56 protein-coding genes and 1 pseudogene (1 of these 57 running past the window's edge) are annotated in these 55,787 nt (G+C 67.2%); 36 read left to right on the top strand and 21 right to left on the bottom strand.

Translation table 11 applies throughout. The annotated features are described in order from the left end of the window. The 9 genes from murC to J7346_RS00245 all read left to right on the top strand — a co-directional run. Nucleotides 1-600, top strand: the final stretch of a protein-coding gene (murC, locus tag J7346_RS00285; RefSeq protein WP_209117294.1) for a UDP-N-acetylmuramate--L-alanine ligase. 846 nt of this gene lie to the left of the window's left edge; 600 of the gene's 1,446 nt are visible here — the last part of the coding sequence; the start codon falls outside the window, past its left edge; the stop codon is at nt 598-600. After that, nucleotides 597-1,508, top strand: coding sequence for a UDP-N-acetylmuramate dehydrogenase (murB, locus tag J7346_RS00280; RefSeq protein WP_209116622.1), 912 nt, complete (start codon nt 597-599; stop codon nt 1,506-1,508). Before murC ends, murB begins: the two co-directional genes overlap by 4 nt. 15 nt (nt 1,509-1,523) lie before the next feature. Then, nucleotides 1,524-2,465, top strand: coding sequence for a D-alanine--D-alanine ligase (locus tag J7346_RS00275; protein WP_209116620.1), 942 nt, complete (start codon nt 1,524-1,526; stop codon nt 2,463-2,465). Then, nucleotides 2,453-3,379 carry a cell division protein FtsQ/DivIB gene (locus tag J7346_RS00270; protein ID WP_209116619.1) on the top strand — a complete coding sequence of 309 codons (927 nt, stop codon included), beginning with the start codon at nt 2,453-2,455 and terminating at the stop codon, nt 3,377-3,379. The genes J7346_RS00275 and J7346_RS00270 overlap by 13 nt, the downstream gene beginning before the upstream one ends. Beyond that, on the top strand, nt 3,379-4,704 hold the full coding sequence (ftsA, locus tag J7346_RS00265; RefSeq protein ID WP_209116617.1) for a cell division protein FtsA: 1,326 nt from the start codon (nt 3,379-3,381) through the stop codon (nt 4,702-4,704). The genes J7346_RS00270 and ftsA overlap by 1 nt, the downstream gene beginning before the upstream one ends. 208 nt (nt 4,705-4,912) lie before the next feature. Beyond that, nucleotides 4,913-8,263, top strand: coding sequence for a TonB-dependent receptor (locus J7346_RS00260; RefSeq protein WP_209116615.1), 3,351 nt, complete (start codon nt 4,913-4,915; stop codon nt 8,261-8,263). A 269-nt stretch (nt 8,264-8,532) separates the two neighbouring features. After that, nucleotides 8,533-10,116 carry a cell division protein FtsZ gene (gene ftsZ, locus J7346_RS00255; protein WP_209116613.1) on the top strand — a complete coding sequence of 528 codons (1,584 nt, stop codon included), beginning with the start codon at nt 8,533-8,535 and terminating at the stop codon, nt 10,114-10,116. A 144-nt stretch (nt 10,117-10,260) separates the two neighbouring features. After that, nucleotides 10,261-11,160, top strand: coding sequence for a UDP-3-O-acyl-N-acetylglucosamine deacetylase (lpxC, locus tag J7346_RS00250; RefSeq protein ID WP_209117292.1), 900 nt, complete (start codon nt 10,261-10,263; stop codon nt 11,158-11,160). A gap of 54 nt (nt 11,161-11,214) precedes the next feature. Then, on the top strand, nt 11,215-11,937 hold the full coding sequence (locus J7346_RS00245; RefSeq protein ID WP_209116602.1) for a hypothetical protein: 723 nt from the start codon (nt 11,215-11,217) through the stop codon (nt 11,935-11,937). A gap of 11 nt (nt 11,938-11,948) precedes the next feature. On the opposite strand, the gene pgeF is transcribed toward J7346_RS00245, so the two are convergent. The 3 genes from pgeF to lgt are packed head-to-tail and all read right to left on the bottom strand — an operon-like array spanning nt 11,949 to nt 14,694. Further along, the gene (gene pgeF / locus J7346_RS00240; RefSeq protein ID WP_209116600.1) at nt 11,949-12,725 is read right to left on the bottom strand and encodes a peptidoglycan editing factor PgeF; all 777 of its coding nucleotides are present in this window, start codon (nt 12,723-12,725) and stop codon (nt 11,949-11,951) included. Further along, on the bottom strand, nt 12,722-13,870 hold the full coding sequence (locus tag J7346_RS00235; RefSeq protein ID WP_245157524.1) for an SAM-dependent methyltransferase: 1,149 nt from the start codon (nt 13,868-13,870) through the stop codon (nt 12,722-12,724). Before J7346_RS00235 ends, pgeF begins: the two co-directional genes overlap by 4 nt. Further along, nucleotides 13,819-14,694, bottom strand: coding sequence for a prolipoprotein diacylglyceryl transferase (gene lgt / locus J7346_RS00230; protein ID WP_209116598.1), 876 nt, complete (start codon nt 14,692-14,694; stop codon nt 13,819-13,821). The genes J7346_RS00235 and lgt overlap by 52 nt, the downstream gene beginning before the upstream one ends. A gap of 204 nt (nt 14,695-14,898) precedes the next feature. Between lgt and J7346_RS00225 the strand changes: the two genes are divergently transcribed. From J7346_RS00225 to J7346_RS00215, 3 genes are all read left to right on the top strand, one after another. After that, complete coding sequence (locus J7346_RS00225; protein WP_209116596.1) at nt 14,899-15,201, top strand: accessory factor UbiK family protein; 303 nt, start codon at nt 14,899-14,901, stop codon at nt 15,199-15,201. An 89-nt stretch (nt 15,202-15,290) separates the two neighbouring features. Then, nucleotides 15,291-15,794 carry a YbjN domain-containing protein gene (locus J7346_RS00220; RefSeq protein WP_209116594.1) on the top strand — a complete coding sequence of 168 codons (504 nt, stop codon included), beginning with the start codon at nt 15,291-15,293 and terminating at the stop codon, nt 15,792-15,794. Nucleotides 15,795-15,898: 104 nt separating this feature from the next. Further along, entirely contained in the window at nt 15,899-16,711 is an 813-nt protein-coding gene (locus tag J7346_RS00215) for a pyrroline-5-carboxylate reductase dimerization domain-containing protein (RefSeq protein WP_209116592.1), read from the top strand. Here J7346_RS00215 and J7346_RS00210 read toward each other — a convergent pair. From J7346_RS00210 to J7346_RS00200, 3 genes are read right to left on the bottom strand one after another with little or no spacing between them, the layout of a single operon-like run. Continuing rightward, nucleotides 16,700-17,188 carry a hypothetical protein gene (locus J7346_RS00210; protein ID WP_209116591.1) on the bottom strand — a complete coding sequence of 163 codons (489 nt, stop codon included), beginning with the start codon at nt 17,186-17,188 and terminating at the stop codon, nt 16,700-16,702. The genes J7346_RS00215 and J7346_RS00210 overlap by 12 nt on opposite strands. 25 nt (nt 17,189-17,213) lie before the next feature. Further along, nucleotides 17,214-18,557 (bottom strand): ATP-binding protein, encoded by a 1,344-nt coding sequence (locus tag J7346_RS00205; protein ID WP_209116589.1) that lies wholly within the window; start codon nt 18,555-18,557, stop codon nt 17,214-17,216. Between the two features lie 24 nt (nt 18,558-18,581). Continuing rightward, nucleotides 18,582-19,319, bottom strand: a complete 738-nt coding sequence (locus J7346_RS00200; RefSeq protein ID WP_209116587.1) for a response regulator transcription factor — start codon at nt 19,317-19,319, stop codon at nt 18,582-18,584. An 82-nt stretch (nt 19,320-19,401) separates the two neighbouring features. Here J7346_RS00200 and J7346_RS00195 point away from each other — a divergent pair, with 82 nt between their 5' ends. Then, complete coding sequence (locus J7346_RS00195) at nt 19,402-20,277, top strand: branched-chain amino acid aminotransferase (protein WP_209116585.1); 876 nt, start codon at nt 19,402-19,404, stop codon at nt 20,275-20,277. Here J7346_RS00195 and J7346_RS00190 read toward each other — a convergent pair. Together J7346_RS00190 and J7346_RS00185 are read right to left on the bottom strand one after the other, a co-directional pair. After that, a complete protein-coding gene (locus J7346_RS00190) occupies nt 20,274-21,212 on the bottom strand; it encodes a DUF4349 domain-containing protein (RefSeq protein ID WP_209116583.1) in 939 nt (312 codons plus the stop codon). The genes J7346_RS00195 and J7346_RS00190 overlap by 4 nt on opposite strands. A gap of 66 nt (nt 21,213-21,278) precedes the next feature. Continuing rightward, nucleotides 21,279-23,564, bottom strand: coding sequence for a pre-peptidase C-terminal domain-containing protein (locus tag J7346_RS00185; RefSeq protein WP_209116581.1), 2,286 nt, complete (start codon nt 23,562-23,564; stop codon nt 21,279-21,281). 166 nt (nt 23,565-23,730) lie between these two features. Between J7346_RS00185 and J7346_RS00180 the strand changes: the two genes are divergently transcribed. Together J7346_RS00180 and J7346_RS00175 are read left to right on the top strand one after the other, a co-directional pair. After that, nucleotides 23,731-25,005, top strand: coding sequence for a nucleoside transporter C-terminal domain-containing protein (locus tag J7346_RS00180; RefSeq protein ID WP_209116579.1), 1,275 nt, complete (start codon nt 23,731-23,733; stop codon nt 25,003-25,005). A 29-nt stretch (nt 25,006-25,034) separates the two neighbouring features. Then, entirely contained in the window at nt 25,035-25,655 is a 621-nt protein-coding gene (locus J7346_RS00175) for a glutathione S-transferase (RefSeq protein ID WP_209116577.1), read from the top strand. Nucleotides 25,656-25,685: 30 nt separating this feature from the next. Here the strand turns inward: J7346_RS00175 and J7346_RS00170 are convergent, their stop codons facing one another. Both J7346_RS00170 and J7346_RS00165 read right to left on the bottom strand, forming a co-directional pair. Next, nucleotides 25,686-26,885, bottom strand: coding sequence for a 2OG-Fe(II) oxygenase (locus J7346_RS00170; RefSeq protein ID WP_245157523.1), 1,200 nt, complete (start codon nt 26,883-26,885; stop codon nt 25,686-25,688). Between the two features lie 44 nt (nt 26,886-26,929). Continuing rightward, nucleotides 26,930-27,364: a PaaI family thioesterase gene (locus J7346_RS00165; RefSeq protein ID WP_209116575.1), complete on the bottom strand. Its 435-nt coding sequence runs from the start codon at nt 27,362-27,364 to the stop codon at nt 26,930-26,932. Between the two features lie 48 nt (nt 27,365-27,412). Between J7346_RS00165 and J7346_RS00160 the strand changes: the two genes are divergently transcribed. The 10 genes from J7346_RS00160 (at nt 27,413) to flhA (ending at nt 38,077) form a co-directional block, all read left to right on the top strand. Next, the gene (locus tag J7346_RS00160) at nt 27,413-27,712 is read left to right on the top strand and encodes a DUF3253 domain-containing protein (protein ID WP_209116573.1); all 300 of its coding nucleotides are present in this window, start codon (nt 27,413-27,415) and stop codon (nt 27,710-27,712) included. Nucleotides 27,713-27,736: 24 nt separating this feature from the next. Further along, complete coding sequence (locus J7346_RS00155) at nt 27,737-28,720, top strand: alpha/beta fold hydrolase (protein WP_348521426.1); 984 nt, start codon at nt 27,737-27,739, stop codon at nt 28,718-28,720. A gap of 96 nt (nt 28,721-28,816) precedes the next feature. Continuing rightward, the gene (locus J7346_RS00150; protein WP_209116571.1) at nt 28,817-29,905 is read left to right on the top strand and encodes a Glu/Leu/Phe/Val dehydrogenase; all 1,089 of its coding nucleotides are present in this window, start codon (nt 28,817-28,819) and stop codon (nt 29,903-29,905) included. A gap of 123 nt (nt 29,906-30,028) precedes the next feature. Next, entirely contained in the window at nt 30,029-31,669 is a 1,641-nt protein-coding gene (gene fliF / locus J7346_RS00145) for a flagellar basal-body MS-ring/collar protein FliF (RefSeq protein WP_209116569.1), read from the top strand. 8 nt (nt 31,670-31,677) lie between these two features. Beyond that, nucleotides 31,678-32,703 (top strand): flagellar motor switch protein FliG, encoded by a 1,026-nt coding sequence (gene fliG, locus J7346_RS00140; protein WP_209117284.1) that lies wholly within the window; start codon nt 31,678-31,680, stop codon nt 32,701-32,703. Beyond that, nucleotides 32,703-33,362 (top strand): flagellar assembly protein FlbE, encoded by a 660-nt coding sequence (locus J7346_RS00135; RefSeq protein ID WP_245157522.1) that lies wholly within the window; start codon nt 32,703-32,705, stop codon nt 33,360-33,362. The genes fliG and J7346_RS00135 overlap by 1 nt, the downstream gene beginning before the upstream one ends. Beyond that, nucleotides 33,359-33,691: a flagellar motor switch protein FliN gene (gene fliN, locus J7346_RS00130; protein WP_209116567.1), complete on the top strand. Its 333-nt coding sequence runs from the start codon at nt 33,359-33,361 to the stop codon at nt 33,689-33,691. Before J7346_RS00135 ends, fliN begins: the two co-directional genes overlap by 4 nt. A 36-nt stretch (nt 33,692-33,727) precedes the next feature. Next, entirely contained in the window at nt 33,728-35,101 is a 1,374-nt protein-coding gene (locus J7346_RS00125; RefSeq protein WP_209116565.1) for a sigma-54 dependent transcriptional regulator, read from the top strand. A gap of 11 nt (nt 35,102-35,112) precedes the next feature. Beyond that, nucleotides 35,113-35,982: a class A beta-lactamase gene (bla, locus tag J7346_RS00120; protein ID WP_209116563.1), complete on the top strand. Its 870-nt coding sequence runs from the start codon at nt 35,113-35,115 to the stop codon at nt 35,980-35,982. Nucleotides 35,983-35,992: 10 nt separating this feature from the next. Beyond that, nucleotides 35,993-38,077, top strand: a complete 2,085-nt coding sequence (gene flhA, locus J7346_RS00115; protein ID WP_245157553.1) for a flagellar biosynthesis protein FlhA — start codon at nt 35,993-35,995, stop codon at nt 38,075-38,077. 7 nt (nt 38,078-38,084) lie between these two features. On the opposite strand, the gene J7346_RS00110 is transcribed toward flhA, so the two are convergent. Next, nucleotides 38,085-38,792, bottom strand: coding sequence for a hypothetical protein (locus tag J7346_RS00110; protein WP_209116559.1), 708 nt, complete (start codon nt 38,790-38,792; stop codon nt 38,085-38,087). A 117-nt stretch (nt 38,793-38,909) separates the two neighbouring features. On the opposite strand from J7346_RS00110, the gene J7346_RS00105 reads away from it, so the two are divergent. The 5 genes from J7346_RS00105 (at nt 38,910) to J7346_RS00085 (ending at nt 42,638) form a co-directional block, all read left to right on the top strand. Then, nucleotides 38,910-40,418, top strand: coding sequence for a sensor histidine kinase (locus J7346_RS00105; protein WP_209116557.1), 1,509 nt, complete (start codon nt 38,910-38,912; stop codon nt 40,416-40,418). A gap of 18 nt (nt 40,419-40,436) precedes the next feature. Then, the gene (locus J7346_RS00100) at nt 40,437-40,862 is read left to right on the top strand and encodes a response regulator (RefSeq protein ID WP_209116555.1); all 426 of its coding nucleotides are present in this window, start codon (nt 40,437-40,439) and stop codon (nt 40,860-40,862) included. Between the two features lie 14 nt (nt 40,863-40,876). Further along, the gene (locus J7346_RS00095; RefSeq protein WP_209116553.1) at nt 40,877-41,926 is read left to right on the top strand and encodes a histidine kinase dimerization/phosphoacceptor domain -containing protein; all 1,050 of its coding nucleotides are present in this window, start codon (nt 40,877-40,879) and stop codon (nt 41,924-41,926) included. Between the two features lie 9 nt (nt 41,927-41,935). Beyond that, nucleotides 41,936-42,385, top strand: coding sequence for an NUDIX domain-containing protein (locus tag J7346_RS00090; protein WP_209116551.1), 450 nt, complete (start codon nt 41,936-41,938; stop codon nt 42,383-42,385). Between the two features lie 82 nt (nt 42,386-42,467). Further along, the gene (locus tag J7346_RS00085) at nt 42,468-42,638 is read left to right on the top strand and encodes a CsbD family protein (RefSeq protein WP_209116549.1); all 171 of its coding nucleotides are present in this window, start codon (nt 42,468-42,470) and stop codon (nt 42,636-42,638) included. Between the two features lie 54 nt (nt 42,639-42,692). On the opposite strand, the gene J7346_RS00080 is transcribed toward J7346_RS00085, so the two are convergent. From J7346_RS00080 to J7346_RS00065, 4 genes are all read right to left on the bottom strand, one after another. Then, the gene (locus J7346_RS00080; protein WP_209116548.1) at nt 42,693-43,127 is read right to left on the bottom strand and encodes a hypothetical protein; all 435 of its coding nucleotides are present in this window, start codon (nt 43,125-43,127) and stop codon (nt 42,693-42,695) included. Nucleotides 43,128-43,151: 24 nt separating this feature from the next. Continuing rightward, complete coding sequence (locus tag J7346_RS00075; protein WP_209116546.1) at nt 43,152-44,339, bottom strand: VWA domain-containing protein; 1,188 nt, start codon at nt 44,337-44,339, stop codon at nt 43,152-43,154. Nucleotides 44,340-44,348: 9 nt separating this feature from the next. Then, nucleotides 44,349-45,020 carry a hypothetical protein gene (locus J7346_RS00070; RefSeq protein WP_209116544.1) on the bottom strand — a complete coding sequence of 224 codons (672 nt, stop codon included), beginning with the start codon at nt 45,018-45,020 and terminating at the stop codon, nt 44,349-44,351. A 62-nt stretch (nt 45,021-45,082) separates the two neighbouring features. Beyond that, nucleotides 45,083-45,613: a GNAT family N-acetyltransferase gene (locus J7346_RS00065; RefSeq protein ID WP_209116542.1), complete on the bottom strand. Its 531-nt coding sequence runs from the start codon at nt 45,611-45,613 to the stop codon at nt 45,083-45,085. 66 nt (nt 45,614-45,679) lie between these two features. Here J7346_RS00065 and J7346_RS00060 point away from each other — a divergent pair, with 66 nt between their 5' ends. The 6 genes from J7346_RS00060 (at nt 45,680) to dxs (ending at nt 50,891) form a co-directional block, all read left to right on the top strand. Further along, complete coding sequence (locus tag J7346_RS00060) at nt 45,680-46,600, top strand: histone deacetylase family protein (protein WP_209116540.1); 921 nt, start codon at nt 45,680-45,682, stop codon at nt 46,598-46,600. Between the two features lie 46 nt (nt 46,601-46,646). After that, nucleotides 46,647-47,300 carry a histidine phosphatase family protein gene (locus J7346_RS00055; RefSeq protein ID WP_209116538.1) on the top strand — a complete coding sequence of 218 codons (654 nt, stop codon included), beginning with the start codon at nt 46,647-46,649 and terminating at the stop codon, nt 47,298-47,300. Between the two features lie 49 nt (nt 47,301-47,349). Then, on the top strand, nt 47,350-47,601 hold the full coding sequence (locus J7346_RS00050; protein ID WP_209116536.1) for an exodeoxyribonuclease VII small subunit: 252 nt from the start codon (nt 47,350-47,352) through the stop codon (nt 47,599-47,601). After that, entirely contained in the window at nt 47,601-47,954 is a 354-nt protein-coding gene (locus J7346_RS00045) for a tRNA-binding protein (protein WP_209116534.1), read from the top strand. The genes J7346_RS00050 and J7346_RS00045 overlap by 1 nt, the downstream gene beginning before the upstream one ends. A gap of 32 nt (nt 47,955-47,986) precedes the next feature. Then, complete coding sequence (locus J7346_RS00040; protein WP_209117282.1) at nt 47,987-48,862, top strand: polyprenyl synthetase family protein; 876 nt, start codon at nt 47,987-47,989, stop codon at nt 48,860-48,862. A 118-nt stretch (nt 48,863-48,980) separates the two neighbouring features. Then, nucleotides 48,981-50,891 (top strand): 1-deoxy-D-xylulose-5-phosphate synthase, encoded by a 1,911-nt coding sequence (gene dxs / locus J7346_RS00035; protein WP_209116532.1) that lies wholly within the window; start codon nt 48,981-48,983, stop codon nt 50,889-50,891. A gap of 836 nt (nt 50,892-51,727) precedes the next feature. Here the strand turns inward: dxs and J7346_RS00030 are convergent. From J7346_RS00030 to J7346_RS00005, 6 genes and pseudogenes are all read right to left on the bottom strand, one after another. Beyond that, nucleotides 51,728-51,913, bottom strand: a complete 186-nt coding sequence (locus J7346_RS00030; protein ID WP_209116530.1) for a DUF3008 family protein — start codon at nt 51,911-51,913, stop codon at nt 51,728-51,730. Between the two features lie 61 nt (nt 51,914-51,974). Beyond that, a complete protein-coding gene (locus J7346_RS00025; protein ID WP_209116528.1) occupies nt 51,975-52,163 on the bottom strand; it encodes a hypothetical protein in 189 nt (62 codons plus the stop codon). Beyond that, the gene (locus tag J7346_RS00020) at nt 52,160-53,680 is read right to left on the bottom strand and encodes a hypothetical protein (RefSeq protein ID WP_209116526.1); all 1,521 of its coding nucleotides are present in this window, start codon (nt 53,678-53,680) and stop codon (nt 52,160-52,162) included. Before J7346_RS00020 ends, J7346_RS00025 begins: the two co-directional genes overlap by 4 nt. 18 nt (nt 53,681-53,698) lie before the next feature. Further along, nucleotides 53,699-53,956 (bottom strand): hypothetical protein, encoded by a 258-nt coding sequence (locus J7346_RS00015; RefSeq protein WP_209116524.1) that lies wholly within the window; start codon nt 53,954-53,956, stop codon nt 53,699-53,701. Nucleotides 53,957-54,006: 50 nt separating this feature from the next. Then, nucleotides 54,007-55,170 carry an isovaleryl-CoA dehydrogenase gene (locus J7346_RS00010; RefSeq protein WP_209116523.1) on the bottom strand — a complete coding sequence of 388 codons (1,164 nt, stop codon included), beginning with the start codon at nt 55,168-55,170 and terminating at the stop codon, nt 54,007-54,009. A gap of 54 nt (nt 55,171-55,224) precedes the next feature. Continuing rightward, nucleotides 55,225-55,787: pseudogene (locus J7346_RS00005) on the bottom strand (hypothetical protein); the annotation flags it as partial.

The raw sequence follows: 55,787 nt of genomic DNA, 5'->3' as shown, positions 1-55,787 counted from the left end.
ATGCTGGAGGGGCTGCATCTGCCGATGGCGGGATCGCACAATGTGTCGAACGCCCTGGCGGCCATCGCCGTGGCGCGGGAGCTGGGCGTGTCGGACGCCGCCATCCGCGAGGGGCTGGCCGGCTTCGGCGGGGTCAAGCGACGCTTCACCACCACGGGCGTGGTCGAGGGTGTCCGGATCGTCGACGACTATGGCCATCACCCGGTGGAAATCGCCGCCGTGCTCCGGGCCGCCCGTCAGGTGGTGCACAAGACCGAGGGCTCGGGCCGGGTGATCGCTGTGGTCCAGCCGCACCGCTACACCCGCCTGCGCGACCTGATGAACGACTTCTCGACCTGTTTCGCTGATGCGGACTCGGTGCTGGTCGCCGATGTCTATGCGGCCGGGGAGCAACCGATCGAGGGGGTCGACAAGGACGCCCTGGTCGAGGGCATCCGCCGGTTCGGACATCGCTCGGTGCGTCCGCTGGAGAGCGCCGCCGCCCTGCCGCGCCTGATCCGCGACGAGGCGAAGCCCGGCGATCTGGTGGTGCTGCTGGGAGCAGGGGACATCACGGCCTGGGCCTATGCCCTGCCGGGGCAGCTTGAGGCGCTGGGATGAGCTGGCGTGATACACTCCCCGAAGTCCGCGGCAAGCTGCTGCGGGACGAGCCGCTGGGGCCGTACACCTGGTTTCGGGTGGGCGGGGCAGCGGATGTGCTGTTCATTCCGGCGGATGCAGATGATCTGGCCGACTTTCTGAAGGCTCTCGACGCCTCGGTGCCGGTCACGGTGTTGGGTGTGGGGTCGAACGTCATCGTGCGCGACGGCGGGGTCGAGGGGGTGGTGATCCGCCTGGCCGGGCGCCCCTGGGCACAGATCACGACCGAGGGCGACACGATCACTGCGGGCGCGGGCGCACTGGACTCCATGGTGGCGCGCGCTTCAGCAAAGGCCGGGATCGGCGGGCTGGAATTCTATGCCGGCATTCCGGGCACGATCGGCGGCGCCCTGACCATGAACGCCGGGTGCTACGGCTCGGAGACCAGGGATGTGCTGGTCTCGGCGCGGGGCGTGACCCGGACGGGCGAGCGCGTCGAGTATGCGCTGGCCGACTTCGGCTACACCTATCGGCACTCGGAGGCGCCCGCCGACATCCTCTGGCTGGAGGCCACCTATCGCGGCACCCCCGACGACCCCGAGGCCGTGCAGGCCCGGATCGACGAGATCACCAGCCGCCGGGAACAGACCCAGCCGATCCGCGAGAAGACCGGCGGCTCGACCTTCAAGAATCCGCCCGGCCACTCCAGCTGGAAACTTGTGGATGAAGCGGGCTGGCGTGGAAAACTTTTCTCGGTGACGGGTGGCGGGGCCAAGTTCAGCGAATTGCACAGCAATTTCATGATCAACCCGGGCGAGGCGACGGCTGCCGACATCGAGGGTCTGGGCGAGGCGGTGCGCGCCGACGTTCAAAGTAAACTCGGCGTAAACCTCGATTGGGAGATCAGGAGGATCGGCCGCCCCCTCTGAGTTTCGTTCCGCACCATGAAGCGCTCCCTGAAAGACCTGCATGTCGCCGTCCTGATGGGAGGGCTGTCGGCGGAGCGCGAGGTGTCGCTGAACTCGGGCAAGGGCTGTGCGGATGCGCTGGAGGGACAGGTCGGCCGCGTCAGCCGTATCGATGCCGGGCGGGATCTGGCCAATGTGCTGGGCGGTCTGGTGCGCCCCGATGTGGTGCTGAACTGTCTGCACGGCGCCTGGGGCGAGGACGGTTGCGTCCAGGGCGTGCTGGAGACGCTGGGCATTCCCTATACGCATTCCGGCGTGCTGGCCTCGGCGCTGGCCATGGACAAGGCGAAATCGAAGGCGGTGCTGGCGGCGGCCGGCATACCGGTGCCGGGCGGGGGCCTGTTCGACCGGCATGAGGTCGCGCGCGACCACGTGATCGCACCGCCCTATGTGATCAAGCCGAATGCCGAGGGGTCATCGGTCGGCGTCTTTCTGGTCACCGAAGGATCGAACCGCCCGCCCCAGGAGATCGGTGCCGACGACTGGACCTATGGCGAGCAGGTGATGGTGGAGCCCTTCATCGCCGGTCGCGAACTGGCGGTCGCCGTGCTGGGTGAGGCGGACGGCCCGCGGGCGCTGACGGTGACCGACATCACCCCGACCAAGGGCTTCTATGACTATGAAGCCAAATATGCTCCGGGCGGCTCGGTCCACGAGCTGCCGGCGCGACTGAAATCCGATGTGTTCGAGATGGCCCTGCGGCTTTCGGAGCGGGCCCATGCGGCGCTGGGCTGTCGCGGCGTGTCACGATCCGATTTTCGTTATGACGATATTAAGGACGTTCTCGTTCTTCTGGAGGTCAACACCCAGCCGGGCATGACCTCGACCTCGCTCGTTCCGGAGCAGGCCGCCCATGTCGGCATCGGGTATCCGGAACTGGTCAGGTGGATGGTGGAGGACGCGTCATGCCCGCGGTAGTTCGCGGCGGCCGGCGCCAGCAAGGCGGAGGCACGTCCCGGGGGCGTCAGGCTCCGTCGTCACGCGGTCGCGGAGGGCGCGGCAAGGCGCAGCCCAACGGCCTGCCGGCCAAGATGGCGGCCATCGGTCGGCTGGACCTGTCGGCGCGCGCGGTCGGGATTTCGCTGCTGGTCGGCGTGCTGTTCATTGGCGGTCTGATGGCGACCGGGGCGCGGGCCGAGCGCGTGGGCCAGTCGATGTCCCATGGCATTGACGGCATGGTCGCCGGGATGGGCTTTCGCCTGTCGCGCGTGCATGTGACCGGGGCGTCGGCCGAGGCCACGCCCGCGATCCAGGCCGCCCTGGACGTTCAACGCGGCCAGTCGATGAACTCGCTCGACCTGGAGGCCCTGCTGGAACAGGTCCGGGCCGTCAGCTGGGTCAAGGACGCGCGTGTGGTGCGTCTGCTCCCCGGGACCCTGCTGGTCGAGGTGGTCGAGCACGACCGTATGGCCATCTGGCAGGCGAACGGACAGATCTCAGTGATCGACGGGGAGGGTCAGGTGATCCGGGGCGCCGATCCGCGTCAGTATCTGCATCTGCCGCTGGTGGTGGGGGCGGGGGCCGAAGCGGCTGCCGCCGACATCCTGCCGCTGATTGAGGCGCGCCCGCGCCTGCGCGACCGCACCGAGGCCCTGGTCAGGGTCGATGAGCGGCGTTGGGACGTGCGTCTCAAGGACGGGGGCCTGATCCGCCTGCCGGCCGAAGACGTCGAGGGCGCCCTGATCCAGCTGGATGCGCTGGACCAGCGCCATCATCTGTTCGAGCGCGGGTTCGAGCTGGTGGACCTGAAGGTGCCGGGCACCCTCGGTCTGCGGCCCGAGACGCTCGCGGGCGACCTGGCCAATGCCGCCTATGCAGCAGGGGGTCTGTGATGGCGGGGCGTCGTCCGGAACTCAGCCTTGATGGCGCGGTGGGCAGCAGCCGCGCGCCGCTGGTCGCCGCGCTGGATATCGGCCACTCCAAGATGGCCTGTTTCATCATGAAGGCTGACGGTGTGCGCCATGCCGACCGCACCGTGCGTGTCGCCGGCGTGGGCCATGTGCAGTCGCGTGGTGTGCAGCAGGGTATGATCGTCGACATGGAAGGCGCGGCCCAGGCCATCGGTCATGTGGTCGAGCGCGCCGAGCGGGCTGCCGGCGTCCCCGTGACCGGCGTGATGGTCAGCACCTCCGCTGGCCGGATGCAGAGCCACCGCGTGCGCGCACGCGTCTCCCTCGGCGCCAATCCGGTCAGCGATGCTGATCTCGCGCGGGCCATCGGCCTGGCGCTGGACAAAATCCGGTTGCCGGACCGTCGCCCCATCCACGTGCTGCCTGTCGCCTGGTCGGTCGACGATGCCAGGGGCGTGCGCGATCCGCGCGCCATGCGGGGCAACAGCCTCGAACTCGACCTGCTGGTCGTGTCGATGGCCGAGACGGCGTTCCTGTCGCTCAGCCACTGTCTGGAGCTGGCCCATCTTGATCTGCAGGGTGTGGTCGCGGCGCCGGTGACATCCGCCCTGGCCGCCCTTGAAGACGACGAGATGGATCTGGGCGCCCTGTGCATCGACATGGGGGGCGGTACGACGACGGCGACCGTGTGGTCCGGCCGCAGCCTGCTGCATGTCGAGAGCCTGAATGTCGGCGGCGATCACGTGACCAGCGATATCGCCCGCGGCCTGTCGACCTCGCGGGCGGGGGCCGAGCGTCTGAAGACGCTGCATGGCTCGGCCATGGCCTCGGCCAATGAGGATCGGGAGTTGCTCGAAGCCCCGCCGCGGGGCGAGGATCCTTCGGCGGGCGCCGTGGTGGTCCCGCGTGCCATGCTGAAAAGTGTGATCGCGCCCCGGGTCGAGGAGACGCTGGAAATCCTGCGGGACCGGATTCGCAGCGGCGGCATCGCGCTCGATCCCGGTACCAGTGTCGTGCTGACCGGCGGGGCCAGCCAGCTGAACGGCGTGCGGGAGCTGGCGGTCCGCGTTTTTGATCGACCGGTTCGTCTTGGGCGGCCCCAGCGGGCGCCCCATCTGGCCGATGCGGCGTCAGGTCCCGCGTTCTGTGCGGCCGCCGGCAGCCTGCTCAAGGCGGCCTATGGCCCGCGGGAATCAGTTTCGGCTCGCCGGCTCATGACCCGCCAGATTTCCGCCGCCGATGCGCCGGGGCTGGGGGAGGGCGGTGTGATCGCCCGCGCGGCGGACTGGCTTCGCCGTAACCTCTGAAATGCCGTCCGTTCGGGCGATCCGAAACATTTCGCGTGCGTGGCGAGAGTGTGTCCGGATTGTAACATGTGGCACCTTCATTGGTCACAGTCGGGCCACAATGCCTTGTGGCGCGCCACTTTGCTGCTAGCGTGCAATCCGGAAGCGTAGGCTGCGATCTGTGGGCTGCGTCACGTACTCTCAAATCTCACGGTTGGGGCAACAAAACATGCTGTTGAAGCGCAAGTATCTCTTTGGAACGACCATCCTGGCGGGCGTCATCGCCGCCTCGGCTCCGGCCCTGGCCCAGGATGCCAGCCAGGACCCGCAGGGCGAGGTTCAGGTCGAGGAAATCGTCGTTACCGGTTCGCGTATCCGCCGCGACCCGACCAACGCCCCCACCCCGCTGATCCAGGTCGAGCGTGAAGCGCTGCTGACCACCGGTCAGTCGACGGTCATCGACTATCTGGCCACCATCCCGGCCCTGTCGAACTCGCTGGTTCCGTCGGACACGACGGGCTCGGGCCTGAACGACGGCGGTCTGGACTTTGCCAACCTGCGTTCGCTGGGTACCGGCCGTACCCTGACCCTGGTGGACGGTCGCCGTCACGTCGGCTCGAGCGCCGGCACGCTGTCGGTTGACGTCTCCACCATTCCCCGCCTGCTGATCGAGAACATCGAGATCATCACCGGCGGTGCCTCGTCGATCTACGGCGCCGACGCCGTGGCCGGGGTGCTGAACTTCATCCTGCGCGACGACTTCGAAGGCATCGAGTTCGACGCCAACTACGGCATGATCAACCAGAACGGTGAAGCCACCCGCCGCGCCTCGCTGCTGGTCGGTACCAACCTGCTGGACGACCGCCTGAACGTCTACGCCTTCGGTGAGTACGAGAAGGCCGACATGGTCACCTCGTTCGACGTCGACTGGCTGGCCGAGGATCCGCGTCTGATCGGCATCGATGCTGATCCGAACTACGCGCGCTCGGATGGCGTCCTGGACAACATGCTGTTCTACAACCTGAACCGCATCGACCGTCCGCAATGGGGTCAGACCACCCTGTTCAACACCCAGCAGCCGAGCCCGCTGGACAACCCGCTGATTCCGTACCCGACGCTGAGCGGTACCTTCCTCTGCGTTCCGACCTCGGTCTCGCGCGTGACGAACTCGCAGTGTTTCGCCCCGAACCCGGGCAAGACCTTCTGGTATGATCCGGGCACGGGCACGGCTCGTCTGGCCGACTTCGGTCAGCGCATCGGCACTGTCGGTCTGTCGCGTCCGTACAACTACGGTGGCGACGGCGTCAGCGCGGCCGACTTCTCGACCGCTTCGCGCTTCCCGGAAATCGAGTCGCAGCGTTATCAGGCCGGCTTCACCTTCAACGTGCTGGACAATGTGACGCTGAGCGGCGAGTACAAGTACGTCAAGGAAGAGGCGTTCGATATCGCCCAGCCGACGTTCTTCGACGTCAACCTGCTGGACGTTACCTATGGCGACGACCAGACCAACCCGATCCGCAGCACCGCCGCGTTCGACCTGCGCTGGAGCGACAACGCCTTCCTGCCGCAGATCGTCAAGGACGCGATTGCGGCGAACACCGCCGTTCCCTATGGACCGCCGACGGCGACCCAGCCGGGCGCCCCGGGTGCTGCGTTCTCCGCGCCGTTCGCCCGTCACGTCATGTTCGGTCCGGACCGGATGCAGGACAACAGCCGTGAGGTCGAACGCTATGTGATCGCCCTTGAAGGTGATCTGGACAACCTGCTGTTCTTCCGCAACGTGGGCTGGGATGTCGGCTACACCCGCGGTGAAATGAACAACGTCAACGCCGAGCGCGGCGTGGATGTCCTGCGCTTCGCCCTGGCGGCCGATGCCGTGGTCGACGCGGCCGGTGTGGTCAATGGTAACCCCGGCGAGATCGTCTGCCGGGCGCAGCGGATCGCTGCCGAAGGTGGCACGCCTTTCGACTACAACTGGGGTTACGCCGACCTGCGTGACTATGCGACGGGCGCTGCCGCGCTTGCCGAATGTCAGCCGCTGAACATCTTCGGCGCCGACAACCAGTCGGAAGCGGCCCTGAACTATATCGACGCCACGATCCGCGTTCGTCAGCAGAACATCTCGGAGCAGACCCTGGTCAACGTCTCGGGTCAGCTGTGGGACTTCTGGGGTGCCGGCCCGCTGGGCGTGGCGCTCGGCTTCGAGCACCGTCGTGAGTACACGGAGGCTGTGGGTCGCAGCGCGGACACCGGCGATCGCTGGCTGTTCCTGAACACCGGCCCTGACTTCCCGGGTGCGGAATACGAAAGCGACGAGTTCTACGGCGAAATCGCTATCCCGCTGTTCCGTGACAGCTTCCTGGGTGACTACGCCGAGTTCAGCGCCTCCTACCGCGAGTTCGACTACACCACCGCCGGCAAGGGCGACGTCTATGGTCTGAACCTGGTCTACCGTCCGATCCCGGACATCGCCTTCCGGACCAGCCTGAACACCTCGGTGCGTGTGCCGAACCTGGCTGAAAACTTCAGCCCGGCGACCCAGACCTTCTGGAACGGTGTCGTGGACCCCTGTGCCACGCCGAACATCATCGCCCAGAACCCGGAAACCCGCTCCAACCGCGTGGCCAACTGTAACGCCCTGCTGGCCCAGTATAATGCCGCCAACGGCACCTCGCTGAGCTACGACTTCAACGGTGATACGGCCACGACGGCAGATGACTATCGTCCGGTCTACACCTCGGGCGTGGCCGGTGTGAACGCGGGTAACCCGTTCCTGGAGCCGGAAGAGTCGGAATCGTTCACCTTCTCGGTGATCCTGAAGCCGCGGTTCTTCCCGAACCTGTCGCTGGTCCTCGACTACTATGACATCCGGGTCGACAAGGTTATCGCCTCGGTGTCGGCGGCGACTGCGGCGGCCAACTGCGTGAACGGCGACTCGCTGAACACGGCGGCCTGCGCGACCATCTTCCGCAACGATCCGACCCCGGGCCGTGAGTTCTACATCGGCGGGCCGAACAACGACCCGATCGGTGGCTTCATCCAGGGCTCGATCAACTACGCGGGTCTGGAAACCGAAGGTCTGGACTTCACCCTGAACTACGGTCTGGACACCTACGACGTGATCGGTCGCGACATGGGTCGCTTCTCCTACAGCCTGAGCGGCCTGTGGCTGATCTCGCAGGAGCAGTACCTGAACACCGACGATCCCACCGATGCCACCGGTCTGGTGGGCGGCGTGTACTACCCGCGCGTCCGCTTCAACTCGACGCTGACCTATGCGCCGAACGACATCTGGAGCGTCAGCTGGACTGCCGACTGGCAGACCTCGCAGGATATCGCCGACGTGTTCGCCGGTATCAGCAACCTGGATGGTCGCCCGGTCGACAGCTACAAGACCGGCGCGTTCACCCGCCACGACTTCACCTTCCGGTGGAACGTGCGTGACGACCTGTCGCTGCGCGCCGGTGTGGTCAACGCCTTCGACAACGAGCAGAACCCCTACCTGGGCGGCTCGCTCTACAACAACTTCGATGCCTGGGGCCGTCGCTTCTTCATCGGTCTGAACTTCCGTCCCTGGTAAGGTTCTTCCCTACCGGAACGGAAAAGGGCGGCTCGCAAGAGCCGCCCTTTTTCTTTGCAGGCATGGCCGATCGAACCCTCGGGACCCTGTCGAAATATATGGGCACCGGGAGCGTTTGCCCCCTCTGGCCCGTTCCCCGACTCAGTCTATGCGGTAACCACCTGTTAAGGCTTACGGGTGTTCTATTAACCCGCTCATAACCAATGCGATTCGGGGGGGATTGGCGTTCGGTTGGACGGAGCGGGCTCGGATTAGAGGTCGGAAATCACATGTCGCTGTCGCTGGTGCGTCCTGAAGCTACGGAATTGAAGCCGCGGATCGTCGTGTTCGGCGTCGGCGGTGCGGGCGGCAATGCCGTCAACAATATGATCGACGCGGGCCTCGAGGGGGTCGACTTTGTCGTCGCCAACACCGACGCCCAGCACCTCAGCTTCGCCAAGACCGACCGGCGTATCCAGCTGGGCGAAACGATTACCCAAGGCCTGGGTGCGGGCGCCCACCCCGAGGTCGGCATGAACGCCGCCGAGGAATCAGCTGACGAGATCGCCACCCATCTGGAAGGCGCCCATATGGTCTTCATCACCGCCGGTATGGGCGGTGGCACGGGGACCGGCGCCGCGCCCGTGATCGCGAAATGCGCGCGGGACCGCAATATCCTGACTGTCGGCGTCGTGACCAAGCCCTTCACTTTCGAAGGCCGTCACCGCATGCGCCTGGCCGAGGCCGGCATTGCCGAGCTGCAGCGTTATGTCGACACCCTGATCGTCATCCCGAACCAGAACCTGTTCCGGGTCGCCAATGAGCGGACGACCTTCTCGGACGCCTTCGGCATGGCCGACCAGGTCCTGCACTCGGGCGTGCGCTCGATCACTGATCTGATGATCCTGCCGGGCCTGATTAACCTCGACTTTGCCGACGTCCGCGCCGTGATGAGCGAAATGGGCAAGGCCATGATGGGCACGGGCGAGGCCGAGGGTGACGACCGCGCCCTGATGGCCGCCCAGAACGCCATCGCCAACCCGCTGCTGGACGAGACCAGCCTGAAGGGAGCCAAGGCCGTGCTGGTGAACATCACCGGCGGCATGGACATGACCCTGCTGGAAGTCGACGAGGCCGCCAACGCCATCTCGGCCGAGGTCGACCCCGACGCCAACATCATCTTCGGTGCGGCCTTCGATCCGGCTCTGGACGGCAAGATCCGCGTGTCGGTCGTGGCCACCGGCATGGACGAGGGCGTGGTCGCCCAGACCCCGCCGTCCACCCTGTCGCGCCCCACGCCGGCCACCCGCCCGGCGCCTGCGCCAACCATGGCCGACCGCGAGCCGCGCCGCGCCGCCGAGCCCGTGATCCGTTCGGCCGAACCGGCGCCGGTTACCCCGACCTTCGAACAGGCCCGCGCCCCCGAGCCGCGCATTGAGCCGCGCCCCGCGCCGGCTGCTGCCCCCGCCGAGCCGGTGATCAAGGCCGCCGAGCCGCGCACGCTCGACCCGATCGTCGATCCCTGGGTCGAGGAGTACGAAGCCGATCTGAACCCGCGGGCCACCACCCGTCCGGTCCAGGGCGACCTCTATATGGAGCCGACGCCGCAGCGCGCCGAGCGCCAGCCGGAGCCTGCCCCCGAGCCCGAGTGGGACGATCGCGATCATCACCGCAAGTCGGGCTGGAGCCTGTTCGGTCGAAAGCGCGCCCAGCCGGAACCGGCCCCCTATGCGCCGGAAGCCCGTTCGGAGACGCACAATGAGCCCCGCTCGATGCGTCTGTCGGGAAACTCGGCCCTCAAGACCCCGGAGCCTGAACCCTCCGAGGAGGATGAGTTGGAAATCCCTTCGTTTCTGAGGCGTCTGGCCAACTGAGCATAGCCGGCGACCGTCCGTGCTGCGGACGTTCGTAACCGGGGCGAAACAATCCGAAACCTGACTTTGGTTTTCGTCTCGTCAACCACGGCATAGAGGTTCGGTCGGGCAATTCCGCCCGGCCTCTGTGTGGACGGTTTCGTGATCCCGGTTTCTGCCGATCATCTCGAACAGACCCTGCGCGCCCCGGCGATCATCGCCGGCGTCGGCGTGCATACGGGCCAGCGCGTGCGCCTGGCCGTGCGCCCGGCCCCCACGGGCACGGGCATCGTCTTCGTCCGCACCGACGTCACCGACCGTGACAACCGCATCCCGGTGTCGGGGCAGGCCGTGGTCGAGGCGCGCCTCAACACCATGATCGAGAATGGCGCCGGTGTGCGCCTGTCGACCATCGAGCACCTGATGGCCGCCTTCTGCGCGCTCGGCATTTCGAACGCCGTGGTCGAGGTGGATGGTCCCGAACTGCCGATCCTCGACGGCTCTGCCCTGCCGTTCGTCCAGCTGCTGGACCGGGCCGGCTTCCGCAATCAGGCCGCCCCGCTGCGCTACATCGAAATCCTGAAGCCGATCGAGGTGACGGAGGGCGACAAGCACGCCCGCCTGCTGCCCTGTGACCACTATGAGATGCGCTTCGAGATCGACTTCGACACGCCGGTGATCGGCAATCAGGTGGTCGATTTCGTCGTCGATGAAGCGACCTTCCGCAGCGACATTATGGCCGCGCGAACCTTTGGCTTCGCCCATGAGGTCGACGCCCTGCGCCGCGCCGGTCTGGCCCGCGGCGGCAGCCTCGAGAACGCCGTGGTGATCGACGGGGACCAGATCCTGAACACCGGCGGCCTGCGGATGGAGCGCGAGTTCGTCAAGCACAAGGCGCTGGATGCCATCGGCGACCTCTATGTGCTGGGGGGCCCGCTGCTGGGCCGCTACGAAGGCTACAAGGCCGGCCACGCGGTCAACAACATGCTGGTTCGCGAACTGCTGGCCCGCCGCGACGCCTGGCGTGAGGTTGTCCGCACCCCCGACATGGCGATGGCGGGCTGAAGCGGGTTACTTTGCTTTTGATCGGACTTAAACTTCAGCCCTCTCATGGAGGTGATGAGTTTGGTCGATATGCGAGCAGTGCTGATATGCGCAGTGGCTCTGTTGGGGTGCGGTCCCGCGCCAGAGTCGTCAGTCACGCCCGAGGTATCGGCGTCGAAGGCGAGTGAGCCTGACGACGCTGCTCGGTGGTTCCTGGAGGCGCTGGGAATATCCCACCTGAACGAAACCATCTGCCAGTCAGAAGTTTCGGTTGATACCCCGCCGCTGGTGATCTTCGACAACCTCATGGATCGCGGAGGCGCGACCTGTCACGCCGGGACGCATATTGAAGTGTTCTATCGTAGCAAGGACGGCCAGTGTCACATCGACCGTCCCGGCGCCATTAGCACCCGCTCGGTCGTTGCGCGCAACGTCTACCGGTCGTTCGTCGATTGCCTCCCAATTTCAAAGCCAAGCTCCCATAAGAATACAGGCGTTATCCTGATAACCCCAAGCGAGGCTGAATTGGCCAAGGGGGCTCACGACTATTTCGTCTTCTACAATGATCTGATTGGTTTGGCGGCTCGCGACGCGTTGGCGATCACGCATCTCGGGTTCATGAGCAACGTCATCTGTATGGAAACTGCCGACCCTGAGGCCGTGGTCGAGCACATCGAAAAGGCTGAGATCGTGGACGGCACGATCGCGGAGTATACGATAGAGTGGGGCACCTGCCGAACCCTGGGCGCAGAGCTAGCCGGCGGCTCATGGCCGGAGGTTGTACCGTATGAGGACTGATCTCCTGGCGTCTACTCCAGCGTAATCACGCTCATCATCCGGCCGAAGTCGGGCTCGCCGTTCAGGTAGGCACGGCGGTTCGAATAGAAGCGGTCGGCGTCGACGCGGGTGTCGTGGCCGGTCCAGGCGATCTGGCCGACGCCCGCGCGCTCGAGCCTTCCCATGACGAAGCCCGGCAGGTCGAACTGACGTTTGTCCGGCTGTTTGCCCACGACGAAGTACTGGCCCGCGTCGGAGGACTGGCGCAGGAAGCGTTGCTCGAACGCCGCGTCGACCTCATAGGAGGCCTGGGCGATGGTGGGGCCGACGATGGCGATCGTGTTCTCGTGCCTCGCCCCTTGGGTCTTCATCAGGGCGAGCGTGCTTTCCAGAACGCCGCCGATTGCGCCTTTCCAGCCGGCGTGGACCGCCGCGGTCAGACCGGCGCGCGGGTTGGCGATCAGCACCGGCGCACAGTCGGCCGTCAGCACGCCGCACAGCACCCCGGACCGGTCGCTGACGACGGCATCTCCCTCGGGACGGTCATCGCCGAAGGGCGCGTTGGCCATGTGCACGATGTCGGAGTGGATCTGATAGCAGGCGGCGAAATCCCCGGCCGTGCCTCCCATGGCGGCGGCCACACGGGCCCGGTTCTCCCGCACAGCCTCGGGATCATCCTTCGACCCGACGCCGGTGTTCAGACCCTTGTAGATCCCCGTCGAGACGCCGCCTTCTCGCGTGAAGAAGCCATGGCGGATGCCCGGGATAGCCAGCAGCGGATGGGTGATCGGCGTGGGCAGGTCGGTCATGCGGCTACCTCGAAGGCGGGCAGGGTGAGGGTTTCGGGCGCGTGGAGGGCCGCGACCTTGAACAGGGTACCCATCTGGTCGGGAGAAATCAGGCGCGCCACCTGCCGGCCGAGGATGTCGGCGGAGTCCGGCTGGGCCGTCTTCAACCGGTCCGCGCGGACGGTCAGGCCAAGCCGCGTCAAGAACTCAGCTTGCGTCAGCAGGGGAGCGGTTGCGACACCTGCCAGACGGGCCTCCTCCAGCACGGCGGGAAAGTCCGCCCATTGCGTCAGATCGGCCTGCCCGGGTGTCGCCAAGGGATCGACCTTCCGGTGCCGGGACAGGGCCTGAAGGGTATCGCCCGGCCCGTGTGTGTCGCGGCCGTAGTCGATGAGCAGGGCGGCGCCACCCTCGGCGCGGATCAGGCCAGCCACCGCGCGGGCAAAGGCGGTCTGGATTTCGGACTGCTCGGCCACCTGTCCGGGCTGCACCCCATAGGGCGGCGGCACAAAGCCGGGCGCGACCGGTCCCAGACGGAATGCCAGATGGCCCTCGGCATCCAGCCCGACCATGCGCTCGGCCCAGCCGTCCGGTGTGCGTTCGAACTGGCGCGCGGGCAGACAATCCAGCACCTCATTGGCGACCAGAAGCACGGGGCCCTCGCCGTCGATTGCCGCCAGACTGTCAGCCCAGAGCGGGGCGACGGGCGGATCGGCCAGCCGCCGGGCCTGAACGGCGCGCAGGGGGGCACTCGGCTCGACCAGGGTCAGGCGGCAGGCCTCGAGGAAGGCAGGCACCACCCGGGCGGCGCGCAGGATGTCGGCCATCAGGGTGCCGTCGCCGGGCCCCACCTCGACGAGGCGGAAGGCGGCGGGAGCGCCCATGCGGCTCCAGGTCTCGACCAGCCACAGGCCGATCAGCTCGCCGAACATCTGACTGACCAGCGGCGCCGTCAGGAAGTCGCCGTCCGGCCCGATCGCCGGACGGGTGGCGTAATAGCCGGCCCGCGGATCGTGCAGGCAGCGCGTGACATAGTCCGCGACGGACAGGGGCCCGGTCAGGGCGATCTCTCGCTTGAGCCGCGCCTTCAGGTCCGTCGCGGGCGCGTGGCCGCTCAGGAGGCCGGGCCGACCGGCGGACGGCTCCATGCGCGCCAGATCAACCATGCGCCCAGCAGCATCATCGGAATCGACAGCAACATGCCCATGGTGACCACACCCTGCAGGGCATCGGGCATGTGGGCATCGGGCTCCCGCACCGTTTCCAGCACGGCCCGGCTGAGGCCATAGCCCAGCAGGAACAGGCCGGTGACATAGCCGGGCTTGGCCAGCAGACGCACCTTCCACACGGCGAAGGCGAGGATCAGGAACAGCAGAACACCCTCCAGCCCCGCTTCATAGAGCTGGCTGGGGTGGCGGGGCAGATCACCGGCCGGGCAGAAGCCATAGGTGTTGAAGATGCGCTCGTTGCAGAAGCGGATGGCCCAGGGCACATCGGTCGTACGGCCCCACAGCTCGCCGTTGATGAAGTTGGCCATACGCCCGAAGAACAGGCCGATAGGCACCACGGGGGCCACCAGATCGCCCACGCTGAGCAGCCGGATCTTCTGATGGTGCGCGAACCAGAGGATCGCCAGCGTCACTCCGATCAGGCCGCCGTGGAACGACATGCCGCCGTCCCACATGCGGAACAGCTCCAGTTTCGACCACCCTTCACCGGTGAACAGCTGGGCATACAGCGACGGCTTGTAGAACAGGGCATAGCCCAGTCGGCCGCCTCCGATGACGCCGAGCGCGACCCACAGCACAAGGTCGTCAAGCTGCGTCTGGGTGACCGGGGGGCGCCCGGGAAGCCAGAGCGAGGTGTTCCTGGCCAGCCGAGAAGCATACCACCAGCCGAGGCCGAGGCCCGCGATATAGGCCAGGGCGTACCAGCGCACCGGGAAGGGGCCGATGCTGAACCAGACCGGATCGAATTCAGGGAACGTCACGGAGTATCCTTGGGTGATCGGGATGGGCTTCGCTTTAGCAAGTCAGGTGCGGGGCGTCTTGCACGAATTAGCCCCCGGGGCGCGGTGCGTGACTGGCGCGGGGCAGGGCGATGCGCCACATGGACCCGTAGGCCGCAAGATTTCATTAACCCTCTGGAAACCGGCGCAGCCCAGCGTCGCCCTAATCGATCAAGGCAGAAGACCATGCAGACCCGTAATCCGCTTCTCGATGAACTGGCCCGTCTGTCGACTGGCGCCATGGGACTGGCGCAGGCGGCCGGTGAGGAAGCGAAATCGGCCATGCGCGCGCAGACGGATCGTCTGGTTGCCGAGCTGGACCTCGTGCGCCGGGACGAGTTCGACGCGCTGAAGGCCGAAGTGGCCGCTCTGCGCGCCGAGCTGGCGTCCCTGAAGGGCGCGGACGCGGAACCGGCGAAACGCACCCGCAACAAGCCTCAAAAGGGAACGTCCACAGGCGATCTTCCCCCCCGGGACGCAGCCGGTTGAGCCGAATCCGCGAACAGGCCTACCGTCTGCGTGCTGAGGGCGATTCCCGGGGTCTTCCCGCTAACCCTCTGAAGGACAGGACTCTCTGAATGGACATGGTCAGACCGGACGAGGTGGACACACCCTTCGATCCCCTCGATGTGGTCGAGCACGTTCTGACAGCGGAGAACCTGCCGTTCGACCGCACGGCGGACGGCGATCTGGCCTTCGCCCTGGCGGGCGACTGGAAAGACTATGAGCTGTGGTTCGCCTGGCGCCCGGAGGGTGACTGCCTGCAGCTGTGTTGCGCGCTGGACCTGCGTGTGAAGAAGACCCGCCGTCCGGCCCTGCACGAGCTGATCGGCCTGATCAACCAGCGCACCTGGCTGGGGCATTTCGAGCTGTGGAGCGAGGATCAGGAAATCGTGTTCCGCCACGCCCTGGCCCTGCCGCACGGCGAACGCCCGACGCTCGCGCAGGCGGCCTCCATGATCGATGCCGCCATTGATGCAGCCGATCGCTACTTTCCCGCGTTTGACTTCCTCGTGCGGGGAGGGCGCAAGCCCCAGGACGCGATCGACGCCTGTATGTTCCAGACTGTCGGCACGGCCTGAGGCGCCCCACCGGCCCGCGCCGGTTTGATGGCGCGCGCCTGCCCATGTTAGGCACTCCCCGGTTCTGACGGCCCGCCAGGGCCTTTGCCACCCGTGGAGACTGCATGACCGACGCCTTTACCCTGGACTGCGACATCGCCCTTATCGGATGCGGACGACTGGGCTCGGCCCTCGTCGAGGGCTGGCTGGCGACCCCGGGCTTCAGGGCGGAACGGCTCAAGATCATCGAACAGTTTGAGACGCCGGCGACCGACCACGCGAAGGCCGCGGGCGCGACCATCAACCCGTCTCCCGACCAGCTGAAGGACGTGGGCGTCTGGGTGCTGGCCATCAAACCGGCGGTGTGGCGGGACGCGCTGGCCCCCCATGTCGATGTGATGGGCAAGGATGCCGTGCTCGCCTCGGTCATGGCCGGGGTGCGTCTGGATGACGTCTGCGAGGCTGCAGGTGGTCGGGGCGTGGCGCGCCTGATGCCGACGACGGCCGTGGCCCAGCGCCAGGGCGTGGCCGGCCTCTATTCACCGCATCAGAAGGCGCAGGACGTGGCCACTGCCCTGTTCGAGGGCATGGCCGATGTGGTGCCGCTGGAGTCCGAGGATCTGCTGGATCCGGCCACGGGCGTAGCGGGATCGGCCCCGGCCTTTGTCTATGCCTTCATCCAGGCACTGGCGAAGGCAGGCGAGGCCGAAGGACTGACAGCAGATGCTGCCGTGCGTCTGGCCCGAGGCGCCCTGCGTTCGGCCGCCGCCGGCGTCTCTGGCGGTCAGAGTCTCGAAGACGCCATCGGTCGCATCGCGTCGAAGGGCGGGACGACCCGCGCCGGTCTGGATGCGCTGGAAGCCGACGGCGGGGCCGAGCGCGCCGCCAAGGCGGCAGTGCGCGCGGCGGTCGACAAGGCCCGCGAACTATCCCGCTAGCCGACCGGTCGCCAGCCGCCGGGCGAACCGGTCAAAGGCATGGTCGGCATCGTGCCAGGTCGAGAAGCCTCGGACTTCGGCGATACTGTTCGAGTACCAGCTGTACCGGACCGGATAGCGCGTGCCATCCGCGAGGACGACTTCGCCCTCAATGCTGGCGCCGCCGATGCTGCGGCTGCGCATCGCGTCGAGGCCGGGTTCCGCTGCGATCTGCGCGATCGTGGGCCGGTTGGGGCGGATATCCACGAGGGTCAGGCTGACCGTGGCGCCGGAGAGGGCCTGTTCGCGTTCAAGGGCGCGCTCGACGGTTCGCACCAACTGGTCGGCTTGTTGAGCGAGTTCACGTTCACCCAGGTCCTGGGTCTTCCTGACAAGCTCAGGTCCGAGCGTGACGGTCACTTCCGGGGATTGGGCGATAGCGACGCCGGCGACGACGGTGACGGCAGCGAGGGGGGCAAAGAAGGCAAAGGGGCGCATGGCGATCTCCTGTCAGGCCCCCATTCTAACCCGGAAGGCGAATTCGCGCCATCAGTCCCCCCAGCGGGCTGCGATCAAGAGTGATGTCACCCCCGTGACTGCGGGCGACGTCGCGGGCAATGGCCAGTCCGAGGCCGACACCCTTGCGGTTCTGGTTGCGGGACGCATCGAGCCTCGAGAAGGGTCGGAAGGCCTCTTCGTGCATGTCCTCGGGGATGCCCGGGCCATCGTCCTCGATCGCGATCTCCAGGCTGCCGGAGGGGAGGCGCCGGGCCGACAGGCGCACGGTATCGCCATGGGCGGCCGCATTGCCCACCAGATTGCCCAGAGCCCGGCGAAAGGCGAGGGGGCGCACAGTCGTCGTCAGCTCCTCGGGTGCCTCGACCTCGACAGCCGCGCCGATACGGCGGGCATCCTCGGCCGCCTGGGCCAGAAGCTCATGGACCGACAGGGTTTCCGCCGCCTCGCCGGCCTCGCCCTGCGCGAAGGCGAGGTATTCGTCGATCATGTGCTCCATCTGGTCGAGATCACCTTCCATGGCTGCGGCGCGCTTGAAGGGCGGGGCGAGCGCCAGTTCGAGCCGCAGGCGGGTCAGGGGTGTGCGCAGGTCGTGACTGACGGAAGCCAGCAGGGCGGTGCGCTGGTCGATGTGACGCTGGATACGGTCACGCATGTCCATGAAGGCGCGTGCCGCGGCCCGGACCTCGCGCGCGCCATGCGGCTTGAACCGCTGCTGCATTTCGCCCCGGCCAAAGGCCTCGGCCGCCTCCGCCAGCCGCTCGATAGCCCGCACCTGATTGCGGATGAACAGGATGGCGACGGACATCAGCAAGACGGTCGCGGCCAGCAGCCAGACAACGAAGATATGGGCCTGGGTCGCCACGGCCCGTTCGCGCGGGGCGATGATGCGCATTACGCCGTCGCCGATCTGAACCTGGATATCGACATAGTTGGGGTAGCGCGTCGTATCGAACCAGAAGTCCCGGTCGAGGCGGGCAGCCAGCGCCTTTTCGAGCGCCTGGTCGACGACGCCGATCGGGCCCCGGCGCACGTCGTCGGGCAGGGCCTTGGCCTCCTGCCAGGCGATGGACAGCGACAGGGTCCGCTCGGCTCGTCCCGCAAGCGTCTCAAGGGTCCCGGGCGTCGGATCCTCGGCATAGGTCTCGACCGCCCATGCGATGTCACCGGCAAGACCGTCGGACAGGCGGGCATTCACGGTCTGCCAGTGGGCGTCGAAGAAGGCCCAGGTGACGAACACTTGCATCAGCAGGACCGGCAGGACGATGATCAGCAGGGACCGGCCCCAGAGCGAGGTCGGCAACCGTCGCTTGAGGAAGCGCGTCCAGACGGTGGACGGAAGAAGTTTCATGGGCCCGGCCCGGTCCGCTGTGCGTCAGTCCGGCGCCAGCATATAGCCGACGCCGCGCACGGTCTGGAGATAGCGGGGGTTCTTGGGGTCAGCCTCGAGCTTGCGGCGCAGACGGGTGACCTGCACGTCGACGGCCCGCCCGGTGATGTCGGCGGTGTCGGGCGACAGGGCCATCCGCTCGACCGGGGCGTGGGCGTGGATGGCGAGGGTCTTGAGCAGTTGGGCCTCGGCCTCGGTCAGGCGCTGCGGGCGACCGCCCCGCATCAGCTCTAGCCGCTCCATGTCAAAGATGGCGTCGCCCAGCTTGATCTCCCGCGGGGTCAGGGGCTTGCCGCCGGTCCGGCGCAGGATGGCGTCGATGCGCAGCGCCAGTTCGCGGGGATCGAAGGGCTTGGACATATAGTCGTCCGCCCCGCGCGACAGGCCCTCGATGCGGTCGCCGGCCTCGCCACGCGCGGTCAGCAGCAGTACGGGCGTCTGCGAGGTTTCGGCCTTGTTGCGGACCCAGGTCGTCAGGTCGAGGCCGCTTTCGCCGGGCATCATGATGTCCAGCACCACCAGATCGAACTCGATCAGCTCCATCAGGCGCCGTGCCGCGGCCGCGTGGGCGGCGCCGGTCACGCGATAGCCTTCGCGGGCCAGGTATTCCTTGAGCAATTCCCGGATGCGGTCGTCGTCGTCGACGATCAGCAGATGCCGGCCCGAGCCGGCGCCCGCCACCGGGCCCGAACGTCCATGCGACCGCGTGTCGGAGGCGCTCATTGCATCCCCTCGCACCGGGTGACGTTGACGTGAGCGAAACCGGGGGCTCTAACCCGAGCACAGCTAAGGGAGACTTTGTTCAATGGCCTTCGTTCCTTTCGACGACCGTGACGGCTGGATCTGGATGGACGGCGATTTCGTGCCCTGGCGTGACGCGAAAACGCACGTTCTGACCCATGCCCTGCACTATGGCTCGTCGGTGTTCGAGGGTGAGCGTATGTACGATGGCGAAATCTTCAAGCTGACAGAGCACAGCGAACGCCTGCGCCGGTCTGCCGAACTCCTGGATTTCGAACTTCCCTACAGCGTGGCCGAGATCGACGCAGCCTGCAAGGCGACGTGCGAGCGGATGGGCCTGAGCGACTGCTATGTGCGGCCCGTCGCCTATCGCGGCCCGGAGCAGGTCAGCGTCTCGGCCGGCAAGACCAGGGTGCATGTCGCCATCGCGGTGTGGGACTGGCCCAGCTATTTCGATCCCGAAACCAAGGCCCGGGGCATTCGTCTTGAGTGGGCCAAATGGCGCCGCCCCGACCCGATGACCGCCCCGACGGCGGCCAAGGCCGCGGGCCTCTACATGATCTGCACCCTGTCCAAGACGGCGGCGGAAAAGCGCGGCTATGCCGACGCCATGATGCTGGACTGGCGCGGCTATGTGGCCGAGGCCACCGGCGCGAACGTCTTCTTCGTGCAGGACGGCGTGATCCACACCCCGCCGGTCGATGCGATCCTGGACGGCATCACCCGCCAGACGGTGATCGCCCTGGCCGAGTCGAAGGGCATTGAGGTGGTCGTACGCCACATCCGGCCCGAAGAACTGTCGACCTTTTCGGAGTGCTTCCTGACCGGCACGGCCGTGGAGGTGACCCCGGTCAGCGAGATCGGCGAGTACCGCTTCACGCCGGGCGCGCTGACCCTGGATCTGATGGAAACCTATTCGCGGCTGGTGCGGCGCGCCTAGTCGAGGGGCGGCGGAGGCCGTCGCTCGCGCCGGACGCGGACCCAGCGGCGCACCAGCCAGCCCACCGGCAACAGGATCAGCGCAAGGGGCAGCAGACCGGCGACCAGATAGATCAACCCGCCAAGGGTCGCCATGAAGACGCGCAGCGAGTTTGCGAACGCATTGCCGACAGGGCTGAAGGCGCTGTTCGAGGCAAACTGCGTCTCGGACTGATAGGTGATCGTCAGCTGCGACATCGCGACCCGATCCCGAAGCACGGCGAGGGCCGAGCGGGTCGCATCCAGTTCGCCCTGCACCCGGGCCAGTTCCCGTTCGGTCTGCAGGAGCTGTTCCAGCGGGCCACTGCGGGTGGCCAGCAGCTGCTGCAGCCGGTCCCGCAGGGTCTCGAGCGCGCGGAGCCGGGCCTCGGTGTCGGTCAGGGACCGGCTGAGATCCTCGGCATCGGTCTGGCTGGACGCGATCCGTCCCCCGGCGTCGTCCGCCTGTCCCTCCAGCCTCGCCCGGAAGGTGGTGAGCCAGGCGGGTGTCGCCCTCACCCTGAGGGTCGCAGAGACGCGGTCGTCGCCGTACGCCTGGCTCTCGGAGCCCAGGATCTGGCAGACGCGCGGCCCGGCCTCGACACAGGCGGCCTCGTGGCGGCTGCGCATCGGGTTGACCTCATCCGCGGGCAGGTCCAGCGCATAGCGATAGCTGTAGGCAATGGTGCTGACCGGCTGAACCTCTGGCGCGGGCGCGCCCGATGACGCTCCCCCGGCCTCGGCAGATGTGGCGGCGGCATCGGTCGCCTCTGTGGGGCCCTGCGGCATGACGATCACCGGCTCGGCCATCGCCATGTCGGTATCGGCGTACTCGGCAGCGCCCTCGCTGCCGCTCCCATCGCAGGCAGAAAGCCCCAGTGCGATCGCCAGCGCCCCCAACATCATGGTCCGTCGCATCTCACCCTCCTCGGTCTGATCACGGTTCCGTGATCAGGAGCCCGGATCAGGGCGAAAGGATGACCGTCAGCCGCGATCGATCCGGATCACCACATCGTCGACCTGCACACCGCCGCGTTCCACCACGAGGTGCTGGTAGCTGCGCTGGCCATCCATGGTCTGGGTCTGGACGTCCATGACCTCGGCCGCGAATTTGCGCCGCAGATAGGTGGTCAGCTCACCGGCGGTGATCAGGTCGTCCCCGTCCATGTTGGCCTCGCCCGTCAGTCCGGTGCGCAGGAAGTGCGAGAGATAGCCACCGGCCTGGAACTTCACGGCCACCTGGCTGGTCAGATCCTCTTCAGAACTGAACAGGCCGATCACGCCGGGGCGGTCCACCACATTGCGGGCGAACCCGCCCGAGAAACAGCTGTCCAGCACGATCAGGGACAGGCGGGTGTCGAGCGTATCGAACAACTCGGCCATCTCGGCATCGGTGATCAGACCATCGCGCATGACGATGCTTTCCGTCCGGCCGTCCGGCTCCAGCGCGCTGTAGCTGCCGGCTTCCTGCGAGCCGTGGCCCGAATAGAAGAACAGGAAGATGTCGTCGGGCCCCGCCTGGGCCGCGACCTCGGCGAAGGCCCGGCGCACGCCGTCGACCGTCGCCTCGGCATCCGTGAGCACGATGCTGGCGGGGTTCAGCACGCCCTCGCGGCGCAGGTCCTCGGCCAGTTTGATCGCATCATCGGCCGTATAGGCGAGGTCCCCGGCAAAGCCGCCATAGTCCGAGATGCCGACCATGATGGCGAAGACGCGCGGCCCGCCCTGGACGCCCGCCTGACGCGGGGTGCCCATGCTGAGGCCCGCCGTCAGGCTGTAGGCCCCGACCTCGCCCGGTGCGAAGCTGGTGACCGAGACGGTGTAGTCGCCGTCGGCGGGCAGGGTGACGTCGATCCGGCTGTTGGTGCCGTTGGGCCCGTCATCGTTGTCGGCCGACATGTCGTCGGGACCGCGCATGAACAGATAGGTGTCGAAGGCGCTGGATTGCAGGTCGAGGGCCACCCGGTCCCCGCGCCGGCCCGAGATCACATAGCGGTCGGTGTATTCGCCGGTGGTCAACTGCTCGTCACTGGCCGACAGACTGCCGCTCAGGGCCACGCCGTCCACGAAGCTGTTGCCCGCCCGGGGCGAGGCCGCCGTCTGGACGCTGCCTGCATCGGTGCTGCTGAGGGCCAGGCGATAGGTGCCGGTCTCACCCGGTGCGAAGCTGGTGGCGACCACATGATACTCGCCGCTGGCCGGCAGGGTCAGGACCAGACGGCTGTTGACGCCGTCCTCGCCGCTCTCGTCGTCGTCGTTGGCGACCGCGAACTCTCCCGGGCCCTGCACGAACAGATAGGGGTCGAACTGGTCCGAGCGCAGGGTGACCTCGATGTGGTCGCCCGCCTGTCCCGAGAAGGTGTAGATGTCGATGTATTCGCCGGAGCGCAGGGTGTCGTTGCCGTCCTGCAGCCGCCCCGTGATCGTCTGGCCGAGGCGCAGGGCCGAGGTGCTGCCGCTGGCGGAGGCGACGCTCGTTACGCCTCCGGCCTCCTCGAGGACCAGGGTATAGGCCCCGGTCTCGCCCACCTCATAGCTGGTGGTGATGATCGAGACCTCGCCCGTGTCGGGCATGACGAACTCGATGCGGCTGTTGCGGGTCCCCCGGCCGGTCTGGTCGTCATCATTGTCCTCGCTGACGCCTTCCCCGCGGACCATCAGATAGGGGTCGAATTCCGCCGAATTCAGCCGAACGACATAGGTCTGTCCGGGCGTCCCGGAGAAGGACCAGCTGTCGGCATATTCCCCGCTGGAGATCGCGCTGTCTAAACTCGACAGCTGGCCGACGCTGGTGCCGGTTTCGGCCTGGCCTCCACCGCGCGCCGCTATCTGCGGACCGGTCCCTTCCACGAGGGACAGCGAATAGCGGCCGCTTTCCCCCGGAGAGAAGGTCGTGGCCTGAATCCGGTACTGGCCGGTGGCGGGCAGGCGCACCGTGAGCTGGGAATCGACGTCGCCCTCATCGCGGTCATCGTTGAACTCGGCGAAGCCGGACGGCCCCCGGATCATGACGTAGGAGTCGAGGTCGCCCGAGGACATCTGGATCGTGACCTGCTGTCCGGCCCGGCCCTCGAACACATAGACGTCGACATATTCGCCTGAGGTCAGCTGGGCATCGCCGTCCTGCAACCGCCCCTGCACCTCACCGCCCAGACGGATCGGGTCCTGGGCCTGCGCCGGCCCTGCCAGCGCCATCAGGCCTGCCACCGCTGCGAAGGCCGCACCCGCAAGCGAGCGGAAATGTCCGAGGCCCCGTTTCGAACCGGTCATGGCGCGTCTCTCCCCCAATAGAGGGCGCCAGACTATCAACGGTATGCGGGCCTGCAAGACTGTCCGAACCTGACGAAACAGGTGCGCGCGCAACTTGCTCTTGCCAGCGGGCGCGGGGTGGCGTTCAAGCCGGACAGGGCCGCGCGCGGGCGACGGGGGAGTGCCGATGTTCACCACACTGAATGCCCAAAGCATGCTGGGCCTATGCGTCGTCGTCGCGATCTGCTGGCTGCTGTCCGAGAACCGCAAGCGCTTCCCATGGCGGCTGACCCTGGGCGCCGTGGCGGTGCAGGCGGGGCTGGTGCTGGCCCTGTTCGCCATTCCGGGCTCGCAGAATGTGCTGGCGGCCATAACCGGCTCGGTCGATGCCGTGGGCGCCGCCACCAATCAGGGTGCGCAGTTCGTGTTCGGTTATCTGGCGGGCGGCGATCAGCCTTATGCGGTCAGCAATCAGGGGGCCCTGTTCACCTTCGCCTTCCAGGTTCTGCCCCTCATTCTGGTGATCTCGGCCTTGTCGGCCCTGCTGTGGCACTGGAAGATCCTGAAGGCGATCACCTATGGCTTCGGCCTGCTGTTCCAGCGGACCATGGGGCTGGGCGGGGCGTCGGCGCTGGCGGTCGCGGCCAACATCTTCCTTGGCATGATCGAGAGCCCGATCGTCATCCGGGCCTATCTGGACAAGCTGACCCGCTCCGAACTGTTTCTCATGATGGTGGTCGGGCTGGCGACCGTCGCCGGCTCGACCATGGTGGCCTATGCCGCCATCCTCGCACCCGTGCTGCCCAATGCGGCAGGGCACGTTCTGGTGGCCTCGATCGTCTCGGCGCCCGCGGGCGTGCTGCTGGCCCGCATCATGATCCCCGAGACCCCGGGGCAGGGCGGGGAAGTCGCCGACTATTCCGCCTCGCTGAAATACGACTCGTCGATCGACGCCATCGTGAAGGGCACGTCGGACGGTCTGATGGTGGTGCTGAACATCTCGGCCGTGCTGATTGTGTTCGTTGCGCTGGTCGCCCTTGTGAACACCATGATTGGCGGCTTCTGGCTGTTCGGAGAGCCGGTCTCGGTCGAGCGGCTGCTGGGGTGGCTGTTCATGCCGGTGGCGTGGCTGACCGGCGTCTCCTGGACCGATGCGGGTGAGGCCGGGCGGCTGCTGGGGGTGAAGCTGACCCTGACGGAGTTCGTCGCCTTCATCGAATTGGGCAAGGTCCCGCCCGAGGCGATCAGTGAGCGCACCCGGATGCTGATGACCTATGCCCTGTGCGGCTTTGCCAACATCGGCTCGGTCGGCATTACTGTGACCGGCCTGTCCGTCCTGATGCCCGAGCGGCGCACCGAGGTTCTGGGCATGGTCTGGAAGGCGCTGGCGGCCGGCTTCATGGCGACCCTGATGACCGCCTCGGTGGTCGGCGCCTTGCCCGCCGGGGTATTCGGCGGCTAGGGTTTCGAAACGCAACCGAGAGATCCGCCATGAAGCTCTACGACAGCCATCGCGCCCCCAATCCGCGCCGGGTGCGCTGGGTCATGGCCGAGAAGGGCATCGAGGATGTCGAGGTCGTGCAGGTCGACCTGCTGGCCGGCGAGCACCGCACGCCGGAATACCGGGCGAAGGTCGGGGTGCCACACGTGCCTGCGCTCGAGCTGGACGACGGCACCTGCATCTCGGAGTCGGTCGCCATCTGCCGCTATCTGGAGTCGGTCTATCCGGAGCCGAACCTGTTCGGAAACGACGCCCGCGAGCAGGCCATCGTCGAGATGTGGACACGGCGCTGCGAATTCTATCTGGCCAATCCCGTGATGCTGACGGTGCGCTTCACCCACCCGGCGCTGGCCGTACTGGAGGCCACGCCCCAGCCGCAGGTCGCCGATTACAACCGCGTGGCCGCCGAACGCTTCATGAAGACGCTCGACCGCCATCTGGAGGGGCGCGAGTTCATGGCGCTCGACCGGTTCACCATCGCCGACATTGTCGCGGTGGTCGGACTGGATTTCGCCCGCCTGATCAAATACCGCCCGCCGGCCGAGCTCGAGAACCTCAATCGCTGGCTGGACGCCTGCCGGGCCCGCCCCGCTGCCAAGGCGGGCGTCTGAGAATTCCGGGAGGCGTTTCACACGCGCGGACTAGGCGCGATAGCTGGCATTTCCGTTTTCCAGGAATGGCATATTCGCTTCCCGCACTTTCGCGGCGGCGTCGTCGTAGAGAAACGGCAGGAAGGCGAACCGCTCCCCGCGCGTGACCGGCGACACGGCGTGCAGCAGTGAGCACGAAAACACGATCGCAGCCCCCCGCTGCGGCTTGTACGTGCGAGGTCCATATTCCGGGAAGCCGATCTCTCCGCCATCGAAGTCGTCGTTCAGATTGATGGACACGGCGAAGCGACGGTGCGCCGTTCCCTTGGTCGTGTTGTCGCGGTGCGCCCTGAAATGCCCGCGTTCCGCTTCATCGTACAGCGCCACCAGATAGCGCTCCATGCGCGTCACGTTGAACTGATGAACCTTCTTGATTTCCGGGACGATCCTACGGTGGATACGCTCTCGCGCGGCGCGGATCAGCGCGGGGTCGCCCAGAAGCAGGTCTCGACGGCGCTTGTGGTTCGGATCGGTTGCCACGACCGTCTTGCCGTCTCGCTCGACCATGAAACCGGACGGCTCGCCCCCCTTGGCACGGTACGCGCCAATCAACTGCTCGCAGAGCGCGGCTTCAAACACGTTCGGCAAGTGAAGGATGGGCGCGGTGGTCTCCATCCCGCCCAGCATGCCGATCGGGGGTAGCGCCTTGATGAGGCGGATCAGCTCGTCCCGATCCGCGCCATCCGACCTCATCGGGATCACGGCGGCCACCCTGAGCGTCGGATCGACGACGACCCAGAGGCGTCGAGGCGGCCCCCCGTCCTCCAGCGATGCCGCCCCGTAAAGGCGGCTGATTTTCAGGTCGTGGTCAAAAAACCACCGCACCCCCGGCAGGCTCTGCTCCAGGCGCTGCTCATCGGCAGGGTCGACCGACACTCCGAAGAAGGACGCCTTGGCGTCGTCGAACAGGGCGCGATGGTCCGCCAGGATCGACAGGGCGCAACGGCCCTGCTCGTCCGTGCTGGACTGGAAGAAGCAAAGCACCAGATAGCGGCCTGCGGCGCTGCCGAACACGTAGTCGGGGTTGCCGCTGGATCTCTGACGGAAGGTGGGCGCGGGGTCACCGGCCAGAACATTTCTGTACCGCCAGCCTGGCCCCGTTCCCCGACCGGCTGAGGTCGAAGCTGGTCCTGTCGTCTCCATGGCGGCCACCCTCACCTCATCGGGGCCACGGGTCTTGTCGATGCCCAAGGCCATTGCGTCCTGAGGACTGAGGGATAGTTGCCTGCCGACAGTCAAGTTCGCGGTTTGAATTTCCGGATGACGCCCGAGAAGGTCATCAGCACCCGCTCGCCGGCATTGATCTGGCCGCGGACGAAGATCAGGCTGCGGCCGGCGCGGATCACCTCACCGGTCGCCTCGACCAGTTCGCCGACATAGGCCCCGTCAATGAAGGTGGAGTCCAGCTGGACGGTGACGCCCGAGGCGCCCTCCATCTCCTGATAGGCCGTCTGGAACAGGGCGATGTCGGCAAAGGTCATGAGGCATCCGCCGTGCATCCGCCCACCCGCATTCATGTGCTTGGGCTCGGCCCGGAAGGCGCAGCGCATCCGCCCGTCCGGGTCCGGCCGGAAGTAGAAGGGGCCCACCACCTGATCGAAGGTGCCGTGCAGGTCATAGGTCTTCCAGCCGGCGAACTCGCCCTCGGTAACGGTGATCTTGGCGACCATGGTGATCCTCTGCTTCTTCTTCGTCCCGCAATGCCGCATATAGGGGCAATGAGCGACCCCATCGAAGCTACCATTCTCGAAAAACTCGAAGCGCTGGGCCCCGGCAAGAGCATCGAACCGGCCGACGTGGCCAAGATCCTCCAGCCCGAGCAGTGGCAGCGCATGCTGCCACGCGTTCGCACGACCGCGCTGGGGATGATGCGGCAGGGGCGGCTGGTGATCACCAAGAAGGGCAAGCCGGTCGACCCGTCCAGCTTCAAGGGGGTGACGCGCCTGCGCCTGCCGACGGCGGAAGAGGCCGAGGCCCATGCCCGGGCGAATCCGCCGGCCGCGGACGATGCGGACTGATCCGGGGCAGTCGGTGTGCGGATCGTGAGGCGATCCCTGCTGCTGATCCTCGCCCTGGCCCTGACGGGGTGCGCGGGGCCCTATGTCCAGTCGCCGCTGGTCCCGCCCGAGCGCCTGGGGTCCGCCAGCATGACGGAAGACCGGTTCCTCATGCCGGACGGTGCCGCCTTGCCCTATCTGCACTGGGCACCGGAGAACGGTGAGCCCTGGGCGGTGATCGTCGCCCTGCATGGCATCAACGATTCACGGGCGGCCTTCCGTCTGGCCGGACCCTGGTGGGCCGAGCGCGGCATTGCCACCTATGCCTATGACCAGCGCGGCTTTGGCGACGCGCCAGGGCCCGGGCTGTGGGCCGGGGACCTGATGGCGCAGGACCTGGGTGAGGTGGTGGCCCTGGTCCGGGCGCGGCACCCTGGGGCGCTGATCGCGGTTGCGGGGGAGAGCATGGGCGGCGCCGTGGGCATCACGGCCTTCGCCTCGGAGAGGCCCCCTGACGCCGACCGCCTGATCCTGCTGGCGCCGGCGGTCTGGGGCTGGTCCAGCCAGCCGCTGCTGTACCGCATGTCCCTGTCGGTTGCGGCCTGGACCTTCGGCGACGTGGCGCTGGAGCCGCCGGAATGGGCGGCGGATCAGGTGCTGGCCAGCGACAATCTGATGGAGCTGATCCGGAGCGGCCGCGATCCAGACCAGACGCTGACGACGCGCTTCGACGTGCTGTATGGCCTCGTGGACCTGATGGAGGACGCCGGGCAGGGCTTGGGACAGGTGCGGGTGCCCACCCTGTTCCTGTACGGGGCGCACGACGATCTGGTGCCGGACCGGGCGGTCCATCAGGCCCTTGGGCGAGCCAGCCCGATGCCGAACCTGCGCACCGCCTTCTATGAGGACGGATACCACATCCTGAACCGCGATCTTCAGGCTGTGCGGGTGTTTCAGGACGTCGAGGCCTGGCTGCGGGATACCCGGGCGGCCCTGCCTTCGGGATCGGGGGCGATCCGCGTTCCCTGAACCGCGTGACGCAGCGTAAGGTCAAGCTTGCTCCGCCCGGGTAACCCGCGTATCAGCGCCCGCAACAAAAATACCCGGGAAAGGCTCGTAAAGGGCATGACACTGTTCGATTCGCCGTCGTTCGCGAACCATGAGGGCGTGCACGCCTTCTATGACGAAAAGACCGGCCTCAAAGCTATTGCTGCGGTGCACTCGACCGCGCGCGGTCCTGCCGTGGGCGGCACGCGCATGTGGAATTACTCCACGGCCGCCGAGGCGCTGGAGGACGTGCTGCGTCTGTCGCGCGGCATGAGCTACAAGAATGCCGTGGCCGATCTGGAGATGGGTGGCGGCAAGTCGGTGATCATCGGCGACAGCCGGACCCAGAAGACGCCGGAGCTGTTCCAGGCTTTCGGTCGCGCCATCAACACCCTGGGCGGCATCTATTACGCCGCGGAGGACGTCGGCGTCTCGGTCGAGGATATCGCCGAGGCCCGCAAGGAAACCGAATATGTCGTCGGCCTGTCGGGCGGCAAGGAAGGCTCGGGCGATCCCAGCCCCGTGACCGCCGAGGGCGTGTTCCGCTCGACCCTGACGGTTGCCCGCCGCCTGTGGAAGCAGGACGACCTGACCGGCCTGACTGTTGCGGTGCAGGGCATCGGCCACGTGGGCGGCTATCTGGCGGACAAGCTGCACAAGGCTGGCGCCAAACTGGTGATGACCGACGTCAACACCGGCCTGCTGGAAGAGGTCGCGGCCCGCACCGGCGCCGAGGTCGTGGCTCCGGACGCCATCTATGACGTCAAGGCCGACATCTATGCGCCCTGCGCGCTGGGCGCGACGCTGAACCCGCAAACCCTGGACCGGTTGTCGGCCAAGGCCGTGGTCGGCGCCGCGAACAACCAGCTGGCTACGCCCGAGATCGGCCGCATCCTGTTCGAGCGCGGCGTGCTGTATGCCCCCGACTATGTCGTCAACGGCGGCGGCATCATCAATGTGGCGTCGGAAATGGCGGCGCGGAACAGCGGCGGCGCCTATGACCCGGCCTGGGTCGAGGGCAAGCTGGCCCGCCTGATGGAGACCCTGGGCGAGGTGCTGGAGCGTTCGGAGCGCGAGCAACGCCCCACGCACGAGGTCGCCGACTCCATCGCCGAGGCCCGCATCCAGGCTGCGGCCGACGAGAAGGCGCGCGCCCGGGCCGCATGACCGGGCAGGGTTAAACCCGCTTAAGCACCTTTCTGCCCCGTCTCTTAACGCGCCGTTTACTATGGGGGCGGCACTTTCTGCCTAGCGGGCGTGTCGCCTGTGAGTAGGGGTGTAGAGGCGCGCGTGGGCGGCTTTTCAGCGGCGGTGCAAAGGTTTGGGATCGGGCGGCTGGCTGCCCTGGCGGGGGTTGCCGCCGGGGTGGCTGCGGTGCTCGTAGTGCTGATGCTGCGCATCGGCCAGGCCCCTGATGCCTTGCTCTATTCCAATCTGGACCTGCGCGAGGCCGCCGAGATCACCTCGGCCCTCGATACGGCGGGCATCAAATATTCGTCGCGCGGCGACGGCTCGACCATCTTCGTCAGCCGCGACGAGGTGGGCACGGCCCGTATGCTGGTCGCCGGCAAGGGCATCGTGACCAGTGGCTCGGTCGGCTACGAGATCTTCGACAACCAGTCGGTGCTGGGCCAGACCGAGTTCCAGCAGAACCTGAACGCCAAACGCGCGCTGGAAGGCGAACTGGCGCGCAACATCATGACCCTGCGCGGGGTCACCATGGCGCGCGTGCTGATCGCCCTGCCCGAGCGGGCCCTGTTCCAGGCCGAGGCGGCCGAGCCCACGGCGTCGGTCGTGGTGGGGCTGGGCGGGCGCGACCTGACCGCCGACCAGATCCGCGGCATTCGCTCGCTGGTGGCGTCCAGTGTGCCGAACCTGAAGCCGACCCGCGTCACGGTGATGGACGACACCAACCGGACGCTGGCGGCCGGCGGCGACGAGGACGGCTTCTCGGGCGCCAGCGCCGACCGGATGAAAGCGACCACCGAGGCCCAGCTGCAGGCCCGGGTCATGGACGTGGTGCAGGGCATCGTCGGCCCGGGTGCCGCGCGGGTGCAGGTCACCGCCGAGATCGATCACAGCCGCTCGACCACCCAGGAGCAACGCTTCGACCCCGATGGCCAGGTGGTGCGCTCCATGGCCACCAACGGCTCGACCTCGCAGGACACCACCGGCCAGTCGCTGGCAGGCGCGACCGCGACCGAGAACATTCCGGGGGGCGAAGAAGCGGGCATGGTGGCCGAGGGCTCGACCCGTGAGGACCTGACGGAGACGACCAACTACGAAATCTCGAACACCACCACGACCACCGTCCGTGAACCGGGCGAGGTCAAGAAGCTGGCGGTGGCCGTGGCGGTCGATGGCGTCTGGACGCCCGGTGAAGATGGCGCCGAGCCCACCTATGCCCCGCGCTCGCCCGAACAGATCGCCCAGATCGAGGAGCTGGTGAAGGCGGCCGTGGGCTTCAGCGCCGAGCGGGGCGATGTGGTCCGGGTCAGCAATGTCGAATTCAACCGTCAGTCGGCGCCGGGTGGCGGGACCGAGGCAGGCAATGGCCTGTTCGACTTCACCAGGAGCGACATGATGCGCGGCATCGAGTTGCTGGTGCTGCTGATCACCGGGATCCTGCTGATCCTGTTCGTGCTGCGGCCGCTGCTGAAGGCCACGACCGGCGGCGGCGCGGCCGGTGTGCCGGCGATCGCCGGAGCGGGCGGCAATGGTGTGACCGCCGTGCAGACCATGCCGGTCGGTGCGTCGGGTCAGGCTGCGGCCGGCCAGCTGACCGGTCCCAGCGACATGGAGCAGCGCCTGGATATCGCCCGCATCGAGGGCCAGGTGAAGGCGTCGTCGGTCAAGAAGGTCTCGGAGTTCGTGGAGCGGCACCCGGAGGAGTCGACCTCGATCCTCCGTAACTGGGTGCAAGAAGGCTGATGGCACGGATGGTCGCCCGCAAGCCGTCGGTCGACGACGCCCGCAAGCTGACCGGGCCGGAAAAGGCCGCCGTGGTGCTGCTGTCGCTGGGCGAAGACCACACCCGCCTGTGGGAAGGTCTGGACGACGACGAGATCAAGGAAATCTCGCAGGCGATGGCCTCGCTGGGCACGGTCAGCTCGACCGTCGTCGAGGAGCTGCTGCTGGAGTTCGTGTCGGGCATGACCGGCTCTGGCGCCGTCATGGGCAGCTTCGAGCAGACCCAGAAACTGCTGTCCTCCTTCATGCCGCCCGATCGGGTCGAAGGCCTGATGGAGGAAATCCGCGGTCCGGCCGGCCGGACCATGTGGGACAAGCTGGGCAATGTGAACGAAGCGGTCCTCGCCAACTATCTGAAGAACGAATACCCCCAGACGGTCGCGGTGGTCCTGTCGAAGATCAAGCCGGACCACGCCTCGCGCGTTCTCACGGCCCTGCCCGAGGACTTCGCCATGGAGTGCGTCCAGCGCATGCTGCGCATGGAGCCGGTCCAGCGTGAAATCCTCGACAAGATCGAACAGACCCTGCGGACCGAATTCATGTCGAACCTGGCGCGCACCTCCAAGCGCGACAGCCACGAGATGATGGCCGACATTTTCAACAGCTTCGACCGCCAGACCGAGGCGCGCTTCATCGGCGCGCTGGAGGAACGCAACCGCGAGGCTGCCGAGCGCATCCGCGCCCTGATGTTCGTGTTCGAGGACCTCGCCAAGCTGGACCCCGGCGGCATCCAGACCCTGCTGCGCGCGGTCGAAAAGGACCAGCTGGCCCTCGCGCTGAAAGGGGCGTCCGAGTCCCTGCGCGAACTGTTCTTCGGCAACATGTCCGAGCGCGCCTCCAAGATCATGCGCGAGGACATGGAGTCGATGGGGCCGGTGCGCCTCAAGGACGTCGATGCCGCCCAGATGGCCATGGTCCAGGTCGCCAAGGATCTGGCCGCCAAGGGCGAGATAATGCTGGTCGGCCAGGGCGGCGATGACGAGTTGATCTACTGATGACCGTAGCCCCCATCCCCGCCCAGCCCTTCTCCTTCGACACCGAGTTCGACGCGACCGGCAATGTCGTGCGCGCCTCGGCCTGGCAGCCGGTCAAGCGGGCCTATTCACCGGCCGAAGTCGAGGCCCTGGTGGCCGATGCTCGCAGCGAGGGCCGGGCCCAGGCCCTGGCCGAACTGGACAGCCGTCGGGCGCAGGCCATCGCCGACCTGAGCGCCGCGCTGGCCGCCAGCCTGCCGCGCCTCGGAGGGGTGATCGAGACCTATCGCGAGCAGACGGCCGAACTGGCGCTGGCGACCGGCCGGGCGCTGGCCTCGACCGCGCTGGAGCGCATGCCCCACGCGGCCTTGCAGGCAGCGCTGGAGGAACTGGGCCGCGAGATCGACGCCTCGCCGCGACTGGTCGTCGCCATGGCCGGTCTGGATGAGGCGGCCCGCAGCGAGATCGAAGCGCTGTGCGCCAGCACGGGCTATGCCGGTGCCGTCCGCTTCCGCGACGAACCGGGTCTGGCGACCGCCGCCTTTGAACTCGAATGGGCCGATGGCCGGGCCGCCTTTGATGCGGCCGAAGCCTATGCCCGGCTGGAAGCCGCCGTTGCGCGGGCGCTGGCCGCCGACCGAACCGAACCCTCAGCCTCGTCCGAAGGGATGAACTCATGACCGTCGACAATCTGCCGCTCGAGGAATTCGATCACGGGGTCCAGCCCGTCTCGGCCGATGACAGCGTGGACAAGTCCGCCAGCGACCTGGCGCCCGTTTTCGATGTGCCGGTGAACATCTCGGCCGTGCTGGGCAAGTCCCAGATGTCGGTGGCCCAGCTGCTGAAGCTGACCAGCGGCTCGGTGCTGGAGCTGGACCGCAAGGTCGGCGAGGCGATCGACATCTTCGTCAACAATCGACTGGTGGCGCGCGGCGAGGTGGTGGTCGTCGAGGACCGGCTGGGCGTGACCATGACGGAAATCATCAAGACCGAGGACGCGGGCGCCTGATCGGCGACCGACAGTGAGATTTAGAGGAGAAGACCCATGCGGCTTCTGGTAGTTGGCAGACTGAGCGGGCAGCTGGCCTCGGCCGTGAAAATGGCCATGGCGCACGGCGCCAAGGTGCATCACGTCGAGCGGGGCGATCAGGCCACCGAACAGCTCCGGCGAGGGCAGGGCGCGGATTTGCTGATGGTCGATTACCGCGTCGATATCGCGGCCCTGATCGCAGCCAATGAGGCCGAGCGCATCCATGTGCCGGTGGTCGCCTGTGGCGTCGACGCCGGGCCGGACGATGCCGCCGCCACCATCCGCGCGGGGGCCAAGGAGTTCATCCCCCTGCCGCCGGAAGCCGATCTGATCGCGGCCGTCCTGTCGGCCGTGGCCGATGACGAGCGTCCCCTGATCTCGGCCGATCCGTCGATGAAGGCGGTGATCAGTCTGGCCGATCAGGTTGCGCGCTCGGAGGCCTCGATCCTGATCACCGGGGAAAGCGGCGTCGGCAAGGAAGTCATGGCGCGCTACCTGCATCAGAACTCGCGCCGGGCCGAAAAACCGTTCATCAGCGTCAACTGCGCCGCCATTCCCGACAATCTGCTGGAATCCGAGCTGTTCGGCCACGAGAAGGGCGCCTTCACCGGCGCCGTGGCCCGCCGCGTCGGCAAGTTCGAGGAGGCCGATGGCGGCACCCTGCTGCTGGACGAAATCAGCGAGATGGATGTCCGCCTGCAGGCCAAGCTGCTGCGCGCGCTCCAAGAACGGGTCATCGACCGCGTGGGCGGCACCACGCCGGTCAAGGTCGATATCCGCATCATCGCCACCTCCAACCGCGATCTGGCGCGGTCGGTGTCGGAAGGCACCTTCCGGGAAGACCTGCTCTATCGCCTGAACGTCGTGAACCTGCGCCTGCCCAGCCTGCGGGAGCGTCCGGCGGATATTCCGGCGCTGGCGGACTTCTTTGTGCGGAAATATGCGACGGCCAATGGCGTGCCCGGCCGCCCGCTGTCGGCTGATGCGCGCCGTGCCCTGATGGCGCACCGCTGGAACGGCAACGTCCGGGAACTGGAAAACGCCATGCACCGCGCGGTGCTGCTGGCCCAGGGACCGGAGATCGACGTCGACGCCATCCGCCTGCCGGACGGTCAGCCCCTGACTGGGGCCGTGCAGGACACCGGCCCCGCCGGTCGCGCGGCCCAGACCGCCGATGCCGTGACCCGGGCCTATGTCGGCCAGACGGTGGCCCAGATGGAAAAGACGCTGATCCTCGACACCCTGGGGCACTGCCTGGGCAACCGCACCCATGCGGCCAACATCCTCGGCATTTCCATCCGCACCCTGCGCAACAAGCTGAACGAATACGCCGACGAGGGCACGCCGATCCCGGCGCCCCAGTCCGGCATTGCCGCCGCCGTCGGCTAGGGAGCGAGAGCGTGGATCGCAGAAGCGTTCTGACGGGCTTGGGCCTGCTCACCCTGACCGGCTGCACCGGGGCCGGGACCTCGCCGCAAGGTGGGGGCACGGGAATCGACCTGAGCGATCTGGAAGCCCGTCAGGGCGGTCGGCTGGGTATTCAGGTCGCGGGCGCCGATACCGTCGGCTGGCGCACGTCCGAGCGCTTCACCTATTGCTCCACCTTCAAGCTGTTTCTGGCGGCTGCCGTCTTGCAACAGGCTGACCGGGGCGAGATGCCGCTGTATCGGGAGATCCCGATCACCGAGGCCGACATGGTCTTCCACGCGCCGGTGACCGGCGATGCGGTGGGCAGGACGCTGTCGGTTGAAGCGCTGTGCAAGGCCACGGTCGAACTGAGCGACAACCCGGCGGCCAATATCCTGATCCGCGAAATGGGCGGTCTGGATGCCTGGCGGGCCTGGTATCGCGGGATCGGCGATACGGTCACGCGTGTGGACCGGCTGGAACCGGCCCTGAACGGCGTGGGCGATGAGCTCGACACGACGACGCCCGAGCAAACCGCCGCCAACCTCGGCCGGGTGCTGTCCCCCGATGCGACCCTGCTGACGCCGCCGTCTCGCGAGCGGCTGATGAGCTGGCTGATCGAAACCCCCACAGGACCGAACCGGCTGAAGGCCGCCGCCCCGCTCGGCTGGACCGTTGCGCACAAGACCGGCACCAGCAACGCCGGCCCGGTCAATGACATCGGCCTGATGCTGCCGCCGCGCGACCAGCCTGTATATGTCGTGGCCTACTATCAGGGGCCGGAGACGGATGACTTCGCCGAGGGCGAGGTCATTCTGGCCGAGGCTGTCCATCGCGTTCTGATGGCGGCCGGACATGACTGATACCCCCGTCATGATGAAGGACGGCATGGCCCGGCCTTCGGGCAAGGACATGCTGGGCTGGATCGCGCGCGGCGAGGTCGGCATGGCCGTCGGCGTGATCGGCGTCATCCTGCTGCTGATCCTGCCGATCCCGTCCTTCCTGATGGACATGCTGCTGGCGATCTCGCTGATCTCCAGCGTGCTGATCCTGATGACGGCGCTGATGATGAAGAAGCCGCTGGACTTCGCCATCTTTCCGACCGTGCTGCTGGTCTCGACCCTTTATCGTCTGGGCCTGAACCTGGCCTCGACCCGGCTGGTGCTGACCAGCGGTCACGAGGGGGGCGATGCAGCCGGCAAGGTGATCGAGTCGTTCGGCGCCCTGATGATGGGCGGCAGCTTCATCATCGGGATCATCGTCTTTGCGATCATTCTGGTGGTGAACTTCGTTGTCATCACCAAGGGCTCTACCCGGATCGCCGAAGTCTCGGCCCGCTTCACCCTCGACTCGATGCCCGGCAAGCAGATGGCCATCGACGCCGACCTGTCGGCGGGCCTGATCGACGAGGCGCAGGCGAAGATCCGCCGCAAGGAGCTGGAGCAGGAATCCACCTTCTTCGGCGCCATGGACGGTGCCTCGAAATTCGTGCGCGGCGATGCCGTGGCCGGCCTGATCATCGTCTTCATCAACATCATCGGCGGCATCCTGATCGGGACGCTGCAGCACGGCATGCCGATCGGCGAGGCCGCAACGGCCTATGTGCAGCTGACCATCGGCGACGGCCTTGTCACCCAGGTGCCGGCCATCATTATCTCGATCGCCGCAGGCTTTCTGGTGTCGAAGGCCGGCGTTGAGGGCTCGGCCGACAAGGCGCTCGTCAGCCAGCTGGCCACCAACCCTGTCAGCCTCGGCATGGTGGCCGGGGCCTCGGCCCTGATCGGCCTGATCCCGGGCATGCCGCTGCTGCCCTTCTTCGCCCTGGCGGCGGGCGCGGGCTTCATGGCCTGGCGGCTGGGCCGGGCCCGGCTGAAGCCCGAACCGGTCGAGGCGGCCGAATCCACCAAGCCCCGCGAGGATGTCGAGGAGCCCATCCAGACCGCCCTCAACATCGACGAGGTCAAGATCGAACTGGGCTATTCGCTGCTGGCCCTGATCAATGATCTCGAGGGGCGCCGTCTGACGGACCAGGTCCGGGCGCTGCGCCGCTCGCTGGCGCAGGAGTACGGCTTCGTCATGCCGTCGGTGCGCATCCTCGACAACATGCGGCTCGGTACCCAGGGCTATGCCATCCGCATCAAGGAGATGGAGGCCGGGACCGGCGAGGTGCGCCTCGGGCAACTGCTGGCCATGGATCCGGCAGGCCGTCAGGTCGAGCTGCCCGGCGAGCACACCAAGGAGCCGGCCTTTGGCCTGCCCGCGACCTGGATCGACGAGTCCCTGCGCGAGGAGGCGACCTTCCGCGGCTATACGGTGGTGGACCCGTCGACCGTGCTGACCACCCACCTGACCGAAATCCTCAAGGAGAACATGGCCGAGCTGTTGTCCTATGCCGAGGTGCAGAAGCTGCTGAACGGTCTGGAGGGCGAGGAGAAGAAGCTGGTCGAGGACCTGATCCCCGGCTCGGTCACCGTCACCACCCTGCAGCGGGTGCTGCAGTCGCTCCTGAAGGAGAAGGTCTCGATCCGCGACCTGCCCGCCATCCTGGAAGGTCTGGCCGAGGCGGCACCTCACACCAGCTCGGTGACGATCCTGGTGGAGCATGTGCGCTCGCGGCTGGCCCGCCAGCTGTGCTGGCAGCACAAGGGCGAGGATGGCGCCCTGCCGATCGTCACCCTGTCGCCCGAATGGGAGCAGGCCTTTGCCGAAAGTCTGGTGGGGCAGGGCGAGGACAAGCAGTTGGCCATGGCGCCCTCACGCCTGCAGGACTTTATCCGCGCGACGCGCGACGTGTTCGAGCGCGCGGCCATGGCGGGCGAGACCGCCGTCCTGCTGACGGGCCCGCAGGTGCGCCCCTATGTGCGCTCGATCATCGAGCGCTTCCGGGGCCAGACGGTCGTGATGAGCCAGAACGAGATCCACCCCCGCGCCCGCCTGCGCACGCTGGGCCAGGTCTGACGACGGATCAGTTGACCTCGGTCCAGCCTTCGGACGAGGCCTGCCGGGCGGCTTCATTGGTCGGGCGGGCGATCAGGCCGGACTGGGTGATCCAGACCTCATACTCGGCCCCGTCGGCCATCAGCATATAGGCACCGCCCCCATACAGGGTGTCGACGGCATCGACATAGCGGCGGTACTTGCGCGCCATGTCCCAGGCATTGATCCGCCAGGACAGGGCATCGGGCTGGTCGCCGCCGCTCAGGGCGTGGACGCTGCGAATGCCCTCGCGCTCCTGCTGGATCGACTGGTAGCGACCCGACAGGCGGTCCAGCCGGTACTGGGTGTCCAGACCCAGGATATTGGCCCACGGCTTCCAGCGCAGGACCTGCGCCTCGATGCGCCATTCGTCTCCATGCAGTGGATAGGTCGCCGATACAGGCTCGCCGGTCTCGCTCGCAGCCGGCTGGGTCACGGTCGTCTCGAAATACTGGGGTCCCAGTTGCTTGACCCGGATCGTGGCGACCGGGCGCTCATAGGTCAGGCGGGCATAGGTCTGGACGTTCATCCCCAGCAGGGCCGCGATCACGGCTGCGGCCGCCAGACCGCCACCCCCGATGGCGCCCAGCCCGCCAGACAGGAACCGGCCCCGGAAGAAGGCGCCCAGACCGCTGAACAGGAAGATCACGCCCGCCACACCGACGATTGCCGGGATTATCCACCACCACCAGACCATGTCTTCCCCCTGAATCCGCGCGTTAGAACAATGGTAACCGTAAATCCTCGGTACGTGGAAGGTTTCACCGGAGACGCGACTGGACTTGCACCGGCCACCGGTTAAACGTGCGCGCCGATGGAATGGAACATTCGCGAAAATCTGGTCACCTTCAGCCGGTTCCTGCGGACCGGCGGGCTGGGACGGTCCTTGCTGGGCCTGCTGTCGCTGGCCTTTGTGCTGCTGCTGATCGTGAACCTGGCGACCTTCTTCATGATCGGTCGCACCACCGAATTCCATGAAACGGTTGACCGCAGCCACCGGGTGCAGACCGCTGCGCGGGACCTGCTGATCCGGCTGGTCGACGCCGAGACCGGCCAGCGCGGCTATCTGCTGACGGGAAGTCAGGAATTCCTGACCATCCACGACGAGGCCATCCGCGACCTTCCCGGCCTGATGCAGGCGCTGGACGACCTGACCGCACAGGATGCCGAGGTGCGCGACCGGGTGGATCGCCTGCGCGAGATGGCGCGTGAGCGTATCGGCATTATGGAAGCCACCATCTCCCTCGGTCGTGCACAGAGGTCCGGGGATGCCATCGGCATCGTCCGCGAGGGACGCGGCAAGGAACTGATGGACCAGATGCGGGCCGAAATCGCCGCCATCGATCAGATCGAGGAAGAACGCTGGGCCTCGCAGCGACAGCAGTCGGAGTGGTCCGCCGGGGCAACGGTCGGCATCAATGCGCTGGCCGGCATACTGATCCTGATGCTGGCCGGCATCGTCGCCTGGATGGTGATGCGCTATCTGCGCCAGATGCAGTCGGCGCAGATGGAGCTGGATCGCATCAATGCCAATCTGGAGAATGAGGTCCGGGACCGCACGGGCGACCTGATCCGGGCCAACGAGGAAATCCAGCGCTTCGCCTATATCGTCAGCCACGACCTGCGCGCGCCGCTGGTCAATGTGATGGGCTACACCTCGGAACTCGAGACAGCGGGCCAGATCATCGATCGCCAGATGTCCAGGGTGGAAACCGAGGCTCCGGACCTGATGGAGAACGACGCCCTGCTGGCCGTGCGCGAGGATGTACCCGAGGCGATCGGCTTCATCCGTGCCTCGACCGAGAAGATGGACCGGCTGATCAACGCCATCCTCAAACTGTCACGCGAGGGCCGGCGGGTGCTGACCGCCGAACCGATCGACATGACGAAGATGGTCCAGAAGATCGCCGACGCCGTGAACCACCAGACGGAAAGCGTGGGCGCCGAGGTCGAGGTCACGGACCTTCCGGGCCTGACAGGAGACCGTCTGTCGCTGGAGCAGGTGTTCGGCAATCTGATCGACAATGCGGTCAAATATCTGTCGCCCGACCGCCCTGGCCATATCCGTGTCGAGGGCGTGGACCTTGCCGACGGTATGGTGGAGTACCGGATCATCGACAACGGCAGGGGCATTTCGGACCGCGACCACGAGCGGATTTTCGAACTGTTCCGGCGGGCCGGCAAACAGGACCAGCCCGGCGAAGGCCTGGGCCTGGCCTTCGTCAAGAACAGCGTCCGCCGCATGGGCGGGGACATCACCGTGGAGTCGAAGCTCGGTGAAGGCTCGACATTTCTCCTGAAATTTCCGAAACGGCTGAGCTAGTCGAGAAGGGACCCGGATATGCCGCACTCTGTGAAGATCGTGATGATCGAGGACGATCACGGCCATGCGCGCCTGATCGAGAAGAACATTCGCCGGGCCAACATCTCGAACGAGATCGAGCATTTCGCCGACGGCTCTTCAGCGCTCGAGCATCTGTTCAGCGAAAAGGTACTGAACAACGGCCCGCTGCTGATCCTGCTGGACCTGAACCTGCCCGACATGTCCGGCACGGACATCCTCGAGAAGATCAAGTCGGACGAGCGCCTGCGCCGGGCTCCGGTGGTCATTCTGACGACCACCGACGACAAGGTGGAAATCCAGCGGTGCTATGATCTGGGCTGTAACGTCTACATCACCAAGCCGGTGGAGTATGAGTCCTTCTCCGACGCCATCCGGCAACTGGGCCTGTTCCTTTCCGTGATCCAGGCGCCCGAGATCAGCTGAGAGCCGATATCCGATTGCAGCCCCTGACCGCCCCCCTGCACCTGCTCTACATTGATGACGACCGGGGTCTCTCGCGTCTGGTCGAGAAGGAGCTCGGCCGGCAGGGCTTTGTGGTGACCTGCGCGGCCGATGGCGAGGCGGGCCTCGAGATCCTGCGGAGCGGCAAGACCTTCGACGTCTGCGCGCTCGACCACTACATGCCCGAACGCGACGGGCTGGACGTCCTGCCTGACATCCTGGCCCTGCAGGACCCGCCCCCCGTCGTCTATGTGACCGGGGCCCAGGAGGGCCGCATCGCCGTGGCCGCCCTGCGGGCAGGGGCGGCGGACTACGTCATCAAGGACGTGTCCGAAGACTTCACCGCCCTGCTGCGCTCGGCCATCGAGGACGCGCATCACCGCCGCCGCCTGCAGCGCGAGAACGAGATCGCCCAGGACGAGGTCCGCATCGCGCGAGATCGGGCCGAGGCCATGCTCCGCGAGGTCAATCACCGCGTGGGCAATTCGCTGCAACTGGTGTCCAGCTTCATCTCGCTCCAGATGCGCCAGCTGAAGGACGGCGACGCGCGCGACGCCCTGCGCGAGGCCCAGGCCCGGATCGAGGCGGTCGCCCATGTCCACCGCCGGCTCTATACCTCGGGCGACATGGCCCAGGTGGCGATGCACGAATATCTGCAAAGCCTGATCGAGGAGCTGGGCGTTTCGCTGGGCCGCGAGGACAATGCCCCCAACCTCAAGCTGGACGCCGATCCGATGAATGTCGGCACCGACCAGGCGGTCTCTCTGGGCGTGATCGTGACCGAGCTGGTCACCAATGCGGTCAAGTACGCCTATGAGCCCGGGCAGGGCGGCGAAATCCGCATTCATCTGAAGGGCGACGGCGAAGGGCGCGCCCTGCTGACGGTCGAGGACGACGGACCGGGGCTGGGCGACCAGACCAAGGGTCCCAAGGGAACGGGACTGGGCTCCAAGATCGTTGCGGCCATGGCCGGAGGGCTGCGCTCGGCCGTCCAGTTCGATGACAAGCACAAGGGCGTACGCGCCCAGCTGGCCTTCGACCTCTAGGCTTGACGCATGCTGCAGTTCGGAACGGCCCGCCCGGATCACGTCTATGCCCCGCGTCCGACCGCGTTCGGCCTTCTGGTGCACGAGGGGCGGCTGGCCTGTGTGCGGATTGATCGGGGCGAGAACAGCTATCTCGACCTGCCTGGTGGCGCCCGGGATGGGCAGGAGACCGAGGCCGAGGCGGTCGTCCGCGAATACCGGGAGGAGACAGGTCTGCGGGTCGCCGCCGGGGAGCGCCTGACCGAGGCGGCCCAGTTCGTCGACAAGAGCGACGGTCGGACCGTCAACAACACCGGCGGGTTCTGGACGCTGAGCCTGCTGGACCCCGTGCCGTCCGGCAAGGTCGAGGATGACCATGAACTGGTCTGGATGGACCCGGTCGAAGCGCTGACCGGGCTGAGGCACGACGCCCACGCGTGGGCGTTCGCTGTATGGCTGCGCACTCGCACGACCACGTGATCCCGGGAACGGATCGGGCAGCCACCGGTTGAGTCTGCATACGGGCGGACAACGGGTCTGCCCTTCCTCCCAGGAGACGACAATGAACAAGGATCAAGTCGAAGGCCGCGCCAAGGAAGCCATGGGCAACGTCAAGGACGCCGCGGGCGACGCGACCGACAACCGCAAACTTCAGGCTGAAGGCAAGGCCGACCAGGTCGAAGGCAAGGTCCAGAAGACCGCCGGCGACGTGAAGGAAGACATCAAGCACTGATCGCCTGATCTCTTGCTGATCAAAGGGGCCGCTGTCGCAGGACAGCGGCCTTTTTCAGTCGCGGCCCGACAGGTTGACCCGGAGGCCGCCGTCGGTGTCGCGACCGGTCGGCTGCTCACACACTTCTTCCCACACGACGCCGCCGTCCGGGCGGGCCCGGGGACGGGTTTCGCAGCGGCCGCGGTCGGCAAGCTGCGGCGTGCTCGGCCCGCGCACCTCGCGCGGCTGGTCGCACTGGACGGCATAGCCGGCGTCGGCCTGGGCCCGGGCGCAGTTTTCCAGCTCGCTGGTGGGACGCAGGGCGGCCGGCAGGCTATCGCCGAGTTCGGCGGCGAGCTGGCGGCGCACGGAAAGCTGACAGGTCTCGAGCGGCGTGTCGCCCCGCACCTGCGGATGGCACCGGGCGCGCTCCCAGGCGTAGGGATCGTCCTTCGCCCACTGGGGCAGGGGATCCTGAAGGATCAGGCTGAGAACAAGGGCACTGAGCATGGCAGCCTCCGAGAGTTCGCCTCCCTAGCGCGCCAAGGATCGCATGGCCCGCTCCAGTCCGTCCAGTGTGAGGGGGAACATCTGCTCCTCCATCACCTCCCGGATAAGGCCCACCGAAGGCGTATATGACCAGTAGCGCTCGGGTACCGGGTTCAGCCAGGCGGACTTTGGCCATTGCTGGCGCAGGCGTTTGAGCCAGACGGCGCCCGCCTCCTCGTTCCAGTGCTCGACCGAACCGCCGGGCATGGTGACTTCATAGGGGCTCATCGTGGCATCCCCCACGACCACCGCACGCCAGTCGCCCGGATAGCGGTTCAGCACTTCCCAGGTCGGGGTGCGGGCCTCGTGCCGGCGGCGGTTGTCCTTCCAGACCCCTTCGTAGAGGCAGTTGTGGAAGTAGAAGAACTCCAGATGCCGGAACTCGGATTTCGCGGCCGAGAACAGCTCCTCGCAGAGCTTGACGTGGCCATCCATGGACCCGCCGATATCGAGGAACAGCAGCACCTTGATCGTGTTTCGCCGCTCGGGCCGCATCTGGATGTCCAGCCAGCCCTGACGCGCGGTGCCGTCGATGGTGGCGTCCATGTCCAGCTCGTCCGGCGTGCCCTGACGGGCGAAGCGGCGGAGGCGGCGCAGGGCCACCTTGATGTTGCGGGTGCCCAGCTCGACCGAGTCGTCCAGATTTCGGTATTCGCGCTTTTCCCAGACCTTGACCGCCCGGCCGTGGCGTGACTGGCCGCCGATGCGGATGCCCTCGGGATTGTAGCCGCCATTGCCGAACGGGCTCGTGCCGCCGGTGCCGATCCATTTGTTGCCGCCCTGGTGACGGTCGTGCTGCTCCTCGAGCCGCTTGCGGAGCGTCTCCATCAACTTGTCGAAGCCGCCGAGGGCCTCGATCTGGGCCTTCTCCTCGTCGGTCAGGTATTTCTCGTTCAGAAGGCGCAGCCAGTCCTCGGGCACGGAATGGACGCCGGGCTCGTCGCCCGGTCCGAGCGTCTCCAGCCCCCTGAACACCGAGCCGAACACCTGATCGAACCGGTCATAGTGTTTCTCGTCCTTTATCAGGACAGCGCGCGACAGATGGTAGAAGTCCTCCACACGCGTGTCGTTGCTCAGCACCTGCCGGTCCATGGCCTCCATCAGGAACAGCCATTCCTTGAGCGAGACCGGAACCCGGGCATCCCTGAGGGCGGTGAAGAAGGGGAGGAGCATCCGGCCTGTCTATTCTTCAGAGTCCAGCGCGCCCATCCCGATGATGAGAGTCATTCCAGCCATAAGACTGACGACAGTCGCGTCCTCCGCCGGGCCCGTGGCCCGCACCTTGTAGCTCCATCCATCACGGTGGGACACAAGCGCCATCGTCAGCATCGGCCCGGCGACGGATTCGTAGACATAGGCCGCCGCCAGCGGGGATTCCATTCCCTCGACCGATACGACGCTGAGGTCGCCCTCGTAGGGCTTGGCCCCCTGGAACCGCTGCTCGATCGCATAGGCCGCTGAAGCGAGGACTTCTTCGGCCGGGATCTCATCGACATAGCGGGTGGCATAGACCGTAAGGTCCAGACCCAGAGTCTCGTCGCGGCTCAGGCAACCCACGTCATCGCCGGGCGCAGCGCCCCCCTGGGCCGGAAAGATGACCACCCGAGAGCCATCCAGTCCGCTGAACATGCACACCAGTCCGCTGCGCGAGTGCCGGACTGTCGGTACGCCGTTGTCGGTGATGTTCGTGAAGTAGGAGCTGACCTCATCGCCCTTGATCAGCATGTCGGCGATCTGGCGGGCTTCTGCGATCTCCTCGGGGGTCGCCGGTGGCGGACCTTCCTGCGCGACGACAGGGGTCGACAGGGCGAGTATCAATCCGCAGGCGAACAGACCGGACAAACGACGCAGCATGGCAGGGCTCCCGTGTGTGGATCGTCAGATGACCACGCGAACGGCCGCGCGTCCATTCAGGATCAGGCGGGCTTTCGCAGGATGAACTCGTCATCCATCCAGCTCCCGACGGCGAACTGGTAGTCGCCGGCCTTTTCGAAGCCGTAGGCCGCGTACAGCTTCTGAGCCTTCAGATTGCCGCTCCAGACGCCGATCCACTGGGCGCCGGTGCCGTGCTCGGTCATCCAGTCCATGGCCACCCTGAGCAGACGGGTGCCGAGGCCGAGGCCCTGGGCCTCCTTGAGGATGTACAGACGCTTCAGTTCGGTCTCGCCCGGGCGGGCGTCCGAATGGGGCAGGGCGTTCGGGCCTGTATTGGCAAAGCCCAGGAGCTTTCCGTCCCGCTCGCCCACCCACCAGCCCATGGCCGGATCGGACAGGCGGGCGCGGGTGGCCTCGAGGCTGAACACCTGTTCCATGAAGACCGCCAGATCGTCTTCGGGATAGGGGATGCCGAAGCCGTCCATGAAGGTCTCGACGAAGGTGCGGGCCCCGGCTTCGGACAGGGCCGGGGCGTCGTCCATGCGGGCGGGGCGGATCAGGATCTCGGTCATGGCGCGCGCTTATCACGCCGTCGCGACGGAGGCGACAAGCGCCCCGGCGAGCCCTAGTCTGGGGTCATGAGTCTGCCGATCTTTACCCATTCTGCCATGTCGGGCCACCAGCCGGGCGTCGGCCATCCCGAGCGGCCGGAGCGTCTGGCGGCGGTGCTGGCGGCGCTGGACGACGCCGGACTGGCGCGTGACCGCCGGGAAGCCAGTGAGGCCTCGGTCGTTGACCTCGAACGCCTGCATCCGGCCGACTATGTGGCCAACATCCTGAAGGCCTCGCCAGAGAGCGGGCGGGTGTCGCTGGATGCCGATACCCACCTTTCGCCCGGCAGTGTGCGGGCCGCGCGTCTGGCGGCCGGTGCCGTGATCGACGCGACCCGGGCGGTGATGGCGGGCCAGATGACCCGGGCCTTCTGCGCGATCCGGCCACCCGGCCACCATGCGGAGCCGAACCAGTCGATGGGTTTCTGCCTGTTCTCGAACGTGGCCGTCGCGGCGCGGGTCGCACAGGCCGAGGGCGCCGGGCGCGTGGCGGTGGTGGATTTCGATGTGCATCACGGTAATGGCACCCAGGCGGCGTTCGAGGCCGACCCGACCCTGTTTCTGGCTTCCATCCACCAGATGCCCCTGTACCCCGGCACCGGTGCACGGTCCGAGACCGGGGTCGGCAATATCGTGAATGCCCCGGTCGAGCCCCATGCCGCGCGGGAAGCCTGGCGGCGGAGCTTTTCCGAAGGGCTGATGCCGGCGCTTGAGGCCTTCGCGCCGGACCTGATCCTGATCTCGGCCGGGTTCGATGCGCATCGCCGCGATCCGCTGGCGCACCAGAGCCTGGAGGCCGAGGATTTCGCCTGGGCCACACGGGCGGTGGCGGAGGTTGCGCGCCGGGTCTGTTCAGGCAAGCTTGTCTCTTCGCTGGAGGGCGGCTACGACCTTGCCGGCCTGGGGCAATCTGCCGTGGCGCACGTTCAGGCCCTTGGGGAGGATTGAGGGACACGCCGACCGACAGCCGACTGTCGCAAGCCACCCCGATGCCATGCTCGACCCCGACCGCCTGAACGATCTTGCTGCCGACAGCACGCGCAAGGAGGCCGAATCGGCCGTGCGTCGTCCCGGCACGACGGGCGACATCGTGCTTGCCCGCCACGGCGAACCGGCCCTGTCGCGCAAATGCCTGATCACGGCCCGCCAGTACCGCGACTGGTGGGGCAAGTATGAGCTGGGCGGTCTGCTGGAAGGCCAGACGCCGCCGGCCGAACTGCTTCTGACGGCGGAGGGGGCGGCGCTCATCCTGTCGTCCACCCGCCAGCGCGCCATCGAGACGGCCGCCGCCATTTCCGGGGATCGCGAAGTGATCAGCGATGCCCTGTTCATCGAAGCCCCCCTGCCGCCGCCGCCCTTTCCCGACTGGTTCAAGCTGTCGCCCCGCTGGTGGGGGGTGGTGTCGCGCTTCTGGTGGCACGCCTTTGACCACCATCAGGGGCAGGAGACCCGCCGCGAGGCCGAGGCCCGGGCCGATCGCGCCGCCCGCCTGCTGATCGAAAAGGCGGCCATGGGGGGCGATGTGCTGGTGCTGGCGCACGGCTACTTCAACCACATGGTCGGCCGGCGGCTGAAGGCCAATGGCTGGCGCCTCGCCCAGAACCAGGGCTTCAAATACTGGTCGCAGCGGCGCTACGTGAAGCGCTGAGAGCCCGGGCGGCTTGCCTGTCCCGGCCTTGCCTGTCAGAACCGCTGCCATGACCGCCGACGCCCCCAAGACCGATCCGGACCTGTCCTTCGAAGACGCGCTGGCGCGGCTGGAAGGCATCGTCTCGCGGCTGGAATCCGGACAGGCCCCGCTCGAGGAATCGATCAGCCTGTACGAGGAGGGCGCTCGCCTGAAGGCCCTGTGCGAGGAGCGGCTGAAGGCTGCCCAGCTGCGGGTCGAGCAGATCGTGGTCGGCCCTGACGGCAAGGCCGCCCGCGCCGAGCCCGCCGGGTTCGAGTGATGTCCGGACCCGCGGCCGACCGGATCACCTTCGACGATTTCCTGAAGGTGGATGTGCGGGTCGGCGAGATCGTCACCGCCGAGCCCTTTCCCGAGGCGCGCAAGCCGGCCTTCAAGCTGATGATCGACTTCGGCCCCGACATCGGGGTCCGGAAGTCCTCGGCCCAGATTACCCGCCATTACACCCCCGAACAGCTGGTCGGTCGCAAGGTGGCGGCGGTCGTCAACTTTCCGCCGCGCCAGATCGGGCCGCTGATGTCCGAGGTGCTGACCCTCGGCTTTCCGGATGCCGACGGCGAGGTCGTGCTGGTCGGGGTGGACCGCGAGGTTCCGGTCGGCGGGCGGCTGTTTTGATCCCGCTGGCCGCCAATTCCCCGGAGCAGGCGGTGATCGACCGGATCGCCGAGGTCGCCGACCTGATCACGGTGGCGCTTGATGAACTGCTGCCCCGCGCGGACGGCCCGGAGTCCCGCCTGACCGAGGCCATGCGCTATGCGGCGCTGGGGCCCGGCAAGCGGTTGCGGCCCTTCTTTGCGCTGGAGGCCGGGCGGCTGTTCGACCTGGACGAAGGGGCGGTGCTGCGCGCGGCCTGTGCGCTGGAGTGCGTGCACGCCTATTCGCTGATCCACGACGACCTGCCCTGCATGGACGACGACGACATGCGGCGGGGCCGTCCGACCCTGCACCGGGCCTATGACGAGGCGACGGCGGTGCTGGCGGGAGATGCGCTGCAGACGGCGGCCTTCGACATCCTGCTGGACCCGGATACGCACGACGATCCGGCCATCCGCTGCGAGCTGGCTCGGCGGCTGTCCTATGCCTCGGGGGCGCGAGGGATGGCGGGCGGTCAGATGATCGACCTGATGGGGGTGCGCGACGACCTGGGCGGGGTGGCGCGTATGCAGCGGCTGAAGACCGGAGCCCTGATCACCCATGCCTTCGAGATTCCGCTGATCATCGGCGAGATCCGGGACGAGCGACGCACGGCCCTGATCGCCTTCGCCCACGACCTGGGGCTGGCCTATCAGATCGTCGACGATGTGCTGGACGCCGAGGGCGACGAGGCCCTGCTGGGCAAGGCGGCCGGGGGCAAGGACGCCCGGCTGGGCAAGACCAATTTCGTCACCCTGCTGGGGCTGGAGGCCGCGCGCGAGCGCGTCAGCCTGTTGCGCGATCAGGCGCGGGCGCATCTGGAGGTCTTCGGCGAGGCCGCCGAAATTCTGTCGGCCAGCGTGGATGTCGTGCTGAAACGGCGGTCCTGAACGGATCCTCTGCGGCAATCAGCCATTGCTCAGGAATCCCTCACTGGTGTTCCGGGGGCCCATCAATCATGTAGAGAGACTGCAGGACGACCTCCGCGTCCGGGACCGAGCCGACTGAATGCCTGATACGCCCCTTCTCGATACCGTCACCCTGCCTGCGGACACCCGTGGGCTGAGCACGCCGCAGCTGCGCCAGCTGGCCGATGAGCTGCGCGCCGAGGTGATCGATGCCGTATCGGTGACGGGCGGGCACCTGGGCTCGGCGCTGGGCGTGGTCGAGCTGACGGTGGCGCTGCACCATGTGTTCGAGACCCCCCGGGACATTCTGATCTGGGACGTCGGGCACCAGTGCTATCCGCACAAGATCCTGACCGGACGGCGCGACCGCATCCGCACCCTGCGTCAGGGCGGCGGCCTGTCGGGCTTCACCAAACGGTCGGAGAGTGAGTACGACCCGTTCGGCGCCGCCCACGCCTCGACCTCGATCTCGGCCGGGCTGGGCTTTGCGGCAGCCCGCGACCAGAAGGGCGAGACCAACAAGGTGGTGGCCGTGATCGGCGACGGCTCGATGTCGGCGGGCATGGCGTATGAGGCCATGAACAATGCCGCCGAGACCACCAAGCAGCTGGTCGTGGTGCTGAACGACAACGACATGTCGATCGCCCCGCCGGTGGGCGGCATGAGCGCCTATCTGGCCAAGCAGGTCTCGGGCGGCACCTATCGCAACCTGCGCCGCTTCGGAAAGTCGGTCGCCCAGCACTTCCCCCGCCCGTTCCGCGATGCGGCGCGCAAGGCCGAGGAATATGCCCGGGGCATGGTGGTCGGCGGGACCTTCTTCGAGGAACTGGGCTTCTATTACGTCGGGCCGATCGACGGCCATGACATGGACGCCCTCATTCCGGTGCTGAAGAATGCCGCGGCGGTCGATGACCGGCCGGTGCTGGTTCATGTGGTGACCCAGAAGGGCAAGGGCTATGCCCCGGCCGAAAGCAGCGCCGACAAGTACCATGGGGTGGCCAAGTTCGACGTGATCTCGGGCAAGCAGGCCAAGCCGGTCTCGAACGCGCCCAGCTATACCAAGGTGTTCGGCACGGAGTTGATCAAGCGGGCCGAACGCGATCCATCGATCGTGGCCGTGACGGCGGCCATGCCGTCGGGCACCGGGCTGGACCTGTTCGGACAGGCCTTCCCCGAGCGGACGTTCGACGTGGGCATTGCCGAACAGCACGCGGTGACCTTCTGCGCCGGTCTGGCGGCCGACGGGATGAAGCCGGTCTGCGCCATCTATTCGACCTTCCTGCAGCGCGGCTATGACCAGGTGGTCCACGATGTGGCCATCCAGTCGCTGCCGGTGCGCTTTGCCATGGACCGGGCGGGGCTGGTCGGAGCCGACGGCTCGACCCACGCCGGCAGTTTCGACATCGGCTATATGGGTGCCCTGCCGGGCATGGTGCTGATGGCGGCAGCGGACGAGGCCGAATTGGCGGCCATGATCGCCACCAGCCTCGAGATCGACGACCGGCCCAGCGCCTTCCGCTATCCACGCGGAGATGGGGTGGGGGTCGAGATCCCCGAACTGGCCGCGCCGCTCGAGATCGGCAAGGGCCGGATCGTGCGCGAGGGCACGACGGTGGCGATCCTGAGCCTCGGGACGCGCCTGCAGGAATCGCTGAAGGCCGCCGAGTCCCTGGCCGCCAGGGGCGTGTCGACCACGGTCGCCGATGCCCGGTTCGCCAAGCCGCTGGACGAGGACCTGATCCTGCGTCTGGCCCGCGAGCACGAGGTGCTGATCACGGTCGAGGAGGGTGCGATCGGCGGCTTCGGCGGCTTTGTGCTGCAGATGCTGGCCGAAAAGGGCGCGCTGGATGCGGGGCTGAAGGTGCGCACCCTGCACCTGCCCGACCGCTTCCAGGACCACGACAAGCCCGAGGTCCAGTATGCCGAGGCCGGCCTCAATGCCGACCAGATCGCCGCCACCGCCCTGGTCGCCCTGGGCGTCGAGGGCCGGGCGGGGGCCGTGCGGGCGTAGGGCAGCCTCTCCTCCCTGACGAAGTCGGGGAGGTGGCGCGGCGCTCGCGCCGTGGCGGAGGGGCTCTTCAGGCGGGCACGAGGCAAGAACCCCTCCACCCTCCTTCGCCCTTCGGGCTTCGGACGGTCCCCCTCCCCATCGACGATGGGGAGGAGACGTGAATGTTCGCCTCTCGCCCGCAGGGCAGAGGTGGAGGGCAGGCGGAGCGCCGGGCCCTCGCCCGGAGACATTGAATAAATACCGTTTCGACGAAGGCTGACGCTCCGCGCGGTGGTTTTCCGGAAGCTTGCGTCGGGTGGCCGTATTCGGGCCTTACCGCAGCGCCCCCGGCGGGCGGGCTGAACCTGCATTCAGTCCCGGAACGGCCGAGTATCCCCCTCGACCCTTGCCTCGATCACGCACCCGGAGGCGGAGATCGAGGGTGCATGAAGGTGGGCCTAACGCTCGGCTCGCGGAGCCTCGCTGCTTGAGGCCCGAAAGCTGTGCGACGGTTTCCTCCAACCCCGCTCCATCGCTCCCGCCGCTCACAAGGTCGCAGGCCTTACGAGCCCTCCGCGCGACGGGACGGGAGGACGTTGGCACAGGCCTGAGGTGAGGTGGGGAAGTCGGGTCGGGAAATGGGAGGGGCTTTGAAAGGGCGAGGGAATTTTCGCGTTCCCATCGCAACAGCCGTCTCCTCCCTAACGAAGTTGGGGAGGTGGCGCGGCGGCGAAGCCGACGTGACGGAGGGGTTCTGGACGGCGTGCGCGGTGAAGAACCCCTCCACCCTGCTTCGCCAAGGCTACGCAGGGTCCCCCTCCCCATCAGGGATGGGGAGGAGACGGCCCGCCCGCCCCTCAGTCGCCCTTGTGTTCGGGTTTGCCCTTGCGGGGGGTGCTGGCCATCTCCTCCAGCTCCTTTTCGGTCATGGACTCGACCATGGACTTCGACGCGCCCTTGAGCTCCGACTTCGGCGTGTCGCCGCGCTTGGCCGACAGGGCGGCGCCGGCGGCCTTTTGCTGGGCTTTGGACTTGGCGGGCATGGGGGCCTCCTTTCCTTCCGCGAGGAAACGGGACCGGCACAGGCGCGGTTCCGGGGCCGGCTCAGCCGAGGGCGGTGATGGAGGCCGCCAGGTTCTCGCGGGCCTGATCCTCAAACGTGGCCTGGCCCCAGTCGCTGAAGTAGAGCGAGGGGCGCTCAAGGAACCGCTGCAGGATGCCGCGCCGGGCCTCGCGGTAGAGCGGCTCCGGCATGGCGCTGCCGAAGGTCGGCGAGGAGGGGGCGGGGATCATCGGACGCGGACGGTGATTGTGGTGTCGTTCACCTCAACGATGGCACCGGCGGCAAGGCGCAGGGTGAGACCTTCCATGTCGACCTCGACTGCAGCCTCGAGCCGGCCGGGCCTGAGACCTTCCAGGCCGGACAGGCTCGGCAACAGGATGCTGACGCGCTGGATACTTGGTCCCGATCCCTCAGGGGGCGGCATCTCAATGAGGATTGAACGCCGTTCCACGCGCAGGCTTGAAGATCCTGCATTTATCGAGAGCCACTCGGCGTCCGGGAGGGCCAAGGTGTCGCGGGAAAGAGGCGTCATGGCGGGCGCATTGAAATAGAGCTCACCGGGCTCCGGGTCGTCGAGATAGACCTCCAGTTCGATGACGAGGCGGGCTGGAGCCCGCGCCAGAAAACTCGATGCATCCAGACCCGCTGACCGGGCCAGATCGACTGCAGGGGCGATGGCGGCTCGGATGTCCCGTGCATCGTACGATGCCCGGACATCGGCTGCCGACACCGGGTCCGCCAGACCAATGGCCTGCTCAAGCGCCAGATCCAGAGGCGTGCCGCCCTCTATCGCTGTTCGCCAATCCGGGACTTCCAGATCGTCCAGAAGCCAAGCGAGGGCCGCGCCCGTGGCATACAATCTCCAGCGGAAGACATTGGCCGCGTAGTCGCCGGGTCGAAAGAGCAGGTCGCGCCGAAGCATCGAGACAAGGTCGTCGCGGAGCTGTTCGTCTGATCGCCCCGTGAACAACGCACTGGCCTGTCGTCCCGCGTACTCTGCCGTGCCCTCGGTCCATTCGCGATGTCTCTCGGTCGAGACGACCAAGGCGTCCATGCCCCGCTCCCGCTCACGCCGGAGCGCGAGATAGGCGCGGGCAAGCTCGCGTCGTGTCGCGGCGTCATCTTCGACCAGTATGTCGGCGAGCAGGCGAAGCTCCAGTTCCACGCCGAAGGTGAAGGCTTCCAGGTCCCCGATCAGGGACAGGTCGACATATTCGCTGCCGGACTCGCTCTGCCAGCGGAAGCGGTCCTCCTGAAAGTCGTGGAATTGTTCGTGAAACAGGGTGCTGACGTCGTCGTCGCGGCCGCTCAAAGTCAGCAGGACGGTATCTGGAGCACCGGTCGGAAAGTCGGTCGCAAAGGTGGACGTGACCCCGGCGAGGGGGCCCGGGCGAAAGGAGGGTCCTTGCGGAGATGCAGCCCCGCCAAAGACGGCCCCGGTGTCCGGCGCGTAGAGAATGTAGGGCTGGTCCGGGGGCCAGTACCCGGGCCAGACGCGCGACAGCTGATCGGCGTAGGCCTCAAGCCTTTCCGCCATCCCTACCAGCTCGGCCCGGTCCTGCCCGTGCGCCGCTGGCGCGCCCAGCACGAGTATCGCCGAGATAGCAAGCCCGATCGGCCACGTCGAAAGCGCCCCGGCACTGCCCTGCCGATCAGGAAGCAGCGAACTGTGTTCGGTCCAACGCTGATGTTGTAGCGGCGCCGCGTGGCGCCTCCGGAGATCGGCGAGGAGGGGGGCGGGGATCATTGCGCCGGCTCGAACTGCCTACAGCGGGTCGGCTTCAGGCGTGTCGACCGCCAAGCCGATAATCAGGGGGACGCTGCCAACTTCTGCCCAGCCCGCTTCATCGAAATGGAGATGCGAGCCCTCAACGCCGTCGCGGGCCAGCGCCACGATTTCCTGAGCATATTGGACGAGCGCGGTGCGAGATGCAGTGATCTCGGCCTCGCCTCTCTCATGAGTCTTCACATTGAAGCGATAATCCATCTCATGAGCCACTGACCACGCCGCCAGATCACGCAAGATCGACTCCAGCGAAGGCGGATCGGGGGCTGTTTGGTCTGGCACGATCCCTAGCCCCCCAGCAACTCGCGCCCGATCAGGAATCGCCTGATCTCGTTGGTGCCGGCGCCGATGTCGTAGAGTTTGGCGTCGCGGACGAGGCGTTCGACGGGCCATTCCTTGGTATAGCCTGCGCCGCCGAGAGCCTGGACGGCCTCGAGGCTGACCTTCACGGCGTTTTCCGAGGCCAGCAGGATGGCGCCGGCGGCGTCATAGCGGGTGGTCAGGCCCTGGTCGCAGGCGCGGGCGACGGCATAGACATAGGCGCGGGCGCTGTTCAGGGCGACGTACATGTCGGCGACCTTGGCCTGCATCAGCTGGAAGCTGCCGATCGGCTTGCCGAACTGTTTCCGCTCGCGGACGTAGGGCAGGACGACGTCGAGGGCGGCCTGCATGATGCCCAGCGGGCCGGCGGCCAGCACGGCGCGCTCATAGTCGAGGCCGCTCATCAGGACGGCCGCGCCACGGCCTTCGCCGCCCATGATGTTCTCGACCGGGACCTCGCAGTCCTCGAACACCAGTTCGGCGGTGTCGGAGCCACGCATGCCCATCTTGTCCAGCTTCTTCGAGACCGAGAAGCCTTTCATGCCCTTTTCGATCAGGAAGGCGGTGACGCCGCCGTTGCCGTCGCCGGTGCGGGCATAGACCACCAGGGTCTCGGCGTGCGGGGCGTTGGTGATCCAGAATTTGGTGCCGTTCAGGACGTAGCGGTCGCCCTTTTTCTCGGCGCGGGTCTTCATCGACATGACGTCGGAGCCGGAGCCGGCCTCGGACATGGCCAGCGAGCCGACGTGTTCGCCCGAGATCAGCTTGGGCAGGTATCTGGCCTTCTGCTCCGGGGTGCCCCAGCGGCGGATCTGGTTGACGCAGAGGTTGGAGTGGGCGCCGTAAGAGAGGCCGATCGAGGCCGAGGCGCGCGAGACCTCTTCCATGGCCACGCAGTGTTCCAGATAGCCGAGGCCGAGGCCGCCGAACTCTTCCTCGACGGTGATGCCGTGCAGGCCCAGCTCGCCCATTTCGGGCCAGAGGTCGCGGGCGAATTCGTTCTTTTCGTCGATCTCGGCGGCGCGGGGGGCCAGCCGGTCGGTGGCCCAGCGGGCGGTGGTGTCGCGGATGGCGTCAGCGGTCTCGCCGAGGCCGAATTCCATGGATTGGGGGGCGTTGGGAATGCTCATGCCGAGCGGGTTAGCACCGATCCCGCGGTCCGGTAAGACCCCGGCGCCCGAGCGTCAGGCTTCGCCTTCTTCGGCCGCTGTCCCGTCGTCGCCCGAGCGTCCACGCCCGAAACGCAGATAGAGATTGAGCGCCGAGACACCGACGCAGGCCGCGCCGATCACGGCCAGCACCCAGGCGATCAGGGTGGTCTCGCCCATCGGGGACGGCTGGTCGACGGCCAGACGGAAGGCGGCGGCCGAGGCCGTGCAGGCCGCCAGGCCCACGCCGCCCATGATCAGGAAGGCCCCCGTTTCGCGCCAGTCGAAGCGGCGGGCCGGCTCTTCCGGCATTTCGTGGACCAGCACACCGGTCTGGCCGCCGTCGTCGATGAACAGGGGCGACTGGTCCAGCTGGAAGCCGCCGCGGTCAGCCTCGGTCCAGACCGGACGGAGCGGCGGGGGCTCCTCGACCGGGGACGGCGGGGTCAGCTCCAGCGCGGGCGCGGCCGGCGGGAAGGTGGCCGATTCGCCGAAGGCCGGCAGGGTGACGGGGCTGTCCTCGACCTGCGGGTCGGGCTGGGCCTCGGGCTCGGGCTCGGGCGCCGGTTGGGACTCTTCGACCGGCTCAGGCTCAGGCT

The sequence above is a fragment of the Brevundimonas sp. A19_0 genome (assembly GCF_017744255.1).
Classification (GTDB): domain Bacteria; phylum Pseudomonadota; class Alphaproteobacteria; order Caulobacterales; family Caulobacteraceae; genus Brevundimonas.
This window is presented reverse-complemented; position numbering and strand designations above follow the sequence as displayed.

Excerpts from the sequence above, each read along its gene's own strand:
- J7346_RS00070 (WP_209116544.1), bottom strand. The coding sequence starts at position 45,020 with ATGCTGCGTCGTTTGTCCGGTCTGTTCGCCTGCGGATTGATACTCGCC.
- J7346_RS00225 (WP_209116596.1), top strand. The coding sequence starts at position 14,899 with ATGCAGACCCGTAATCCGCTTCTCGATGAACTGGCCCGTCTGTCGACT.
- J7346_RS00030 (WP_209116530.1), bottom strand. The coding sequence starts at position 51,913 with ATGCCCGCCAAGTCCAAAGCCCAGCAAAAGGCCGCCGGCGCCGCCCTG.
- fliN (WP_209116567.1), top strand. The coding sequence starts at position 33,359 with ATGACCGTCGACAATCTGCCGCTCGAGGAATTCGATCACGGGGTCCAG.
- ftsZ (WP_209116613.1), top strand. The coding sequence starts at position 8,533 with ATGTCGCTGTCGCTGGTGCGTCCTGAAGCTACGGAATTGAAGCCGCGG.
- J7346_RS00050 (WP_209116536.1), top strand. The coding sequence starts at position 47,350 with ATGACCGCCGACGCCCCCAAGACCGATCCGGACCTGTCCTTCGAAGAC.
- J7346_RS00085 (WP_209116549.1), top strand. The coding sequence starts at position 42,468 with ATGAACAAGGATCAAGTCGAAGGCCGCGCCAAGGAAGCCATGGGCAAC.
- J7346_RS00165 (WP_209116575.1), bottom strand. The coding sequence starts at position 27,364 with ATGGTCGCCAAGATCACCGTTACCGAGGGCGAGTTCGCCGGCTGGAAG.
- J7346_RS00135 (WP_245157522.1), top strand. The coding sequence starts at position 32,703 with ATGACCGTAGCCCCCATCCCCGCCCAGCCCTTCTCCTTCGACACCGAG.
- J7346_RS00055 (WP_209116538.1), top strand. The coding sequence starts at position 46,647 with ATGCTCGACCCCGACCGCCTGAACGATCTTGCTGCCGACAGCACGCGC.
- J7346_RS00235 (WP_245157524.1), bottom strand. The coding sequence starts at position 13,870 with ATGGTTGATCTGGCGCGCATGGAGCCGTCCGCCGGTCGGCCCGGCCTC.
- J7346_RS00160 (WP_209116573.1), top strand. The coding sequence starts at position 27,413 with ATGAGCGACCCCATCGAAGCTACCATTCTCGAAAAACTCGAAGCGCTG.
- J7346_RS00010 (WP_209116523.1), bottom strand. The coding sequence starts at position 55,170 with ATGAGCATTCCCAACGCCCCCCAATCCATGGAATTCGGCCTCGGCGAG.
- J7346_RS00150 (WP_209116571.1), top strand. The coding sequence starts at position 28,817 with ATGACACTGTTCGATTCGCCGTCGTTCGCGAACCATGAGGGCGTGCAC.
- J7346_RS00205 (WP_209116589.1), bottom strand. The coding sequence starts at position 18,557 with ATGAAACTTCTTCCGTCCACCGTCTGGACGCGCTTCCTCAAGCGACGG.
- dxs (WP_209116532.1), top strand. The coding sequence starts at position 48,981 with ATGCCTGATACGCCCCTTCTCGATACCGTCACCCTGCCTGCGGACACC.
- ftsA (WP_209116617.1), top strand. The coding sequence starts at position 3,379 with ATGGCGGGGCGTCGTCCGGAACTCAGCCTTGATGGCGCGGTGGGCAGC.
- J7346_RS00065 (WP_209116542.1), bottom strand. The coding sequence starts at position 45,613 with ATGACCGAGATCCTGATCCGCCCCGCCCGCATGGACGACGCCCCGGCC.
- J7346_RS00110 (WP_209116559.1), bottom strand. The coding sequence starts at position 38,792 with ATGGTCTGGTGGTGGTGGATAATCCCGGCAATCGTCGGTGTGGCGGGC.
- J7346_RS00045 (WP_209116534.1), top strand. The coding sequence starts at position 47,601 with ATGTCCGGACCCGCGGCCGACCGGATCACCTTCGACGATTTCCTGAAG.
- J7346_RS00125 (WP_209116565.1), top strand. The coding sequence starts at position 33,728 with ATGCGGCTTCTGGTAGTTGGCAGACTGAGCGGGCAGCTGGCCTCGGCC.
- J7346_RS00245 (WP_209116602.1), top strand. The coding sequence starts at position 11,215 with ATGAGTTTGGTCGATATGCGAGCAGTGCTGATATGCGCAGTGGCTCTG.
- J7346_RS00080 (WP_209116548.1), bottom strand. The coding sequence starts at position 43,127 with ATGCTCAGTGCCCTTGTTCTCAGCCTGATCCTTCAGGATCCCCTGCCC.
- J7346_RS00025 (WP_209116528.1), bottom strand. The coding sequence starts at position 52,163 with ATGATCCCCGCCCCCTCCTCGCCGACCTTCGGCAGCGCCATGCCGGAG.
- J7346_RS00210 (WP_209116591.1), bottom strand. The coding sequence starts at position 17,188 with ATGCGCCCCTTTGCCTTCTTTGCCCCCCTCGCTGCCGTCACCGTCGTC.
- J7346_RS00275 (WP_209116620.1), top strand. The coding sequence starts at position 1,524 with ATGAAGCGCTCCCTGAAAGACCTGCATGTCGCCGTCCTGATGGGAGGG.
- J7346_RS00215 (WP_209116592.1), top strand. The coding sequence starts at position 15,899 with ATGACCGACGCCTTTACCCTGGACTGCGACATCGCCCTTATCGGATGC.
- J7346_RS00200 (WP_209116587.1), bottom strand. The coding sequence starts at position 19,319 with ATGAGCGCCTCCGACACGCGGTCGCATGGACGTTCGGGCCCGGTGGCG.
- J7346_RS00270 (WP_209116619.1), top strand. The coding sequence starts at position 2,453 with ATGCCCGCGGTAGTTCGCGGCGGCCGGCGCCAGCAAGGCGGAGGCACG.
- J7346_RS00075 (WP_209116546.1), bottom strand. The coding sequence starts at position 44,339 with ATGCTCCTCCCCTTCTTCACCGCCCTCAGGGATGCCCGGGTTCCGGTC.
- flhA (WP_245157553.1), top strand. The coding sequence starts at position 35,993 with ATGATGAAGGACGGCATGGCCCGGCCTTCGGGCAAGGACATGCTGGGC.
- J7346_RS00195 (WP_209116585.1), top strand. The coding sequence starts at position 19,402 with ATGGCCTTCGTTCCTTTCGACGACCGTGACGGCTGGATCTGGATGGAC.
- J7346_RS00100 (WP_209116555.1), top strand. The coding sequence starts at position 40,437 with ATGCCGCACTCTGTGAAGATCGTGATGATCGAGGACGATCACGGCCAT.
- J7346_RS00220 (WP_209116594.1), top strand. The coding sequence starts at position 15,291 with ATGGACATGGTCAGACCGGACGAGGTGGACACACCCTTCGATCCCCTC.
- pgeF (WP_209116600.1), bottom strand. The coding sequence starts at position 12,725 with ATGACCGACCTGCCCACGCCGATCACCCATCCGCTGCTGGCTATCCCG.
- murB (WP_209116622.1), top strand. The coding sequence starts at position 597 with ATGAGCTGGCGTGATACACTCCCCGAAGTCCGCGGCAAGCTGCTGCGG.
- fliG (WP_209117284.1), top strand. The coding sequence starts at position 31,678 with ATGGTCGCCCGCAAGCCGTCGGTCGACGACGCCCGCAAGCTGACCGGG.
- J7346_RS00185 (WP_209116581.1), bottom strand. The coding sequence starts at position 23,564 with ATGACCGGTTCGAAACGGGGCCTCGGACATTTCCGCTCGCTTGCGGGT.
- J7346_RS00060 (WP_209116540.1), top strand. The coding sequence starts at position 45,680 with ATGAGTCTGCCGATCTTTACCCATTCTGCCATGTCGGGCCACCAGCCG.
- J7346_RS00175 (WP_209116577.1), top strand. The coding sequence starts at position 25,035 with ATGAAGCTCTACGACAGCCATCGCGCCCCCAATCCGCGCCGGGTGCGC.
- J7346_RS00090 (WP_209116551.1), top strand. The coding sequence starts at position 41,936 with ATGCTGCAGTTCGGAACGGCCCGCCCGGATCACGTCTATGCCCCGCGT.
- J7346_RS00020 (WP_209116526.1), bottom strand. The coding sequence starts at position 53,680 with ATGATCCCCGCCCCCCTCCTCGCCGATCTCCGGAGGCGCCACGCGGCG.
- J7346_RS00180 (WP_209116579.1), top strand. The coding sequence starts at position 23,731 with ATGTTCACCACACTGAATGCCCAAAGCATGCTGGGCCTATGCGTCGTC.
- J7346_RS00105 (WP_209116557.1), top strand. The coding sequence starts at position 38,910 with ATGGAATGGAACATTCGCGAAAATCTGGTCACCTTCAGCCGGTTCCTG.
- J7346_RS00260 (WP_209116615.1), top strand. The coding sequence starts at position 4,913 with ATGCTGTTGAAGCGCAAGTATCTCTTTGGAACGACCATCCTGGCGGGC.
- J7346_RS00190 (WP_209116583.1), bottom strand. The coding sequence starts at position 21,212 with ATGCGACGGACCATGATGTTGGGGGCGCTGGCGATCGCACTGGGGCTT.